This is a genomic window from Nocardia sp. NPDC058114 (assembly GCF_042884695.1).
GTDB lineage: Bacteria > Actinomycetota > Actinomycetes > Mycobacteriales > Mycobacteriaceae > Nocardia.
This window is the reverse complement of sequence record NZ_JBHVTK010000005.1, coordinates 281,963-339,172: the sequence shown is the minus strand read 5'-3', so window position 1 is coordinate 339,172 and position 57,210 is coordinate 281,963. Positions and strand designations below refer to the sequence as shown.

General features: G+C 69.2%; 52 protein-coding genes and 1 pseudogene (2 of these 53 only partly in view). 26 read left to right on the top strand and 27 right to left on the bottom strand.

Annotated features, from left to right (window positions below; translation table 11 throughout):
* Both ACFVVI_RS21110 and ACFVVI_RS21105 read left to right on the top strand, forming a co-directional pair.
* A protein-coding gene (locus ACFVVI_RS21110) for a hypothetical protein (RefSeq protein WP_387446409.1) crosses the window boundary here: on the top strand, positions 1-127 show its 3' portion. Its footprint begins 1,031 nt before the window's first position; only the last 127 of its 1,158 coding nucleotides appear in the window; its start codon lies off the left edge, out of view; it ends in the stop codon at positions 125-127.
* Positions 128-201: 74 nt separating this feature from the next.
* Complete coding sequence (locus ACFVVI_RS21105) at positions 202-783, top strand: Uma2 family endonuclease (RefSeq protein ID WP_387446408.1); 582 nt, start codon at positions 202-204, stop codon at positions 781-783.
* Positions 784-831: 48 nt separating this feature from the next.
* On the opposite strand, the gene ACFVVI_RS21100 is transcribed toward ACFVVI_RS21105, so the two are convergent.
* From ACFVVI_RS21100 to pdxH, 5 genes are all read right to left on the bottom strand, one after another.
* Positions 832-1,458 carry a hypothetical protein gene (locus ACFVVI_RS21100; protein WP_387446407.1) on the bottom strand — a complete coding sequence of 209 codons (627 nt, stop codon included), beginning with the start codon at positions 1,456-1,458 and terminating at the stop codon, positions 832-834.
* Positions 1,459-1,679: 221 nt separating this feature from the next.
* Positions 1,680-2,039, bottom strand: coding sequence for an FKBP-type peptidyl-prolyl cis-trans isomerase (locus ACFVVI_RS21095; protein ID WP_378990490.1), 360 nt, complete (start codon positions 2,037-2,039; stop codon positions 1,680-1,682).
* A 63-nt stretch (positions 2,040-2,102) separates the two neighbouring features.
* Complete coding sequence (locus ACFVVI_RS21090; protein WP_101464504.1) at positions 2,103-3,416, bottom strand: citrate synthase; 1,314 nt, start codon at positions 3,414-3,416, stop codon at positions 2,103-2,105.
* A gap of 258 nt (positions 3,417-3,674) precedes the next feature.
* Positions 3,675-4,958, bottom strand: coding sequence for an MFS transporter (locus ACFVVI_RS21085; RefSeq protein WP_378990491.1), 1,284 nt, complete (start codon positions 4,956-4,958; stop codon positions 3,675-3,677).
* A gap of 68 nt (positions 4,959-5,026) precedes the next feature.
* Positions 5,027-5,731: a pyridoxamine 5'-phosphate oxidase gene (gene pdxH / locus ACFVVI_RS21080; protein WP_387446404.1), complete on the bottom strand. Its 705-nt coding sequence runs from the start codon at positions 5,729-5,731 to the stop codon at positions 5,027-5,029.
* A gap of 76 nt (positions 5,732-5,807) precedes the next feature.
* On the opposite strand from pdxH, the gene ACFVVI_RS21075 reads away from it, so the two are divergent.
* Entirely contained in the window at positions 5,808-6,932 is a 1,125-nt protein-coding gene (locus ACFVVI_RS21075; protein WP_378990493.1) for a citrate synthase 2, read from the top strand.
* A 149-nt stretch (positions 6,933-7,081) separates the two neighbouring features.
* Positions 7,082-7,960 (top strand): polysaccharide deacetylase family protein, encoded by an 879-nt coding sequence (locus tag ACFVVI_RS21070; RefSeq protein WP_387446403.1) that lies wholly within the window; start codon positions 7,082-7,084, stop codon positions 7,958-7,960.
* A 37-nt stretch (positions 7,961-7,997) separates the two neighbouring features.
* Here ACFVVI_RS21070 and ACFVVI_RS21065 read toward each other — a convergent pair whose 3' ends face one another.
* The gene (locus tag ACFVVI_RS21065; protein WP_387446401.1) at positions 7,998-8,636 is read right to left on the bottom strand and encodes a hypothetical protein; all 639 of its coding nucleotides are present in this window, start codon (positions 8,634-8,636) and stop codon (positions 7,998-8,000) included.
* A 67-nt stretch (positions 8,637-8,703) separates the two neighbouring features.
* Positions 8,704-9,375, bottom strand: coding sequence for a TetR/AcrR family transcriptional regulator (locus ACFVVI_RS21060; RefSeq protein WP_378990497.1), 672 nt, complete (start codon positions 9,373-9,375; stop codon positions 8,704-8,706).
* Between the two features lie 81 nt (positions 9,376-9,456).
* On the opposite strand from ACFVVI_RS21060, the gene ACFVVI_RS21055 reads away from it, so the two are divergent.
* From ACFVVI_RS21055 to ACFVVI_RS21040, 4 genes are all read left to right on the top strand, one after another.
* A complete protein-coding gene (locus ACFVVI_RS21055; protein ID WP_387446399.1) occupies positions 9,457-10,581 on the top strand; it encodes an FAD-dependent oxidoreductase in 1,125 nt (374 codons plus the stop codon).
* Positions 10,582-10,678: 97 nt separating this feature from the next.
* Entirely contained in the window at positions 10,679-11,800 is a 1,122-nt protein-coding gene (serC, locus tag ACFVVI_RS21050) for a phosphoserine transaminase (RefSeq protein ID WP_378990499.1), read from the top strand.
* A 312-nt stretch (positions 11,801-12,112) separates the two neighbouring features.
* The gene (sepH, locus tag ACFVVI_RS21045; protein ID WP_378990500.1) at positions 12,113-13,126 is read left to right on the top strand and encodes a septation protein SepH; all 1,014 of its coding nucleotides are present in this window, start codon (positions 12,113-12,115) and stop codon (positions 13,124-13,126) included.
* 183 nt (positions 13,127-13,309) lie between these two features.
* Positions 13,310-14,041, top strand: a complete 732-nt coding sequence (locus ACFVVI_RS21040; protein ID WP_387446398.1) for a DUF6928 family protein — start codon at positions 13,310-13,312, stop codon at positions 14,039-14,041.
* Between the two features lie 3 nt (positions 14,042-14,044).
* On the opposite strand, the gene ACFVVI_RS21035 is transcribed toward ACFVVI_RS21040, so the two are convergent.
* Positions 14,045-14,344 carry a DUF2537 domain-containing protein gene (locus ACFVVI_RS21035; protein WP_378990502.1) on the bottom strand — a complete coding sequence of 100 codons (300 nt, stop codon included), beginning with the start codon at positions 14,342-14,344 and terminating at the stop codon, positions 14,045-14,047.
* Entirely contained in the window at positions 14,341-15,144 is an 804-nt protein-coding gene (locus ACFVVI_RS21030) for a TrmH family RNA methyltransferase (protein ID WP_387446397.1), read from the bottom strand. Before ACFVVI_RS21030 ends, ACFVVI_RS21035 begins: the two co-directional genes overlap by 4 nt.
* Positions 15,145-15,169: 25 nt before the next feature.
* Here ACFVVI_RS21030 and ACFVVI_RS21025 point away from each other — a divergent pair, with 25 nt between their 5' ends.
* Positions 15,170-15,571: a YccF domain-containing protein gene (locus ACFVVI_RS21025; RefSeq protein ID WP_378631982.1), complete on the top strand. Its 402-nt coding sequence runs from the start codon at positions 15,170-15,172 to the stop codon at positions 15,569-15,571.
* On the opposite strand, the gene ACFVVI_RS21020 is transcribed toward ACFVVI_RS21025, so the two are convergent.
* Positions 15,572-16,003, bottom strand: coding sequence for a MarR family winged helix-turn-helix transcriptional regulator (locus tag ACFVVI_RS21020; protein ID WP_379295987.1), 432 nt, complete (start codon positions 16,001-16,003; stop codon positions 15,572-15,574).
* A gap of 68 nt (positions 16,004-16,071) precedes the next feature.
* Here ACFVVI_RS21020 and ACFVVI_RS21015 point away from each other — a divergent pair, with 68 nt between their 5' ends.
* Entirely contained in the window at positions 16,072-16,332 is a 261-nt protein-coding gene (locus ACFVVI_RS21015) for a DUF2530 domain-containing protein (protein ID WP_379313841.1), read from the top strand.
* Here the strand turns inward: ACFVVI_RS21015 and ACFVVI_RS21010 are convergent.
* Positions 16,329-18,353, bottom strand: a complete 2,025-nt coding sequence (locus tag ACFVVI_RS21010; RefSeq protein ID WP_387446395.1) for a neutral/alkaline non-lysosomal ceramidase N-terminal domain-containing protein — start codon at positions 18,351-18,353, stop codon at positions 16,329-16,331. The two genes, ACFVVI_RS21015 and ACFVVI_RS21010, sit on opposite strands and share 4 nt — an antisense overlap.
* On the opposite strand from ACFVVI_RS21010, the gene ACFVVI_RS21005 reads away from it, so the two are divergent.
* Entirely contained in the window at positions 18,334-19,098 is a 765-nt protein-coding gene (locus ACFVVI_RS21005) for a TetR/AcrR family transcriptional regulator (RefSeq protein WP_378990507.1), read from the top strand. The genes ACFVVI_RS21010 and ACFVVI_RS21005 overlap by 20 nt on opposite strands.
* A 1-nt stretch (position 19,099) precedes the next feature.
* Here ACFVVI_RS21005 and ACFVVI_RS21000 read toward each other — a convergent pair whose 3' ends face one another.
* The gene (locus ACFVVI_RS21000) at positions 19,100-22,696 is read right to left on the bottom strand and encodes a sacsin N-terminal ATP-binding-like domain-containing protein (protein WP_387446541.1); all 3,597 of its coding nucleotides are present in this window, start codon (positions 22,694-22,696) and stop codon (positions 19,100-19,102) included.
* Positions 22,697-23,436: 740 nt separating this feature from the next.
* Positions 23,437-24,333: pseudogene (locus ACFVVI_RS20995) on the bottom strand (DUF3027 domain-containing protein); the annotation flags it as partial.
* An 8-nt stretch (positions 24,334-24,341) separates the two neighbouring features.
* On the opposite strand from ACFVVI_RS20995, the gene ACFVVI_RS20990 reads away from it, so the two are divergent.
* From ACFVVI_RS20990 to ACFVVI_RS20980, 3 genes are all read left to right on the top strand, one after another.
* On the top strand, positions 24,342-25,118 hold the full coding sequence (locus ACFVVI_RS20990; RefSeq protein WP_378990508.1) for a glutaminyl-peptide cyclotransferase: 777 nt from the start codon (positions 24,342-24,344) through the stop codon (positions 25,116-25,118).
* A 69-nt stretch (positions 25,119-25,187) separates the two neighbouring features.
* Entirely contained in the window at positions 25,188-27,026 is a 1,839-nt protein-coding gene (locus tag ACFVVI_RS20985; RefSeq protein ID WP_387446393.1) for an MFS transporter, read from the top strand.
* Entirely contained in the window at positions 27,023-27,553 is a 531-nt protein-coding gene (locus ACFVVI_RS20980; RefSeq protein WP_378990510.1) for a DUF2771 domain-containing protein, read from the top strand. The genes ACFVVI_RS20985 and ACFVVI_RS20980 overlap by 4 nt, the downstream gene beginning before the upstream one ends.
* A gap of 57 nt (positions 27,554-27,610) precedes the next feature.
* On the opposite strand, the gene ACFVVI_RS20975 is transcribed toward ACFVVI_RS20980, so the two are convergent.
* Positions 27,611-28,036 (bottom strand): cold-shock protein, encoded by a 426-nt coding sequence (locus ACFVVI_RS20975; RefSeq protein ID WP_358071059.1) that lies wholly within the window; start codon positions 28,034-28,036, stop codon positions 27,611-27,613.
* Between the two features lie 162 nt (positions 28,037-28,198).
* Between ACFVVI_RS20975 and ACFVVI_RS20970 the strand changes: the two genes are divergently transcribed.
* Positions 28,199-28,435, top strand: a complete 237-nt coding sequence (locus ACFVVI_RS20970) for a hypothetical protein (protein WP_387446390.1) — start codon at positions 28,199-28,201, stop codon at positions 28,433-28,435.
* 373 nt (positions 28,436-28,808) lie between these two features.
* Complete coding sequence (locus ACFVVI_RS20965; RefSeq protein ID WP_378708683.1) at positions 28,809-29,417, top strand: transglycosylase family protein; 609 nt, start codon at positions 28,809-28,811, stop codon at positions 29,415-29,417.
* Between the two features lie 66 nt (positions 29,418-29,483).
* Here ACFVVI_RS20965 and ACFVVI_RS20960 read toward each other — a convergent pair whose 3' ends face one another.
* Positions 29,484-29,675 carry a hypothetical protein gene (locus ACFVVI_RS20960; protein ID WP_056818634.1) on the bottom strand — a complete coding sequence of 64 codons (192 nt, stop codon included), beginning with the start codon at positions 29,673-29,675 and terminating at the stop codon, positions 29,484-29,486.
* Positions 29,676-29,714: 39 nt separating this feature from the next.
* Here ACFVVI_RS20960 and ACFVVI_RS20955 point away from each other — a divergent pair, with 39 nt between their 5' ends.
* Positions 29,715-32,006 (top strand): helicase-associated domain-containing protein, encoded by a 2,292-nt coding sequence (locus ACFVVI_RS20955; RefSeq protein WP_378990512.1) that lies wholly within the window; start codon positions 29,715-29,717, stop codon positions 32,004-32,006.
* On the opposite strand, the gene ACFVVI_RS20950 is transcribed toward ACFVVI_RS20955, so the two are convergent.
* Positions 32,003-32,515: a hypothetical protein gene (locus tag ACFVVI_RS20950; RefSeq protein WP_378990514.1), complete on the bottom strand. Its 513-nt coding sequence runs from the start codon at positions 32,513-32,515 to the stop codon at positions 32,003-32,005. The genes ACFVVI_RS20955 and ACFVVI_RS20950 overlap by 4 nt on opposite strands.
* Positions 32,516-32,613: 98 nt before the next feature.
* Between ACFVVI_RS20950 and ACFVVI_RS20945 the strand changes: the two genes are divergently transcribed.
* Entirely contained in the window at positions 32,614-33,462 is an 849-nt protein-coding gene (locus ACFVVI_RS20945) for a hypothetical protein (RefSeq protein ID WP_387446389.1), read from the top strand.
* On the opposite strand, the gene ACFVVI_RS20940 is transcribed toward ACFVVI_RS20945, so the two are convergent.
* The 3 genes from ACFVVI_RS20940 to ACFVVI_RS20930 form a co-directional block, all read right to left on the bottom strand.
* Entirely contained in the window at positions 33,459-34,850 is a 1,392-nt protein-coding gene (locus tag ACFVVI_RS20940) for a M1 family metallopeptidase (protein ID WP_387446388.1), read from the bottom strand. The two genes, ACFVVI_RS20945 and ACFVVI_RS20940, sit on opposite strands and share 4 nt — an antisense overlap.
* A 60-nt stretch (positions 34,851-34,910) precedes the next feature.
* Positions 34,911-35,576, bottom strand: coding sequence for a DUF3239 domain-containing protein (locus ACFVVI_RS20935; protein ID WP_378990516.1), 666 nt, complete (start codon positions 35,574-35,576; stop codon positions 34,911-34,913).
* 99 nt (positions 35,577-35,675) lie between these two features.
* On the bottom strand, positions 35,676-37,343 hold the full coding sequence (locus ACFVVI_RS20930; protein ID WP_378990517.1) for a DNA repair helicase XPB: 1,668 nt from the start codon (positions 37,341-37,343) through the stop codon (positions 35,676-35,678).
* A gap of 325 nt (positions 37,344-37,668) precedes the next feature.
* Here ACFVVI_RS20930 and ACFVVI_RS20925 point away from each other — a divergent pair, with 325 nt between their 5' ends.
* Positions 37,669-38,313: a LysE family translocator gene (locus ACFVVI_RS20925; RefSeq protein WP_378657931.1), complete on the top strand. Its 645-nt coding sequence runs from the start codon at positions 37,669-37,671 to the stop codon at positions 38,311-38,313.
* A gap of 212 nt (positions 38,314-38,525) precedes the next feature.
* Positions 38,526-39,122 carry a trimeric intracellular cation channel family protein gene (locus ACFVVI_RS20920; RefSeq protein ID WP_379315316.1) on the top strand — a complete coding sequence of 199 codons (597 nt, stop codon included), beginning with the start codon at positions 38,526-38,528 and terminating at the stop codon, positions 39,120-39,122.
* Positions 39,123-39,185: 63 nt separating this feature from the next.
* Here ACFVVI_RS20920 and ACFVVI_RS20915 read toward each other — a convergent pair whose 3' ends face one another.
* On the bottom strand, positions 39,186-40,364 hold the full coding sequence (locus ACFVVI_RS20915) for a pyridoxal phosphate-dependent aminotransferase (protein WP_387446386.1): 1,179 nt from the start codon (positions 40,362-40,364) through the stop codon (positions 39,186-39,188).
* Between the two features lie 173 nt (positions 40,365-40,537).
* Between ACFVVI_RS20915 and ACFVVI_RS20910 the strand changes: the two genes are divergently transcribed.
* The gene (locus ACFVVI_RS20910) at positions 40,538-40,753 is read left to right on the top strand and encodes a hypothetical protein (protein ID WP_378990522.1); all 216 of its coding nucleotides are present in this window, start codon (positions 40,538-40,540) and stop codon (positions 40,751-40,753) included.
* A gap of 98 nt (positions 40,754-40,851) precedes the next feature.
* On the opposite strand, the gene sigJ is transcribed toward ACFVVI_RS20910, so the two are convergent.
* On the bottom strand, positions 40,852-41,751 hold the full coding sequence (gene sigJ / locus ACFVVI_RS20905) for an RNA polymerase sigma factor SigJ (protein WP_387446384.1): 900 nt from the start codon (positions 41,749-41,751) through the stop codon (positions 40,852-40,854).
* 212 nt (positions 41,752-41,963) lie between these two features.
* On the opposite strand from sigJ, the gene ACFVVI_RS20900 reads away from it, so the two are divergent.
* Entirely contained in the window at positions 41,964-42,548 is a 585-nt protein-coding gene (locus ACFVVI_RS20900) for a GNAT family N-acetyltransferase (RefSeq protein WP_379315314.1), read from the top strand.
* Positions 42,549-42,640: 92 nt separating this feature from the next.
* Here ACFVVI_RS20900 and ACFVVI_RS20895 read toward each other — a convergent pair whose 3' ends face one another.
* Positions 42,641-45,271 (bottom strand): ATP-dependent RNA helicase, encoded by a 2,631-nt coding sequence (locus ACFVVI_RS20895; protein ID WP_387446382.1) that lies wholly within the window; start codon positions 45,269-45,271, stop codon positions 42,641-42,643.
* 61 nt (positions 45,272-45,332) lie between these two features.
* On the opposite strand from ACFVVI_RS20895, the gene ACFVVI_RS20890 reads away from it, so the two are divergent.
* Positions 45,333-45,950, top strand: coding sequence for a LysE family translocator (locus tag ACFVVI_RS20890; protein ID WP_387446380.1), 618 nt, complete (start codon positions 45,333-45,335; stop codon positions 45,948-45,950).
* Between the two features lie 52 nt (positions 45,951-46,002).
* Here ACFVVI_RS20890 and ACFVVI_RS20885 read toward each other — a convergent pair whose 3' ends face one another.
* Positions 46,003-47,091, bottom strand: coding sequence for a 3-deoxy-7-phosphoheptulonate synthase (locus tag ACFVVI_RS20885; RefSeq protein ID WP_379220174.1), 1,089 nt, complete (start codon positions 47,089-47,091; stop codon positions 46,003-46,005).
* 313 nt (positions 47,092-47,404) lie between these two features.
* Here ACFVVI_RS20885 and ACFVVI_RS20880 point away from each other — a divergent pair, with 313 nt between their 5' ends.
* Positions 47,405-48,214, top strand: a complete 810-nt coding sequence (locus ACFVVI_RS20880; RefSeq protein ID WP_387446378.1) for an NAD(P)H-binding protein — start codon at positions 47,405-47,407, stop codon at positions 48,212-48,214.
* On the opposite strand, the gene ACFVVI_RS20875 is transcribed toward ACFVVI_RS20880, so the two are convergent.
* The 3 genes from ACFVVI_RS20875 to ACFVVI_RS20865 form a co-directional block, all read right to left on the bottom strand.
* Positions 48,215-48,685, bottom strand: a complete 471-nt coding sequence (locus tag ACFVVI_RS20875) for a carboxymuconolactone decarboxylase family protein (RefSeq protein WP_378990531.1) — start codon at positions 48,683-48,685, stop codon at positions 48,215-48,217. It abuts the gene before it with no gap.
* A gap of 86 nt (positions 48,686-48,771) precedes the next feature.
* Positions 48,772-49,635 carry an oxidoreductase gene (locus ACFVVI_RS20870; RefSeq protein WP_378990532.1) on the bottom strand — a complete coding sequence of 288 codons (864 nt, stop codon included), beginning with the start codon at positions 49,633-49,635 and terminating at the stop codon, positions 48,772-48,774.
* Positions 49,636-49,717: 82 nt separating this feature from the next.
* The gene (locus ACFVVI_RS20865; protein WP_387446377.1) at positions 49,718-53,524 is read right to left on the bottom strand and encodes an amino acid adenylation domain-containing protein; all 3,807 of its coding nucleotides are present in this window, start codon (positions 53,522-53,524) and stop codon (positions 49,718-49,720) included.
* Between the two features lie 153 nt (positions 53,525-53,677).
* On the opposite strand from ACFVVI_RS20865, the gene ACFVVI_RS20860 reads away from it, so the two are divergent.
* Positions 53,678-55,315 (top strand): (2,3-dihydroxybenzoyl)adenylate synthase, encoded by a 1,638-nt coding sequence (locus ACFVVI_RS20860; protein ID WP_378990534.1) that lies wholly within the window; start codon positions 53,678-53,680, stop codon positions 55,313-55,315.
* Positions 55,316-55,370: 55 nt separating this feature from the next.
* On the opposite strand, the gene ACFVVI_RS20855 is transcribed toward ACFVVI_RS20860, so the two are convergent.
* Complete coding sequence (locus ACFVVI_RS20855; protein WP_387446375.1) at positions 55,371-56,666, bottom strand: salicylate synthase; 1,296 nt, start codon at positions 56,664-56,666, stop codon at positions 55,371-55,373.
* A 249-nt stretch (positions 56,667-56,915) separates the two neighbouring features.
* Between ACFVVI_RS20855 and ACFVVI_RS20850 the strand changes: the two genes are divergently transcribed.
* Positions 56,916-57,210, top strand: the 5' end (the start) of a protein-coding gene (locus ACFVVI_RS20850) for a glycerol-3-phosphate 1-O-acyltransferase (RefSeq protein WP_387446373.1). 2,123 nt of this gene lie beyond the right edge of the window; only the first 295 of its 2,418 coding nucleotides appear in the window; its start codon is at positions 56,916-56,918; its stop codon lies off the right edge, out of view.

The window sequence follows — 57,210 nt, the reverse complement described above, 5'->3', positions numbered from 1 at the left end:
GAACATCGTCGGCAACCTCAACACCCAAACCGGCAAGGCCCTCGAGGCCCTCCCCCCACGAGGCCAGTCCCAGCAATCCGCCCTCGCCCTCGCCCTCACCGACCCCGTCGAAGTCGTCCGGGAGTGACCCCACCACCAACCGCCTTCGGTAGTCGTCGACGAACAGTGTCGAGGCGGCAACACGGTCGGTAAGCTCGGCCCATGACGATCCAGGCCGTGGACTCGCTACCCCATCAGATGACGGAAGAGCAGTACCGTCAGCTCCCCGAGGACGTCTCCAGGGAGATCGAGGTAGTGCACGGGCACGTCATCCTCTGCGAATCACCGTCACCTGAGCACAACCGCATCGCCCGACGCCTCGCAGGCGCCATGGAAGACCTGCCGAGCACCGAACCGTGCATCCGCGCCGAGACCGACATCGACGTGGTGCTCTGGCGGGTTCCGAAGTTCACCTTCCGCCGTCCCGATGTCACGGTATACCGATGCCTGCAACAGCCGGGAGACAAGCCGGAGGCAGGCGACGCACTGATCGTGGTCGAGGTGTCGTCGCCGTCGACAGCGGCCGAGGACTTGCTCGACAAGAAGGCGCAGTACGCGCGAGTCGGTATTCCGCTCTACCTCGTCGTCATGCTCGACCCGAAATTCGCGATAGCGGAGGTGCTCGAGTTCCGGCTCGACGCGCACGCCCGCGAGTATCGGCTCCACCAGATCCACCGCGACGGGTTACTCCGGCTCGAACACGTGATCGTCGGGGACATCGCCTTCGCCGAGCTCACTCGCTGAACCAACGCGGCCCGGTCGGTTTCGACCGGGCCGCAGGGGTTTTCAGGGTCAGGGCAGGACCTGCGGGATGATGTGCGGTGCGGCCACGCCGACCACGGCGCCGATCAACGCGCCGATCAACGCGTTCGGGAGACCTACCAGGCCGACGCACGGCAGGTAGAGGATCATCGTGGTGATCATCGGGATGCACACGACGGCGGCGACGAGCGCGCCGATGCCGGCGCCGATGGCGGCGGCGTTCTGGACCGGGTCGGGGAATTGCGCGGTGGGGGTGGTCGCGATGGTCTTCAGTTCGTCGCTCGCCTCCGCGGTGGGCCGCGGTGTCACCGTTATGCTTCGCCCGTCGGCCGCGATCTCGGTCGCCAGGGCGATCACATTGCCGCTGACCGTGGTGAACGAGGTGGGGACCTCCCCGATCGGATCGCCGGTCGCGGACTCGACGATGACCCGGGCCCGGTCGGGTGCGAGCAGGAACCGGCCCTCCTCCACCGAGGCGGCTACGGTGCGCAGGTCCGGTGCGACCGTGGTGCGGTAGCCCTGCCCCGCACTCGACAATCCCGCCGCGTACTGCGTCTGCTGGTCGACCTCCGCAGACGCGACCCCGGCCACGCTCACCGCCACGGCGATGGGCAGCGCCACGGCCAGCGCACGGCGAACAACCTTGTGTTGGAACATGATCGAGAATCTCCCTCCCGAAACTCCCGAAGAACCCGGCCCCGGGCGAATCGAACAAGTCACTGTCATGGACAACGCATTGGAAACGAATCACACGGGAGCCGTTGGGCTCCGTCATACGCGGGGCACATTACCCCGCGGCTCGCGAGGCGGGTGCCTTACCCCTGAAACAGCAACGGCCCGTGCCTCCCTGAGGAGACACGGGCCGAAATGCGGTGAGATCAGTTCGCGTTGAGCAGGTCGATCACGAAGACCAGCGTCTTGCCGGAGAGCGCGTGGCCCGCGCCCGCGGCACCGTAGGCGAGGTCCGGCGGGATCACCAGCTGACGACGGCCGCCGACCTTCATGCCGGGGATGCCGTCCTGCCAGCCCTGGATCAGGCCGCGCAGCGGGAAGGTGAGGGACTCGCCGCGATCCCAGGAGGAGTCGAACTGCTCACCGTTGTCGAACTCGACGCCGACGTAGTGCACCTCGACGGTGCCACCGGCCACCGCTTCTTTGCCTTCGCCCTCGATGAGGTCGGTAATGACGAGCTCGGTGGGCGCGGGGCCCTCCTGGAATTCGATCTCCGGCTTGGTCATGCGGGCTATCCCCTTCGATAGATTGCTGTACCCAACAAAGTTGCCGACAACGGCGGATCGAAACTAGCGGTTGTCGATCGCGCGGTAGTCGCGTTCACCGTAACCGGTGTAGATCTGGCGCGGGCGGCCGATCTTCAGCGGCTCGGAGTGCATCTCACGCCAGTGCGCGATCCAGCCGGGCAGCCGGCCCATCGCGAACAGCACGGTGAACATGCGGGTCGGGAAGCCCATGGCCCGGTAGATGACGCCGGTGTAGAAGTCGACGTTCGGGTACAGACGACGCGACACGAAGTAGTCGTCGGTGAGGGCGGCCTCTTCGAGCTGCTTGGCGATGTCGAGCAGCTGGTCGTCGCCGCCGATCTTCGACAGGATCTTGTCGGCGGCCTGCTTGACCAGCGTCGCGCGCGGGTCGTAGTTGCGGTAGACGCGGTGCCCGAAGCCCATGAGCTTCACGCCGTCTTCCTTGTTCTTGACCTTGCGGATGAATTCCTTGACGTCGCCGCCGTTGGCCTTGATCTCGTCGAGCATCTCGAGCACGGCCTGGTTGGCGCCGCCGTGCAGCGGGCCCCAGAGCGCGTTGATGCCACCGGACACCGAGGTGAACAGGTTGGCGTCGGAGGAGCCGACGAGGCGCACGGTCGAGGTGGAGCAGTTCTGCTCGTGGTCGGCGTGCAGGATCAGCAGCATGTCGAGCGCGGCGGCGACCTCGGGGTCGACCTCGTAGGGCTCGGCCGGGAAACCGAAGGTCATCCGCAGGAAGTTCTCGACCAGCGACAGCGAGTTGTCGGGGTAGAGGAACGGCTGACCGACCGACTTCTTGTACGAGTACGCCGCGATGGTCGGCAGCTTCGCCAGCAGGCGGATGGTCGACAGCTCGACCTGCTCGGGATCGCGCGGGTCCAGCGAGTCCTGGTAGTACGCCGACAGCGCGTTCACCGCGGACGACAGCACCGGCATCGGGTGCGCGTTGCGCGGGAAGCCGTCGAAGAACCGCTTCAGGTCCTCGTGCAGCAGGGTGTGGCGACGGATGCGATCGGTGAAGTCGTCGAGCTGGGCCTGGGTCGGCAGCTCACCGTAGATGAGCAGGTAGCTGACCTCGATGAAGGTCGAGCGGCCCGCCAGCTGGTCGATCGGGTAGCCGCGGTAGCGCAGGATGCCCGCTTCACCGTCGATGTAGGTGATGGCCGACTTGGTCGACGCGGTGTTCATGAAACCGGGGTCATAGGTGACGTAACCGGTGCTGGCCAGCAGCTTGCCCAAGTCGAGCCCGTCGTTACCCTCCGCGGCCTTAGTGACCGAGATCGGGAACTCGCCACCGGGGTACTGGAGTACCGCCTTGGCGTCTTCGGTGACGTTGGTGATGTTCTCAGCGGGCACGGAAGGATCCCTCTCAGGCTAGAACCGTAGGCACCGGTGCGGTCGGCACAGGTGCGCTTGCGCTAACGCTAGCTGTTGTTCGGTCAGGACGAGCAATCAGGGTTGTCCTGTCCTGTTCTCACACCGGTCACGTGCGGCGGTGAGGTCGACGCAGGGCCGGGGACCTGCGCCGATCCCGTTTTCCACACCATCAGCGCGGCGGTGCCCGACGATTGCCGAGCACACGGATCCGGTTCCCGAATCCCCTTGCCGCGCAAGTCAATTCACAGCCACGGCAGAGTGCGCACGAGTGACCCGGTAGCGCACGAAGGCGGGGAAGGCCAGCGCGGCGAGCACCACGCCGATCACCACCAGTACGCCGCCACCGGCAGCCGCTACAGCAGTACCCATGCTCGCCGCGGCGAAACCGTGGGCAACGTCACCGATCCGCGGCCCACCTGCGACGACCACGATGAACACGCCCTGCAACCGTCCCCGCATCTCGTCGGTGGACACATTGAGCAACATGGCCGTGCGGAACGCCGCCGAGACCATGTCGACCGCGCCGCCGAACGCCAGGAAGGCCACCGCGATCCACAGCCACACACCCAGTCCGAACCAGTGCCCGGCCAACCCCACGGCGAGCCCGAAGCCGACCATCGCCACACCCCAGAGCGCGATGCACACGATCACCGCCAGCCCCTGCCTGCGCACCCGCGGTATCCACCCGGAGAACACGCCGCCGATCACCGATCCCGCCGCGATGGCCGCGAACAACAGGCCCAGCGCCACCCCGCCTTCGGCCGGATCGTGGAACGTCTCGTGCGCGATCTGCGGGAACAGCGCGCGCGGCATGCCGAACACCATGGCGATGATGTCGACGACGAACGACGCGAGCAGGATGCGCTGACCCGCGAGATAGCGGAATCCGTCGAGTACGGCGCGCAGCCCGGCCCGGCGCTGCTCGCCGGTCGGCGGGAAGGCGGGCAGCCGCCACACCGCCCACAGCGTCGCGAGCAGGGCGATCGAGTCGATCAGATACAGCATCGGCAACCCGATCACGGGGATCAGGACACCGGCCAGCACCGGTCCCGCGATCATGCCGACGTTCTGCACCGTCATGCTCAGCGAACTGGCCGAGGCCATCAGCTCCGGCGGCAGCAAACGGGCGATCAGGGCGCTGCGAGTGGGCTGATTGACCGCGAAGAACGCCTGCTGGGTGGCGAACAGCCCGAGGACGAGCCACACATTGTTCACACCGAGCGCGGCCTGCACCCAGAACGCCACCGCGGTCAGGCCCGTGCCCGCCGTGGTGATGACGAGCAGGGTGCGCCGGTCCATCACATCGGCGAGCGCGCCGCCCCAGAGCCCGAACACCACCAGCGGAACCAGTCCGAACAAACCGGCCAGCCCGACGTAGCCGGAACTGCCGGTGATCTGGAAGATCTGCTGCGGTACCGCGACCACCGAGAGCTGAGCGCCGATGACGGTGACGATATTGGTCGTCCACAGTCTGCGATAGTCGCGATTACGCAGGGGTTCAGTGTCGGCGAGCAGCTTCACTCAGCGCAGATTAGCCACTGCGGCCCGGTCATCCCATGTTTAGGCGCAGTGACATAGCCCACCGCTCGTTACGGCTGCAAACGTTGGACCGTTGTGGTGTGCCCGTCGATCCGCAGCACGATGCGGTTGTGCAGCCTGCCGCGCCGACCCTGCCAGAACTCCACCTCGTCGGGTCGCAGCAGGTAACCGCCCCAGAACGGGGGCACGGGAATGTCGTCGACATCGGCGAATCGGGCCGTCGTCTCGGCCAGCACGCGATCGAGTTCGGCCCGCGTGGCCACCGGCTGCGACTGCTGCGAAGCCCACGCGCCCAGCCGCGACTCCCGCGGCCGCGCCGCCCAGTACGCCGCGGTCACCGCGGCGGACACCCGCTCGGTGACGCCGCGCACGTGCACCTGCCTGGCGAGCGCGGGCCAGACGAAACTCGCCGCCGCGTACGGGTCGGCGGCGAGCTGGGTGCCCTTGGCCGAGTCGTAGTTCGTATAGAAGGTGACGCCCTCGGGCGAGAGTCCTTTGCACAGGACCGTGCGCGCCACCGGTCGCGGGGCGGGGCCGGTGAGCGAGACCGTGGCCAGCACCATCGCGTTGGGTTCGGCGACTCCGGCGCCACGCGCCTGCTCGATCCAGCTGCGCAGCAACGGTTCCCAGCCACCGGCCACCCAGGTCTCGTCGAGATCGGGTTCGGTGGCAGCGACGATCAGGGGATTGCCGTAGTCGACACGCATCGCGGCGAGGTCGGGCGCGGTGGTCGCGGCGGGGTCCAGGTCACGCATAGGGGCGAGATTACTCCGCGGTATGTCCGGGTCTAGGGTTCAGAAATATCGGCATGCCCCTGCAAGGAGAGTCACCATGACTACCAGCTCGGTACCACAGGATTTCGTCAGCGGATTGGAAGGCGTGGTGGCCTTCACCACCGACATCGCCGAGCCGGACAAGGACGGTGGCGCCCTGCGATATCGCGGCGTCGACATCCAGGATCTGGTCACCGATCAGGTGACGTTCGGCGACGTGTGGGCCCTGCTGGTCGACGGTGAGTTCGGTCGCGGCCTGCCGCCCGCCGAGCCCTTCCCGCTGCCGGTACACACCGGTGACGTGCGCGTCGACGTGCAGGCCGGCCTCGCGATGCTCGCCCCGATCTGGGGCTACGAGCCGCTGCTCGACATCGACGACGAGACCGCCCGCGAGAACCTCGCCCGCGCCTCGGTGATGGCGCTGTCGTATGTGGCGCAGTCCGCCCGCGGCATCTACCAGCCCGCCGTTCCGCAGCGCAAGATCGACGAGTGCGACACCGTCACCGAGCGGTTCATGACCCGCTGGAAGGGTGACCCGGACCCGCGCCACACCGAAGCGATCGACGCTTACTGGGTGTCCGCGGCCGAGCACGGCATGAACGCTTCCACTTTCACCGCCCGCGTCATCGCCTCCACCGGCGCCGATGTGGCGGCGTCGCTGTCCGGCGCGATCGGCGCCATGTCCGGCCCGCTGCACGGCGGCGCCCCGGCGCGCGTGCTGCCGATGATCGAGGCCGTCGAGCAGTCCGGTGACGCCCGTGCGCTGGTCAAGGGCATCCTGGACCGCAAAGAGAAGCTGATGGGCTTCGGCCACCGCGTGTACCGCGCCGAGGACCCGCGCGCCCGCGTGCTGCGCGCCACCGCCCAGCGCCTCGACGCCCCCCGCTTCGAGGTGGCCGCCGCGCTGGAGCAGGCCGCACTGGCCGAGCTGCGCGAGCGTCGCCCGGATCGCGCCATCGAGACCAATGTCGAGTTCTGGGCCGCGGTCATCCTCGACTTCGCCGAGGTTCCGGCGCACATGATGCCCGCGATGTTCACCTGTGGCCGGACCGCCGGTTGGTGTGCCCACATCCTCGAGCAGAAGCAGCTGGGCAAGCTGGTCCGCCCCGCCGCGATCTACACCGGGCCCGGCCCGCGCACCCCGGACGAGGTTCCGGGCTGGTCCACCATCTCGCAGCACTGAGTCGTCGAACCGGGCGCCGCGATCTCGGCGCCCGGTTCATTCTCAGCTACTTGCGGTGTCTAATGATTCACCTGCTAGAACGTGTTCGACGAGCACCGCGACAGGTTCGGCGATAACATCTCAGCGAACATGTTCGTGAGGGGTGGATCGTGCACAGCAATGGTTTGTCGCGGCGTCGGCTGTTCGGCGCCTGCGCTGCTCTCACCACCGCGGTTGCCACAGGATGCGCTGTCGCACAAGGCGATTCGGCCGCACCCGAGTCAACCGGTCGCACCGATGGGCTGCCTGCCGCGCCGGTGAGCGCGCACCCGATCGCCACCCCGGAGGCGGTGCCGACCCCCTTTCCCGCCCAGGTGGCCGCCCGGCACGCGGGCGCCGTCCCGCATCAGTGGGGCGTCGATCTGCCCGGCATCACCAGCGGCTTCCCCACGGGCGGCAAGCGGTTCGCGCTCACGTTCGACGCGTGCGGCGGTCCCGGCAACAGTGACCTCGACCAGACCCTGATCGACCTGCTGATCGCCGAACAGATCCCGGCCACCCTGTTCCTCAACAAACGCTGGGTCGACGCCGATCCGGCTCGGGTCCAGCGGCTGGCGGCGAATCCGCTGTTCGAACTGGCCAATCACGGTGGCGCGCACAAGCCGCTCTCGGTGTCGGGCCGGTCCGCCTACAAGGTTGCGGGCACCGCCTCCGCCGAGGAGGCCGCGTACGAGGTCTGGGACAACCACCAGCGGATCATCGAGCTCACCGGCCGCGCGCCGCGATTCTTTCGCGCGGGCACCGCGCACTACGACGAGGTGGCGGTCGCGATCGTGAACGAATTGGGCGAGACCCCACTGGGTTTCACCGTCAATGCCGACTTCGGGGCAACCGCGTCGGCGGCACAGGTGCAGCGGGCGATGAACGCGGCCACTCCCGGCGGTATCGCGCTCGCGCATCTGCACCGTCCCCGATCGGGGACCGCGGCCGGAATGGCCGCGGCGCTACCGGCCCTGCGCGCAGCGGGTTTCACGTTCGTCCACTTGTAGCGGACGCCGCCCGCGCAGCGTCACGCGGCCGGCGCGCTCAGCGCGTCAACGCCGCGAAATCGATCGCGACAGAGGCCCCTCGGTCGACGGTGAAGAACGCCGCCTCCAAACGCGTTCCGAGTTCGATCTGGCCGACCGCCGCGAGCGGCACCGGCTGAATCAACCGCACCCGCCACGGCAACGGCTCGTCCCAGGCCCGCATCTCGAGATCGAGCCGGAGCACCGGATCGTCGCGTCCGGTGTAATCCGCCGCGATGGGCGCCACCGCGAGCACGACGGCCTCCGCTCGCCGCCCGTTGGCCAGAATCTTGGCCGCGGCCTTGCGCCCCGACTCCGGCGCCTCTGGCACGAACAGCACCACTCGCTCCCGGTCCCCCGGGTCCACCCGGCAGCCGACCACGTCGCCGGTCTGCATCCACTCCAGGTCCTGGCTACGCACCCGCTGCCGGACCCGCGCGTCGTAGGCCAGCTCCCCCGGCACCGACACCCGCACGCTGAACCGATAGCCACCCTCCCCCCGGCGCGTCCGTATCGACAGCACGCTCGCCATCGCGGGCAGCCCCCTGATCAGTAGTTCCCGCCGCGCTCCCTCGGACAGCAACCCCGGCCGCCGGCCGAAAGCCCACACACACCGGTCGAGCAGGGTCCGACCCGAGTCGGCCACAACGAGGCTCATGGCAGAAGGGTAATGCGAACGCCCTTCGCACAAGGGCAAATTCCTCGCACTCACCGCATCCACGCGGTCAGCCGAGGGCGGCGATCCCGGCGAGAACGAAGTCGATTCCGGCGAGGAATTGTTCGCGGTCGTCGTGCTCGCGCAGCTGCTCGGCGATCTGATGGGCGAACGGGAATTCCGCCGGGTCGTGCTGTGTCCAGCGGGCGGCGACGGACCGCAGGAACGCCGAGCGGTCGCCCTCGTGCACAGCGAGTCGAGCGTTCGCCGCGTTCTGCCCGGCGACGCCGAGGATGTAGTTCACCAGCGCCGACGCGGCAGTGAACAGCGACGGCTCGGGGACGCCGAGTATCCGCAACTGCGCGCCGACGCGCTCGTAGATCTGCACCATCGCCAGCTGCCACGGCTCCTGGACGAGCTGGGCGCCCACCCACGGATGGGCGTCGATCGCGTCGAACATCCCGAGCGCGACGGCACGGATCGCGGTGAAGGGCTCCGCGCTGTCGTCCGAGCTCGCCAGGACACGGGCGATGACGCCGCCGGACGCGGCGGCGAGCAGATCGCTCTTGTTCTCGACATGCCAGTAGATCGCCCCGCTGCCGGTCTCCAGACGCGAAGCCAGTGCACGGAACGTGAGCGCGCGCTCGCCACCGGCGTCGAGGATCTCGATCGCGGCGTCCACGATCCGCTGCTTCGACAGCGCGTCGCTGCGTCGGGTGGCCCGTGGGGGACGTGTCGCCATGCACACCATCTTGACACTTCTGGAACATCGTTCCAAACTAGGTCGATGGAACGCCGTTCCAGAATCGGAAAGGAAATCGCTATGACGACACCGGTCACGATCATCGGCGCCGGCCTCGGCGGCCTCACGCTCGCCAGAGTCCTCCACGTCCACGGCATCGCCGCGACGGTCTACGAGGCCGAGCCGTCGGCGGGCGCTCGCACCCAGGGCGGCCAGCTCGACATCCACGAACACGACGGCCAATTCGCACTCGCCGCGGCGGGCCTCACCGCCGAGTTCCGCGCGATCATCCACGAGGGCGGCGCGGCCTTCCGGATCCTCGACCGCCACGGGGAGCTGCTCCTCGACGAGCCCGACGACGGCTGCACCGAACGGCCCGAAGTCCTGCGCGGCGATCTGCGACGCGTCCTGCTCGACAGCCTGCCCGCGGGCACGGTCGAGTGGGGCCGGAAACTGACCGAAGTCGCCACCCTCGGCGACGGCCACCACGAGCTGACGTTCGCCGACGGTTCGATCGTGCGCACCGAGCTCCTCGTCGGCGCCGACGGCGTCTGGTCCAGGATCCGCCCGCTGCTCTCGACGGCGCGACCCGAATACGCGGGCGCCGTCTTCGTCGAGACCTACCTCTACGACGTGGACAACCGGCACCCGGCGGCGGCAGCGGTAGTCGGCGACGGTGGCATGTTCGCGCTCGCACCGGGCAACGGCATCTCCGCGCACCGCGAGGCGGGCGATGTCATCCACACCTACGCCGAACTCGCCCGCCCCGCCGACTGGCTCGACGGCATCGACTTCACCGACCCCACCGCCGCGCTCGCCCGGGTTGCCGCCGAATTCGACGGATGGGCGCCCGAGCTCACCGCACTGATCACCGACGGCGACACCCCGCCGGTCGCGCGCACGATCAACACGCTGCCCACCGGCCACCGCTGGGACCGTGTGCCCGGCGTGACCCTGCTCGGCGATGCCGCGCACCTGGCGCCACCCGCGGGCGAGGGCGCCAATCTCGCCATGCTCGACGGTGCCGAACTCGCCGCGGCGCTCGCCGCGCACCCCGGCGACCGGGAAGCGGCACTCACCGCCTACGAAGCGGCCCTGTTCCCCCGCAGCGCGAAGGCGGCCTCGGACGCGCACCGCATCCTCGACCTGTGCATCGGCGACAGCGCGCCGTTCGGGCTGGTCGACTTCATGACCGGCGTGTCCTGAGGATCCCCCGGCGAACACGAGTGGGCCGTCTCACAACCGGTTCCCGACCCCGCCCCCGTGCGCGTACGAGCTTCGGCCGACCACTAAACTCGCCCCCATGACCAGTGCGTTCCCGACCATTCCCGCCGACCTCAAGCCCGCCGACGGACGGTTCGGCTGCGGCCCGTCCAAGGTCCGCCCGGAGCAGCTGCAGTCCCTGGTGACTGTCGGCGCCTCGGTGTTCGGTACCTCGCACCGCCAGAAGCCGGTCAAGGACGTCGTCGCGCGCGTGCGCAACGGCCTGCGCGAGCTGTTCTCCCTGCCCGACGGCTACGAGGTCGTGCTCGGCAACGGTGGCACCACCGCGTTCTGGGATGCCGCCGCCTTCGGCCTGATCCGCGAGCGTTCGCTGCACCTGACCAACGGCGAGTTCTCCTCGAAGTTCGCCTCGGTGGCCAAGGGCAACCCCTTCATCGGCGACCCGATCGTCGTCAAGGCCGAGCCGGGCAGCGCGCCCGAGCCCGTGTCCGACCCCTCGGTCGACCTCATCGGCTGGGCCCACAACGAGACCTCCACCGGTGTGTCCATCCCCGTGTCGCGTCCGGTCGGTTCGGAGAATGCCCTCATCGCCATCGACGCCACCTCGGGCGCGGGCGGTCTGCCGGTGAACATCGCCGACTCCGACGTCTACTACTTCGCCCCGCAGAAGTGCTTCGCCGCCGACGGTGGCCTGTGGATCGCGATCATGAGCCCGGCCGCGCTGGCCCGAGTCGCCGAGATCAAGGAATCGGGTCGCTGGACCCCGGAGTTCCTCTCGCTGCCGATCGCGGTCGACAACTCCTCCAAGGACCAGACCTACAACACCCCGGCGCTGGCCACCCTGCTGCTGTTCGCCGACCAGATCGAGTGGATGAACGCCAACGGCGGCCTCGACTGGACCGTGAAGCGCACCCTGGATTCGTCCTCGCGGCTGTACTCGTGGGCCGAGTCGAGCTCCTTCGCCACCCCGTACGTGTCGAACCCGGCGCACCGCTCGCAGGTCGTGGGCACCATCGACTTCGACGACGCGATCGACGCGGCCCAGGTGGCCAAGATCCTGCGCGCCAACGGCATCGTCGACACCGAGCCCTACCGCAAGCTGGGCCGTAACCAGCTGCGCGTCGGCATGTTCCCGGCGATCGACCCGGAAGATGTTTCGCAGCTGACCCGTTCGATCGACTGGGTCGTCGGTCAGCTCTGAGATAAGACCGCGATAGGGCCGGTGCCCGGTGAACCCATTCGGTTCGCCGCGCACCGGCCCTTCTTGTTCGGACTGCACACATTCGCAATATTCGCCGAGTTTCGACAGATCTCGGTATCGATATTTGATGTTGATCTATCACCAAAACCCCTGCACACAAGCTGAATTCGGGTGGTGAGCCGCTCAGATTAGCCCCCTGGGCACGGCTGGTGCGCGATTTAAGTCGTGCGTGTCTGCTGCGGCGGCCAAGTAATGTGCACTACTGTCTAGGAAAGTGGGCGGTGTCGTAGCCGACGCGATAGGGAGGTAACGGTGCGTGAACTTCGAGTGATCGGGGTGACGCCCGACTCCACGCACATCGTGTGCAGCGACACCGAGTCCGGTACCAAGTTCCGGTTGCCCGCCGACGACAAGCTCCGCGCGGCGGCGCGCGGCGACCTCGCACGATTCGGCCAGATCGAGATCGAAACGGAGGCGACTATGCGTCCTCGCGATATCCAGGCCCGTATTCGCGCTGGAGCGTCCGTCGAGCAGGTCACGGCAGAGTCCGGCATGCCGGAATCCAAAGTCGAACGATTCGCCTACCCCGTCTTGCTCGAGCGTGCGCGCGCCGCCGAATTGGCGCAGAAGGCGCACCCGGTGCGTCCCGACGGCCCCTCGGTGGAAACGCTGCACGAGATCGTCACGGCAGCCTTCGCCGAGCGCGGCCACACCATCGAACAGGCCGAGTGGGATGCCTGGAAAGACGAGAAGGGTTTCTGGGTCGCCCAATTGCAGTGGCGCCACGGTCACTCCGAGATCGCCGCGCACTGGCGCTACCAGCCCGACGCGCACGGCGGCTCGGTGTCGCCGCTCGACGACCCGGCCAACGACCTGATCGATCCCGACTTCGGCCGCGCGCTGCGTGGGCTGGCGACGATCCTGCCCACGCCGGTTCCGGCCGCCTCGCCGGTGCTCGAACCGCCGACCCCGGTGGAGCCGCGTCCGCGCGAGCAGATCGCCGCGCCCGCGGCGCGTCCGCAGAGCCGGCCCGCGCCGAACGTGGACGAGTACTACGAGCAGCGTCAGGTCGCCGCAGGCGGTGGCACGGCGGCGATTCCGGCCGCACCCATCCCCGCCGCACCGATCCCCGCCGCGCCCAAGCCCGCCGCCCCGAAGCCCGCTGTTCCCGCCACGCCGAGCCAGCCCGCGGCGCAAGCGGACAAGCCCGCCGAGGAACCGGTAGCCGAGAAGCCCGCACCGAAGCCCGCGCGCACCAAGCGCGGCAAGGCGCCCATGCCGTCCTGGGAAGACGTTCTGCTCGGCGTCCGCAGCTCCGGCAACTGAAAGCATGCGGACGCTCACGGGCCCGATTGCCATATCTCGCAAGAACATGGGTAACTCGCCGGGAACGAACTGACGTACCACGTCCGCCAACCGGCAGCCGCCGACGCCGTCGAGCCACCCACCTGAGTCTGGCTTGAATACACGGAGAGGCGGGACAGCGAGGCGGGACAGGGAGGCGGGACAGTGGCTTCTACGCTCTGGTATGTCGATACGCCTGATCCGGTGGCGGTGCTGACCGGAACTATCGAGTCCGATCCTGTCGCGGCGGCGGCGTTGGCCGGGCAGTTGTACGGCGACCACGACGTTCGGCCGCACATGGTCGGGACGCTCGCCGGGTGCGCCGCACCGGATCGGGACGAGGTCTATATCGGGTGCTATCCCGGATTGACCGTGGTGTGTACGGCCGAGGCCGCGCTGGTCCATCCGACGAAGCTGCCCGATCTGCTGGTGCGCCCGCTCGCTTCCGAGCACACCTACCTGGTGTCCTACGACACGACACTGCACTGGGGCGCGTTCGCGCATTGGGAACGTGGCGAATTCCGGCGGTCGTTCAGCTCCACCCGGGTGGACATTCTCGAGAACGAAGGGCTCCCGATGGTGTGGGAGCGCACCTTCTGGGCGGGCGAGCATCCGGTGCCGTGGCGGGGTTCGGACCATCCCGAACCCCAGTCGCTGCCGTTCGATCCACCGGATTTCGCCGACGCCGCCAATGACGAATGGCTCGGTTTCCGCTACCTGACCCCGGCCGCTTCCGGCCGACTCACCCCCGGCGCCCTGCCGGTCTGCGGTTTCACGCTGTATCCGAAAGGCCAGGCACCGGAGCAGAAGCGCGTGCCGGTCGGTCGTCCCGGGGCGGCGACGCGGCGCAAGCGCGGGCTCTTCGGGTGGTTGCGCGGTGCCGATCGGGTGCTGTGAGCGTCAGCTGAGCTGGTAGACGATCACGGCGATCCAGCCGAGCACCACCGCCGCGGCCGCACCAGCCAGCACCCACCGCACCACCGGCGTGAACCGCCACCGCCACGCGGTCGGCGCCACCCCGATCGCCGCCACCACGTTCACCCCGATCGCCAGCAGCGGATTGACCGCGGCCAGCGCGCAGCCGAAGGCGTAGACCGCGACCCCGCCGAGCAACGCGACCAGCACGACCACGGTGCAGCCGGCCGCCCATGGCACCGAATCCGCTTGCGCCCGATACGGTCCCTCACATTCCTTGCTCATGACGTGCGCACTCGTTCGTAGAACGCCATCGCCGCCGCGGTCGCGACGTTGAGCGAATCGGTTCCGGGTGACATCGGGATGCGCGCGCGAACATCGGTGGCGCGCATGGCTTCTTCGGTCAGGCCGGGCCCTTCGGCGCCGAGCAGCAGCGCCACCTTCTCCCCCGTCATCGCCGTCGCCAGATTCACCGCCGCGGGGTTCGGCGTCAACGCGATGATCTGGAAACCCTTGCCCCGCACGAGGTCCAGGCTCGCCGGCCACTGCGGCAGTTGCGCGAAGGGCACCCGGAGCACATGTCCCATCGACACCCGTACCGCCCGCCGATAGAGCGGATCGGCGCACCGGTCGCCGAACAGCACCGCGTCCGCGCCGAGCCCGGCGGCGTTGCGAAACATCGAACCCAGGTTCTCGTGGTCGTTGACGCCCTCCAGGACCGCCACCGTGCGGGCGCCGTCGAGCACCTCGTCGACGGTGAGCTCCGCCGGACGCGGCGCCACGGCGAGTACGCCGCGATTGAGATGGAAGCCGACCACCTCGGCCATCACCTCCGCGCTCGCGCGGTAGTACGGCAGATCGCGATCGGCCAGATCGCTTTCGAGGGTCTCGAAGCGCTTCCCGACGCCGAGCAGGGCGCTGGGCGCGAAACGCGAGTCGAGCATCCGCTGCACAACCACTACGCCCTCGGCGATGACCAGGCCTTTTCGGCCAGGCAGGTCCGGCCTGCGGTCGGCATTGGACAGGTCACGGAAGTCGTCGACGCGCGGGTCGGTGGGGTCGTCGATATCGATCACTTCGGCCACCGGCTAATCCTGGCATGCTGGAAGCATGAAGATTGTCCAGTTGATCTTGAACGTGCTCTGGGTGGTGCTGTGCGGGTTCTGGATGGCGCTGGGGTACCTGCTCGCGGCACTGATCTGTTTCATCCTGATCGTCACCATCCCGTTCGGGATCGCCTCGCTACGCCTGGCCGGGTACGTGCTGTGGCCGTTCGGCCGCACCGTCGTCGACAAACCCGGTGCGGGCGCGGGCTCGCTGATCGGCAACGTGATCTGGTTCGTCTTCGCGGGCTGGTGGCTAGCGCTGGGCCATGTGTTCACCAGCATCGCGCTGGCGGTGACGATCATCGGTCTGCCGTTCGCCTGGGCGAATCTCAAGCTGGTGCCGCTGTCGCTGTTCCCGCTCGGCCATGACGTGGTCTCGGCCGACGCGGCGCGGCAATCGAGCTGATCACTCCGATTCGGCGACGATCTGGTTCATGATGCCGACGGCTTCCCCGAGCACCGCGATCTGCTCGGGGCGCAGTCCGGCGAGCTGACCGGTCATCCACACCTCGCGGGCATTGGTCTCGTCGGCGATCAGCGCGCGACCGGCGGGCGAGAGCGAGACGATGATCTGCCTGCCGTCGGTCGGGTGCGGGCGGCGCTGGACCAGGGAGAGATCGGCGAGCGAGGCGATGACACGGGTCATCGACGGTGGTTGCACGCGTTCTTTGCCTGCCAGCGCGCCGGGCGTCATCGCGCCATCACGAGCCAGCGTCGCCAGAGCCGACAGCTGAGTAAGCGAGATCTGCGCATCGGAACGGCGTCCGCGCAGGTGTCTCGTGAGCCGCACGACGGCCAGTGAAAGATCACCGGCCAGGGCACGGACGTCCGATGGCATTGTCACAGTGCAGAACTCTACGGTAAATCCGGCTGTGCTGACGGGTTTCACACGGCTACTGTTTGGGTATGGACGCCGGACCTGTCAGTCCCGAGATACCGCAACTGCCCCGATTCCTGGTCGACCCACGCCCCGTGGTGCTGGGTGGGTTCGCCCTGTGGGTCATCGCGACCGCGGTCGTGTGGATGAACGCGAGCTGGGCCGATGCCCGTCCGGTGTGCCTGATGGGGCTCGTGGTGGGCGTGCTGGGGTCGTCGATCTTCCTGTTGCAGCGGCGTTCCGCGCGGCGCGGTGACAAGGGCGCCCAGGTGGGCCTCGACACCGACTAGCTCACCGCGAATTCGTCGCTGGTCCCGAGAACCGGGCGAAGCGTGCCGTCGGCGCCCAGTGCGTCGGCGTAGTGCACGAATCGGTGCACGCCGGGTTCGGCCGTCGCGGGGATATCCCAGGTGAAGCGGGCGATCGAGACCGAGGCGCCCGCTGTGCGCCAGTGGAAGCGGACGTCCCATTCACCTTCGTTGGCCACCCGATCCCAGCCCGTCGCGGTCTTTCGCTGCACGTGCAGGAAGGTGTCACCGCGGCGCGGATTGTGTTTCGGATGGGCCGAGACGAACTCGACAGCCGCCTGTTCGCCGCGTCGACAGGCTGCCGGCTGGATCAGGACGTCACCGAAACCACGGCCGGGCGGGGTCGCGTCGGGCCCTGGCGCGGCGGCGAAGTTCGGTTGCAGCGCGGAGACATCGCGCGGCGCCGGACCGCGCCCGACCGGCTGACCCGCGGCGAACGCCGCAGCCAGTCTGGTGAATTCCTGCACATACCCGCACAGCGTGTAGCGGCCGAACAGCGTCGAAGCGCCCTCGTACTGCTGCGAGTCGTATTCCTCGGGGGTGGTGACGTATTCGTGGTAGCTGTTCGAATAGCCCTGTAGCAGTACCTGTTCCAGCTCGACGCCGAGCGCCGCCGCCACCGCGCGGCGCACGCGCAGCCCGGCGACGATCGTGAATTCCGCGCCCGCGGCGGCCAGATACAGGTCACCGATGCGAATCAGCTGGATCGGCACCACATTCGGAACCCACGGTACGGGCGGCATCAGCCCGAGCGGGGCGAAGATCGCCTTGGGCGCCTGGGCGTCGGCGAGCCAGGCGGGGTGCGGGTGGTCGATGCCGCCGAGGAAGTCGACCATCGGATTGCGCACGCCTTCGGGGATCGGGCCGCCGGGCAGGCCGGGACCGTCCTCGACGCTGCCCGCCGCCAGCGAGACGCCCGCCGCGGCCGGGGAGGTGCGTCGCGGGGCGCCGTCGGGGGTGAAGCGGCCGTCGATCGTGAGCGCGGCGAGATCGATGTAGCAGAGCATCGAGGCGACCTCGGCCTGCTGTACGGCGGCCTGCGCCGCCGCCTCTTTCGCCGCGTGATGCTGGCGTTCGCCCAGGATCCTGGTGTTGTCGAACTCGTCGGTGGTCGGTCCGTTGCCGGGCGTGAGGCCGAGATTGGGCGACATGTCACCGGCATTGGTCTGCGCGAACGCGGCGAGGAAGCCGGCGCCGTCGAGGTGGCGGACGCCGTGCTCGAGGTGTTCGGCGGCGTAGCTCGCGTAGCCCTTGTTGTCGGAGCTGATCAGGCGGTTCGCGTTGGTCATCGAGGTGTTGTGGGTGGCGAACCAGGTGAGCGCGCCGACCTGACGACCTTGTCTGGCGAACACCAACGTGGTCACCGCGGGGTCGATCGCGTCGGGGAAGACTGCGCGATCGGCGGCCGGATTGCGCTCGAAGGCCACGCGCGAGCGGTTGACACTGGCGTCGTGGAGTTCTGCGCGCCCCAGGCTGATGGCGCCCGGGGCGAAGTCCGCGTCGGCCGCCACGATCGCCTCGACGATTCCGTCGACCTCGGCGTCGAAGACCTGCTGCTGAAATCCCAGCGTCGCCAGCGTGTAGGCGTAGTCGTGTGCGGAACCGCCACAACTGGCGTGGGTGTGCGTGGAGGTGAGAACGACATTCCGCTCGGAATACCGGTCACCGAAACGGCGGGCGAGCGCGAGCAGCACCGCGCCGTGCACCGAGGCGAACACCGCGCCGTTCTCCACCGCGACGAACGCGATCCGAAATCCGCGCGCACCGATGACGAACGCACGCGCGCGGGGGCGCAGATGAATTCCCGCGGTTGTCTGTTCGAGTTGGGAGTAGCCCATCATGCCGCATTCCGCGGCCGGGCCCGTGAGATCGGCGCTACCGAGCCCGAATTCGAATCCCTCGGGATTCGCGTGGGCGACCGGCATTCCCCTCTGCGAGATGACGGGCAGTGCCGTGGCACCCAGTGCCGAGACAGTGAGCATAGTGCGGCGGGACAGGGACATCGGGCGACTCCTTCGCAACTTCCATTTCGGAGACAACCACATCAACTGGTCAAATGTCCAGGATTTTCTGGCGGACCGGCGAATTGACTGTTCGTGGCGTGAGCGCTTAACTCGCACAGTGTCCTCCCGATTGAGCGTCGAAGAACGACGAGCCCACCTGATCGAGGCAGCGATCGGTCTCGCCGAGAAAAAGGGCGTGGCGGGCGTGACCACGCGCGATGTCGCCCAAGCGGCAGGCGTCTCGCTAGGTGTGGTGCATTACTGTTTCGAAAACAAGGACGCGCTGATGACCGAGCTGGTCAAAGCGCTCTCGATGGAATTGCGCGATTCCGTCGATGCCGATGAAACGGTATGGGAAGACGCAGGAACAGGAAAAGAAGCACTTCAGAAATTGGTGCGCCGCGGTTTGGAACTGATGTGGCGCAACATCGAAGCCACTCCCGAACGGCAGTTGCTGACCTACGAGACCACCACCTACGCGCTGCGCGAGGGCGAATCGACGCCGGCCAAGCTGGCGATCGCCCGCGAGCAGTACGGCTTCAACGACAGCACCGTCGCCGATGTGATCAACCACTGCAGCGAGGCGACCGAGACGCGATGGAACACGCCGGTGGCGACGCTGAGCCGGTTCATCCTCAATGTGATCGACGGGATCGTGCTGCGGTGGCTGGTCGATGACGACAGCGAGTCCGTGCAGGTTCAGCTCGATCTGCTCGCCGAGATGGTCGCCACGCACGCGGAATAGATCAGCCGCGCGGCACCTGTACGTGGGTCACGTCGCCCTCGCACCACCACGGGACGTGGACAGTGCCCGAGATCGCCCCGCGCAGATGCACTTCGAGGGTTTCGTGCAGCACCAGCTCGCCGGTGACATCCTGCGGCGACCACAGCTGACGCAGCACCACACCCAAAGGCTGCGCGGCCCAGGTACTTCGGCGCCCGGTGCCGAGCACCTCGGCACTGACCTCCGCCGAGACCAGCGGAAGGTCGAGCAGGGTGGCCAACGCGTCCGCGTGTGCCGTGTCGCCGACCACGAGGCGTTCCGGCGGGACAACGAGGCCGAAGCAGGGCTGGTCGAGAACCATGGCGGTACTCGCGTCGACGACGTCGCCGGACAGTGCGCGGATCTGCTCGGGCAGATCCAGTTCGCGCGGATCGAGGACGCCGGACGCGACCGCGGCGGCCAGACGGGCATTGGTTCGGGCGATCACCTCGGGGGCAGGGGATTTCGACGGATCGGCCAGCGCGTCGAGGAGTTCCTCGGCCAGCGCGGCGGACATGATGTCTGGGCGCACGAGAACGGGGCGCAGCGCATCGAGATCGGGGCCTTCGATGCCGACAGCCGCGAATACCGGTAGAAGTCCGTCGAATTCGTCGTCGTCGGGGTGATGGAGCCGGCCCAACGGAATGCCGTCGATCTGGGCGTGGCGGTGCAACCACCAGGCGGTGTAGCCGTCGCGATCGAACAGCAGGGCACGGGTGCGCGGCTCGGACAGCAAGTGGCGCAGCGCTTGCGGCCAGCGGTCTTCGTCGACCAGGTCGAGATCGCGGACCGCGACGAGCTCGCGGGGATCTTCGGAAAGGCTGTCCCACCAGGACTGTTCGGCGTCGAGGTCGTGATCGGGGCCGACCGGTTCCGGATCGGTGAGCACCGCGAAACCCCAGCCGACACCGATCGCGCGCAAGGCCTGCTCGCCGTACTCGGCGACGGCAGCGTCGGCGACGGTGCCGAAGGGGGCGTCGGATGCCAGGACCTCGGCGAGCGGGGCGCCGGGCAGCAGCAGTTCGTCGGCGGGGCTCAGCTCGCCTGTTTCGTCGGGCAATTCGAGTAGGCCGAGCCAGTCGGGCAGCGAGCCGTGGGAGGCGAAGGGAGCCAGCTGGAGCACCGCGGCGACCGTGTCCGGGTCGGCCGGATCCTGCTCGAGCAGATCGCGCAGGGCCGGATCGGTGAGCAGGTCATCCGAACTCGCGCTGCGGGCCCCCAGCCGACCGAGCAGCGGGTGCGTGGCGTCCGGGTGCACCAGGCGCGCCCAGTGCACCGGCACGGCCACCGTGAGCTGATCATCGAGCACCACGGTCCGCGGACCGGTGACCAGCCGCCCGTCGGTCAGCGGCACGGCCAGCGCGCCGAATTCCTCGGCGGTCCTGGTATCGACGACGAACGGTTCCAGGGCGGCGTAGAACCGCCGCCACCACCGTGGTTCACGTTCCAGTCCGCTCGTCCGCTCGGCCACCGCGGCCGGTCCGAGCCGATGGACATCGAGCACCGCCAGCTTGTCCTGACCGGCACGGCCGGACAGCTCCGGAATCACCAGCGGTCCGGTGATCTCGGCGAGGATCGCGGCCAATTCCGGTGTGAGATCGGGAAATACGCTCGCGCGGGTGGGTGTGCTGCACGGCGCGTCCGCTGCGACCGGTTCGTAGGTGGGCTCTTCCGGGGCGAAAGGATCGCTGTGCGGTGCGGATTCGCCCGAGGCGAGAGGGGATCCATCGCCGCCGGTCGCTTCGGCATCGTCGGATGCGAAGAGAGCCGCCAGATCCGGGAGGTCATCCGAAGCCGACGCGCCGCGCCCTGATCGCGTCGTGATGCCACGGCCGGGTGTGCCTGGTTCGTCCGACGCGAAGAGGTCCCCGAGGTCGGGAGCGCTGTTCTGCCCGGCATCGTCGGTTCCGAAGTGTCCTGGCGGGTGGAGATTCTCAGATGAAACCGGCGAGCCGGGCTCCGGGAAGTCCGACGGATCGGCTGTGGCCTGCTCGCGCGTGGCGCACACCGGGAGCCAAGGGTTGGTACGAAGCTCGGCGATCACGGCTTCGCGGAGGATCGCGTCCGCTTCGCTGCGGGCGAAGCCGGGCGTGGGGACCAGGACGAGACGGTCCCGGGGCGGCAGCGCGCGGGCGAAATCCGCGTATCCGGAGGCCAATTCGGTGATGCGGGCGCCGGGAAGGAGGCGGCGGCGGTCGGGCTGCATCGGGATATCGGCAACCAGGATCGCGGGGAGAGAGAGTTCCTCGTCGGATCGAGTCGGGGCGCGCAGGACATCCGGGGCAGTCGCGACGGGGCGACCGTGACGGAGTGGGAGTAGCCAGCGGGCTCGGGGAGAGCGGTACTGCCACCACGCTCGGCGCGCGCCGGACGGGAGGGTGATCGTCAGCTGGGAGAGGGTGCCGGGGCGGTCGGCGTGGGACACGTTGGCGTCGAGCTCGCGTGGGGCGTCACGTCCGTCGGCTGCGGCTGCGGCTGCGGCTGCGGCTGCGGCGTCCGCGGCCGTGGCTGTGGCGGTCGCGTCGACGGCAGCGGCGGAGGCGTCTGCGGCCGCGGCTGTGGCGGTCGCGTCGACGTCAGCGTCAGCGTCGACGTCAGCGTCAGCGTCAGCGTCAGCGGCGGAGGCAGCGGCAGCGGCAGCGGCGGAGGCAGCGGCAGCGGCAGCGGCGGAGGCAGCGGCAGCGGCGGAGGCGTCTGCGGCCGCGGCTGTGGCTGTGGCGTCGACGGCAGCGGCAGCGGCGTCTGCGGCCACAGCTGTGGCGGTCGCATCGACGGCAGCGTCAACGGCGGCGGCGTCAACGGCGGCGGCGTCTGTGGAGGCGGCGGCAGTAGCGTCGGTTGTCTGGGCGGCGTTGGAACGAATAGCGTCAGTAGGTTGGGCGTTGGTGGCGAGAACAGTTACCGCGCTGGTGAATTCGTCCGTGTCGATACGGATGCGATGTAGGGCCGGTAGTTCCAGGAGGAGGTCGGGGACCTCGGCTCGCATGGCGTCGAGGAGGGCCGCGGGGTCGATGTCGTCGCGCAGGTGTACGACGATCTCGGTGTCGGTGCCCGCGAGTGGGGTGGTCGGCACCGGCCAGGCCAGGCGCAGGACCGGGGGCGCGATTGTCGTCAGGTTGTCGGGGATGCCGATGCCCGTGTCGTGCAAGGCGTTCAGCGTGGCGACGCGGGAGAAGCGCAGGGATCCGGTCGTCGAGCGGACCTCGATCTCGTCGCCCACGGACCGCACCCCGGTGAAGCCGACACCGAAGCGACCGACCTGGGCGGCGCCCGCCTTTCCGGAGGCACGCAGTGCCGTCAGCGTGTGCACACCGGAAACACTCAGCGGCGCACCGGTGTTCGCGACGTGCAGCCGCCCGTCCAGCACCCGCACGATCAGCTCACCCGCGACACCGGCCTTCGCCGCGGCGTCGGCCGCGTTCTGCGCGAGCTCGGTGAGCAGCCGATCCCGGTAGCCCGCGGCCACCAGATCCGCCTCGCTGGCACTGTCCTCGCGTAACCGCGTCGGCGAATCCCGCCACGCGGCAAGTACTCCGGCCCGCAGCTCCGCGGTACCGAACGGGTCACCCGCTCCGTTCAGCGCGACACCGACGATCCGTGCTCGCTCAGATCAGCCGACTCCGCCGCTTCACCGGATCCCGCATCGCCCGACACCGCGGCCTCGCCTTCAGCGGAAGCCTCCGCATCCGACACAGCAGCCTCACCCTCGACGGAAGCCTCCACGCCCGACACCGCAGCCTCACCCTCGACGGAAGCCTCCACGCCCGACACAGTCTCGGCGGCAGGTGCAGCCTCCGCGACCGCGTCGGCAGCCGTCGCTACCTCGTCCGATGCGCCCGAAGAGCTCTCGGCATCCGAAGCGGCCGAGGTCTCAGCGGTGGCTGATTCGTCGCCGACGGCGAGTTCTGCCTCGACGGTGGGTTCGGCCGAAACAGTCTCGGCGGGAACCCCGGTGTCCGAGGCGATTTCGGCGGTGACGACCTCATCGGCCGACTCCGGCAGGGCGCCTTCGGTGAGCGCGTGACGCTCGGCGGCGGCGGCGGCGACCGCTTCGGCCTCGGCGGTTTCCTGCCGGTCGCCTGCCTGCTCCGCCGCGGCTTCGCCGACCTCGGTCGACGAGTCCGCGGAACTCGGCTCGGTCTCGGTGTCCGAGGTCGGCGGGACAGCGGCGACCGTTTCGGCCGCTACCTCCACGACCGTCGTCGCGGGGTCGGCGCCGGCAGGCTCGGCCTCGACCTGGTCGACCACTGTGGCCGACACTTCGGCCGTCGCCGGGGACGCGGTCTCCGACGCGGGGTCTTCACCGGTCGCCGGGACCGCAGCCGCTGATGCCGAGTCAGCGCCGGTCGCCGGGACCGCTGATGCCGGGGCGTCGGCAGACGTCTCGGCTGCGGCCTCTGTTGCCGAGTCCGCGGCAGCGGTCTGGGATGTGGCCTTGTCGATCGCGTCCTCGACAGCCGGGCGGACGATCTCGACGAAATCCACCGCGTGGTCGTCGAATGCCTCGTACAGCGGGGATCCGTTGCCGCTGGGTGCCACCACGTCGGAGTGGGCGCCGCACCCGTATTCGATGTGGACGACGTGGCCGTCGGCACCCATCGCATTGCCGCAGACACCGAAGGACTCGCGCAGGGCGCCGGCCAGCGGCAGGTAGAAGCCGCACATGCCGCAGGTGCCGGGGGCGGCCTTGGCCATCTCGGTGTCGGGGCCGAACTCGGCGAACCAGCGCTGGGCGGCGTCGGCGCGGCCTTCGAGGCTGAGTACCTGGACGCGGCCGAGGCCCACCTCGCGGGCCACCTCGTCGATCACCGGATCGCCGGTGGCGACGTAGCCGGGAACGAGACGGGGGTCGTCGGCGGGGGCGGCGAGCAGGTCGCCGGGGCCGAGGTCGCCGGGGCGGACCCGCTGTTCCCACGGGACGAAGTCGGGGGCGATCAGGGCGTCGAGGGCAGGCAGCAACGCCGACTCGCTCACCGTCGCGTGGTCGGCGCCGGGGGGCGCGGCGACCACGACGGCCCACTGCCAGCCGCGGTAGCCGGGCAGGGTCGCCTCGAACCGGTGGGTGGCCGCGGTGTCGTCCTCGGCGCTCACCCCCAGATGGACTCCTACCCCGTCGGGTTCCAACGCGACGAGCGCACGACGTGCGACCTCGGCCGCGTCGGCCAGAACGGGACGCACGCCGGACTCCGAAACAGATACTGCGCTCACGGCATACATTTTGCCGTATGAAGTGCAATCGCAGTTCGTTGGCCGTCGCAGTGCTGGTCAGTGTGCTCGGCGCGGGGGCTTGTAGCGGTCCAGAGGAGCCCGGACCGACGCGGTTACGAGTCGAAGTGATCGGCTCGTCACCGCACGATCCGCAGGCCTTCACCCAGGGTCTGGAAGTGGTCGACGGCGTCCGTTACGAGAGCACCGGAATGTGGGGCGTGTCGACCGCGCGGGCCGCCGACCAGCGCACGGGCGCCGAAACAGCGCGCGTCGACCTGCCTGGTCGCGTGTTCGGCGAGGGCCTGACCAGGGCGGGCGCGATCGTGTGGCAGTTGACCTGGCAGGACGGTTTCGCCATCGCCCGCGACCCGGTCACCCTGGCCGAGACCGGTCGCGCCGACTATCAGGGTGAGGGCTGGGGATTGTGCGCACAGCCACAGCGGCTGGTGATGAGCGACGGCACCGGCACACTCACCTTCCGCGACCCGGTGACCTTCGCGCAGACCGGTTCGGTGACGCTGTCCGGTTACCGCGATCCGAAGCCGAACGAATTGGACTGCGCGGAAGACGGCACGGTCTACGCGAACAACTACCCGACGGACGAGATTCTGCACATCGATCCCGAGACCGGCCGGATTCTCGCCGTCATCGAGGCGGGCGGACTGCTCACCCCCGCCGAACGGGCGGGCACCGATGTGCTCAACGGCATCGCTCACCTGCCCGGCACTGATCGGTTCCTGCTGACCGGCAAGTACTGGCCGCGCATGTTCGAAGTGCGTTTCGTCGGGAAATAACCCGGGTGTGGCCGACATTGCCGCGGCGCGAGTGAACACGCGCCGCCCGAGTGCGACAGAATTGGACTTGTGACTACGCCCCGCGATCCATCCGGTCCTGACCGTGGTCGCCGGGACGGTACTGCCGCCGACCCACACCCCGGCTACGGGCAGTACCCGCCGCGCGCACCGCGCAAGGTCTTCCCCCGGCCCGAACGGCCGCTGCCCGCCGAGCCGCCGACGGTCCGGTCGAAAAGCCTGTTCCGACGCCACCGCCCCGTCGACCCGGCCGCGCCGACCACGCCCGTGCCGAACGCGGCGCCCGCCGGACGCACACCGGACGACTACCCGAAGCGGCGTCCGCCCTTCGACGATCGGGGCCGACCCCCCGCACCCCGCGACGAACAAGGGCGCTCCGACCACCCCGGGGACGACACCGGCCCGGCGGGTACTCGTCCCTTTCCTCGCGACGAAGGCGTCGACGACCAGGTCAACCAGCGCGTCCCCCGGAAACTCACCGTCACCCGCGTAGCCGCCATGCGCAGCCGCGAACTCACCGAACGCGGCATCGCCACCTTCCAGCGCGCCGCCAAGGCCGACGGCGCCGACCAGTCCGGCCTGACCGCGCTCACCTACGCCACCATGGCGAACTTCGCGCTCGACGCCGCGATCGCGGTCGCCCTGGCCAACACCCTGTTCTTCGCCAGCGCCACCGCCGAATCCAAAACCAAGGTGGCCCTGTACCTGCTGATCACCATCGCGCCGTTCGCGCTGATCGCGCCGCTGATCGGCCCGCTGCTCGACCGGCTGCAACGCGGACGCAGGCTCGCGCTGGCGACAACCTTCGGCCTGCGCGCGGGCTTCGCGCTGCTGTTGATCTTCAACATCGACACCTGGGGCCTGTATCCGCTGGCCCTGTGCATGATGGTCGGCTCGAAATCCTTCGCCGTGCTCAAGAGCGCGGTGACGCCACGCGTGCTCCCACCGGATATCGACCTGGTGCGTACCAATTCCCGGCTGACCGTGTTCGGCCTGGTCGGCGGCACCATCGGCGCGGGCGCCCTGGCCGCGCTCACCGCCCTGATCGCGGGTTCCACCGGCGCGTTGATCTTCGCCACCGGCATCGCCGTCGCGGGGGTGTTCCTCAGCTTGCGTATTCCGCGCTGGGTCGAGGTGACCGAGGGAGAGGTCCCCGCGACGCTGACCTACCACGGCCCCGACGCGCACACCGAGGTTATCCACCGCGGCGAGCAGTCCGCGGTGCCGCCGCGCAAACGGCGTCAGCCGCTGGGCCGCGCCGTGGTGACCGGCCTGTGGGGCAACAGCTCGATTCGCGTGCTCACCGGCTTCCTCACCTTCTACATCGCCTTCGTCGCCAAGGGATCGGGCGGCAGTCCCAGCGAACAGGCGGCGATGCTCGGCCTGGTCGGCGCCGCGGCGGCCATCGGCAACTTCGGCGGCAACGCGACCGGCGCCCGGCTGCAATTGGGCAGGCCGTCGCCGGTGGTGCTCGGCTGCACCGGCGCGTGCGCGGTGGTCGCGCTGTTCGCCGCGTTCACCGGGAATCTGTTCGGCGCCGCCGTAGCCGCACTGGTGGCCTCCGCGGCCAGCGCGCTCGCGAAGGTCTCCCTCGATGCCGCCATCCAGGACGATCTCCCGCCGGAATCGATCGCGTCCGGGTTCGGCCGCTCGGAGACCGTGCTGCAACTGAGCTGGGTCGTCGGCGGGGCGGCCGGCGTGCTGATGCCGATCGAATACTGGAAGGGTTTCGCCTTGATCAGCGTGATCCTGCTGGCCGGACTGCTCCAGACGTTCGTCAGCTATACCGGGCACTCGCTGCTGCCGGGTCTGGGCGGCAACCGCCCCCAGCACGTCGAGCAGGAAGTGCCCAACACCCATCCGAGAGGGACAGGAGACCCCACCTGGTGAGCAAGCTCAACGCTCGAACGATCGTCGCGCTGGTCGCGGCCGGACTGTTCGCGGTCGTCGCGGTGACCGCGGTGTGGGTGGGGGTGGCGGTATCGAAGGCGCCCGCGCACACCCCGCAGCTCACCGCGTACGCGCACGGCACGACCATCACTGTCGACCCGTTCATGTACTGCACGGTGCGGATGGAGAATTGCCGGTACGGCGAGACCACGCCGCTGGAGGTCCCCGCCGGTGAACCCGTACAGCTCTCGCTGCCCGACGCGGTCGCCGAATCGCCCTGGCTCATCCAGCTGATCTACCAGCGCCCCAGCGGCGAGCAGCTGGACCGGGTGCTCAGCTTCGCCGACTACCCGGACCGCGCCAGGGCACTCACCATCGAGTCGAAGCCGGAACCGGACCTGCGCCTGATCGGCATCGAAGTGCAGCTGCCGATCCTGGCCCGTGACATCGCCACCGGGCAGGAAAGCTATATCCCGCACGCCGCCTGGTCGATCGTCACTCCCGAGCCCGAACCTCGCGAGTCCTGAGCCCGAAACGGAACCGGCCCCGAACGACATTCGTTCGGGGCCGGTTTCGCGAAACCGTCAGTGGTCGAGTTCGCGAGCCACGGCCCGCACGACCTCGGAGATACGCTGGGACATCTTGCGATCCGGGTACTTGCCCCGCCGCAGATCCGGCTGCACGGTGCTCTCCAGCAGCGTGATCATGTCCTCGACCAAGCCGTGCAGTTCGTCGGGCGACTTGCGCGGCCCGGCGTCCTTGCGCGCGGGCGCCTGCCCACGGTCACGATCGCGGGCGACGGTCGGCGGCGCCTCGAGCACCGTCACGCTGAGCGCCTGCGGCCCGCGGCGACCGGCGGCCATGCCGAATTCGACACGCTGTCCGGGCTTGAGTCCCTCGACGCCCTCGGGCAGCGCGGACGAGCGGACATAGACGTCCTCGCCCTCGTCTTGAGACAGGAAGCCGAAGCCCTTCTCGACGTCGTACCACTTCACCCGGCCGGTCGGCACTGCGCTCACCCGTTCATCATTCGGCACCCGAACCCTTGTGGCCCGGGTTACACAATCTTGCTTGTCGCGAAAAGAACGCGCCCCCCAACAAGGCGGGACGCGATGTGCTGCGAGTCTACCCCGGTGGCTATATCGCGAGCACATCAGTTTTACGGTTCATCGGTGACGAATTCACCAGATCCGGCCTCGCCCGGTCCGCGACGCTCCGGCGATCGCCTGCTGCACGTGGCCCTCGTCCTGTTCGGTATCGGAATTCTGGCGGTGATCGCGATCTTCGTGACGCCGATCGTGTCCGACAGTGATCCGGGGCTGTGGCTCTACGGCCTGGCGATGCTCGCACCCGTCGGCTTCCTGCTCGCGCTGGTTTTCGCGTTGTGGTCGGGCCGACGCGCGCGTTGACGCGTCAACCGAATACCCCACCGAATATCATCCAGCCAAACATGTGACCTTCGTCACATAACGGCGCGGTCACGAAGTGAGCGCACAGCTGTCGCGCACATTCGGCACCGCGACTACCTGCGCGGACACATCAGGGATCACCCTGAGACGACCCCGAGACCCACCGGGACCCGCCGGTTACCAAATAGTGACATTCGCCGCTGACCGTCGTACCGTTTCTCTCAGCCGGGGTAACCCCCGGAACCACCGGCCCGCCGCACCGAACCTCACCCCGCGGGTACCGGACCCCGATTGGAAACAAGGGATGAGGGCGGACCGGGAGACCTCTCAGTCCGGGCCACATGCAGGTGCGAACGAGAGGAAGAAACCCGATATGAGTGGACGCCACCGCAAGCCGACTTCCACCGGGCGCACTGCTGCCAAGGTCGCCGTCACCGGCGCGATCTTCGGCACCGCAGCTGCTGCCCTCGCAGGAAACGCCAGCGCGGCCCCTGACTCCGACTGGGATCGCCTCGCACAGTGTGAAGCCGGCGGCAACTGGGGTATCAACACCGGCAACGGTTTCCAGGGTGGGCTGCAGTTCTCGCCCTCCACCTGGACCGCACACGGCGGTGGCGAGTACGCCGCCTCCGCCAACCAGGCCACCCGCGAACAGCAGATCGTGGTCGCCGAAAAGGTTCTCGCTTCCCAGGGTTGGGGCGCTTGGCCCTCCTGCTCCTCGCAGCTGGGTCTGAGCAGCGGACCGTCCGAGCGTGTCGCTCCCTCGGCGCCGAGCTGGGCTCCTCAGGTCACCGTGCCGCAGGTCCAGGATCCGAGCCAGGAAGTGTTCTCGGCCGTCGACCGCGCACTCACCGTCGTGCAGCAGCAGGGCATCGCCGTGCCGCAGCAGGCTCTCGACTTCGTCAACTCCGCCAAGGGTTCTCAGCTGGACCCGGCCGTGATCGACTTCTTCCAGGCGAACAAGGGTCTGCTGCCTTCCTGATCGCCCGCATACACAACAAGAGCCCGCATTCCTCGAGGATGCGGGCTCTTGTCTTTCTCGTCCGAATTACACCCGGTTGATGGTGGTCTGGGGGTGTACGTACGGCAGCGTCGCGGCCGGGACGGGAAACTCGGTGTCCTCACCGAAAGGCGAGAGATTACCGGCGCGGGTCGACGACAGTTCGGTCACGGCGTGCTCGCCGTCGGCCACCTCGGGCCAGCCGTTGTCGACGTAGGGTTTCTTCGATTTGTTCACCACCGGCTCATTCTGGCATACCCAACCACGTAGGCTCGATCGGTGATCGCGACAGACTCTCTCGCCGATTGGCTCGGTGCGCGCACCGATGCCCAGCTGGTGAAATTGCTGCAGTTGCGGCCCGACCTGGCGGTACCACTGCCCGCGTCGATGTCGGTGCTCGCCGTGCGCGCTCAGCAGCGCGCATCGGTGTTGCGTGCCGCCGACGATCTGGACACCCTCGAGTTCGCGATCATCGAGGCGCTGACGGCCAACGAGGACGCCCGCACGATCGGCGCCGAACTCACGCCGCTGACTCGCACCACCCTGCACGCGCAGCTCAAGGATCGCGTCACCAAGACCGCGCTCACCGCCGCGCTGACCCGCCTGCTCGACCGCGCCCTCGTGTGGCAGATCGGCGACGACCTCGACCTCACACCCAGCGCCGCCGAAGCCCTGCCCTGGCCGCTGGGCGCGACGACAGCGCTGCCCGACGCGCTCACCGAGCCCGAGGTAGCGGCCGCGCTGGCTACGGCGAGCCCGCCCGAACGCGCGCTGCTGGACAAACTCGCCACCACCGGCCCCCGCGGTCGCACCAGGGACGCCGCACCCGGCACCGATCCTGCCCGGCCCGTGCCGCGCCTGCTCGCCGCCCGGCTGCTGCACCGGATCGACGACGAGACCGTGGAGTTGCCCGTCACCGTGGGCCAGATTCTGCGCGGCGAACCCGTCACCGACCCGCACGCGCTCGCCCCACCCAAACCCACGCTCGTCAAGAACGCCGCCACCGAGGTGAACGCCGTCGGCGCGGGTGAAGTCGGCGAACTGCTGCGCGACGCGGGCGACCTGATCGACGCGCTTGGCGCGCTGCCCGCCCCCGCCCTGCGCGCGGGCGGACTCGGCGTGCGCGAACTGCGCAGGCTGGCCAAGCAGACCGGCATCGACGAACAACGCACCGGCCTGCTGCTCGAATTGCTGGCCGCCGCGAAACTCGTCGAGAAGGGCCTGCCCGAACCGACCCCCGACCTCGACTCCACCGACGACTTCTGGGCCCCGACGCCCGCCGCGGATTCCTGGCTCGACGCCCCGCCCGCGACCCGATGGGTGACACTCGCGCAGGCGTGGCTGGAGCTGGATCGGATGCCGTGGATGATCGGCCTGCGCGACGCCGCCGACAAGCCGATCGCGGCCCTGTCCGCGGAGCTGCGCGTGCCCCATGCGGTGCGCGATCGTGCGGCGATCCTCGGCCTGCTCGCCGAGTATCCGACCGGTACCGCGGTGACTCCCGCCGACATCGGCAAACTGCTGGCTTGGCGAATGCCACGCCGGCGCAGGCATTTCCGCCTCGATGCCGTCACCGCGACCCTCGCCGAGGCGGCAGTCGTCGGCCTGCTCGGCCGTGGCGCCCTCGACTCGGCGGGCCGGGCCCTGCTGCACGGTTCTGTCGCCGACGCCGAATCGGAAATGGCCGCGGCGCTGCCGAAACCGGTCGACCACGTCCTGGTCCAGGCCGACCTCACGGTGATCGCCCCCGGTCCGCTGGTACCGGAACTGCGCGCCAAGATCGCCCTGGTCGCCGATGTCGAGTCAGCGGGCGCCGCAACCGTGTACCGGGTCAGCGACGCCACGGTCCGCCGCGCGCTCGACGCCGGCCTCACCGCCGCCGAACTGCACGCGTTGTTCGCCACCCACTCCCGCACTCCCGTGCCGCAGTCGCTGACCTATCTCATCGACGACGTCGCCCGCCGCCACGGCCAGCTCAGGGTGGGCATGGCCCAGTCGTTCCTGCGCAGCGACGATCCGGCGCTGCTGGCCCAGGTCCTCGCCGCGCCCGTGGCCGAAACCCTGGCGCTGCGCGCTATCGCCCCCACCGTGGCGATTGCCCTGGCGCCCCTGGCCGAGATGCTCGACCAGCTCCGCAAGGCGGGCTTCGCCCCGGCGGGCGAGGATTCCGGCGGCACCATCGTCGACCTGCGTCCCCGCGGCGCGCGGATTTCGGTCCGCCCGCTGGCCCGCAGGCCTTACCGCCCGACCCCGCCGAACGACGACCAGCTCGCCCAGCTGGTCACCGAACTCCGCGCGGGCGAACGCGCCGCGGGCGCCCGCACCGGTCGCTCGGTGCGCACCGACGGCACCCGCACCGGCACCGCGGCCACCCTCGCGCTGCTCCAGCTGGCGGCGAGGGTCGGCCGACCGGTGAACATCGGCTACGTGGACGCCCAGGGCGTGGCCACCCAGCGGGTGGTCGAGCCGCTGCGGGTAGGCAACGGCCAACTGGACGCGGTGGACCCGGTGAGCGGGGCGACCCGCCATTTCACCCTCCACCGCATCGCGTCGGTGGCCCTGCTCGATTAGGGCTTGGCCAGGCAGAAGGTCGTCTTCGGGTCGGGAACCGTCCGGAACTGCGTGGCGTCCGCGCCACACAGCAGTTCGTCGGTCTGCCCGTCGATCCGCTTGACCACCTTGAACGAAGCCTCGGCCGCCGTACAGTCGACCGACTCCGCGGGCCGCTTCCCCGCCTCCGCGTAGCAGCTGCCCTCGGCGAAATTCGGCGCCAGGCACAGCGTGCTCTTCGCGTCCCCGACCGTGCCGTTGAACGCGGCGTTGTCGGCGGCGCAGTCCGCCCCGACCTTCACGATCCGGTAGTTCGACTTCGCCGACGAGCAGTCACCGACCGTCGCCTTCATCGCGTCGGCAGCGTTGTCACTGACCTCCACGCACGACCCCACCGCGACAGCACCGGCCGACGACGAATCATCGGAGGAGCACGAAACCACCGCTCCGACCAGGGCCATCGCGGCCACCGGCCCGAGCACGATCCGCGCCAACAGCCGCTTCTCCGGGAAAATCACTGAAAACCTCACTCACCGAACGGTTCAGGGTGAACACAACCGCCGGTGACGATACCCAAGTGCCCCGCGCCCGCGCTCCCCCGTGGCGCAACCTGTCTACCATCACAAAGATGACCCTCGACGACGTCGCAGGCGAGCTGTACACCCTCGACCCCGGCGACTTCGTGTCGACCCGCGCCGAACGCGCCGCCCAGGCCCGCGCCGACGGCGACCGCGACCTGGCCAAAGCCATCACCGCCCTGCGCAAACCCACGGTCGCGGCCTGGACGGTGAACCTGCTGGCCCGGCACGCACCGCAGGAGATCGCCGCCCTGCTCGATCTGGGCGACGCCCTGCGGTCGGCCCAGCGTCAGCTCTCCGGAGACAAGCTGCGCGCCCTGGGCACCCAGCGTCAACAGGTCGTGAACGCGATGACCAAGCGCGCCGCCGAACTGGCCGCCGAGAAGGATCGCCCGGCGAGTGAGCAGGTGCTGCGCGAGGTCGGTCAGACCCTCACCGCGGCGCTGGCCGACCCCGATGTCGCCGATCTGGTTCGCGCCGGAGTGCTGCCCACCACGGTCACCTATGACGGCTTCGGCCCGGCCGGTCTGGTCGCGATCACCGGCGGCAAGGCCACCCCCAAGCGTGCGAGCAAACCCCGCTCGGCCCCGAAGGACACCGAAGCCGAGCGTCGCGCGCAGGCCCAGCAGGAACTCGACGACGCCGAATCCGGCCTGGCGGCCGCCCGCACCGATCGCGACGAGGCCGAAGCCGCTGCCACGCAGGCGAAGTCCGACCTCGACGAGATCGAAACCCGCATCGCCGAACTCCGCGCCGAACTCGAGCACGCGGAGCAGCAACGCCACTTCGCCCACACCGCCGAACATCGAGCGCGCGGCGAATTCACTGCCGCGCGTAGTCAATTCGATCGCATGCAGCGCTGGGTCGAGCACGCCCGCGCTCGGCTCACCGACGACTAGGGGTGCAGCGTGCCCGGGTAGAGGAACGCGTCGCGCGGCGGTCTCGTCCCGTCCAGCCATTCGGCCAGGAACTCGCCCAGCGGCATCGAGGTCCGGCTCTGCAGGAACTCCCGGAACTCCGGCATCGAGGCGTGGCCGTCGCGATGCGCGTTCACGAAATCCTTGATCGCGGCGAAGAACACGTCCTCACCGAGCAACTTGCGAAGGGCGTGCAGGAACAGCGGCCCGCGATAGTAGACGGACGTGAATTCGTCGCCCGCGCCCGGCGCGGCCAGCGCGATCTTCCAGAACTTGGGATCGTCGAGGTGTTGCGCGATGGTCTCGCGATACTCGGTGTCCACATCGGCATGGTCGATCCGCTCCGGCCACAGGTAGTCGGCGGTGTAGCTGGCGAAGCATTCGTTGAGACAGATGTCGGACCAGTGCCGCACCGACATGGTGTCGCCCCACCACTGATGGGCCAGCTCGTGCACCACGGTGTTCAGATCGGTCCACGGCGCGTAGGTCGGCCGGGTCTGGGTCTCCAGGGAGAACGGCAGCTCGGTATCCACATAGATCCCCCCGGCCACATCGAACGGGTATGGACCGTAGAGGCTTTCGAGGAAGTCGAGGATTTCGGGCAGCCGCTGCTCGTCTTCGCGATTGCCGTCGGATTCCGGCGCGAACGCGCTCAGCACCGCGGTGCCGTTCGCGCGCCGCTGTTCGAGGAAGCTGAAATGGTCCACCGCGACCGTGGTCAGGTAGCCGATCGTGGGCTGTCGTGTCTCCCACGTGGTGTGCAACCGACCGTCGCGCACCACGTGCTCGGTGCGGTCGCCGATCGACATGACCTCCCAGTCGGCGGGCACCGTGGCGTGCAGCGTGAAGGTCGCCTTGTCCAAGGGGGTGTCGTTGAGCGGGTACCAGGTGCTCGCGCTGTGCGGCTCGCCGACGGCGAACGCACCACCGTTGGGCGCGTGCGTCCAGCCTTCGCCCTCGGTGTCGGCGGCCGCGCCGGCGTAGTCGACGATGACCCGCATCGGCAGACCCGGCGGCAGCGGTAGCAGTGGCGTGACCACGAGCTCGTGCTCACCGTCGTGCGCGAACCCCGCGGGCTGACCGTTGACGGTCACCATCAGCACCTCGGGTCCGCTGTAGTCGAGGTTGAACTGTGCCAGCGGCTGGGTGACGCGGCCGTCGATGCGGGCCGTGCCGCGCAGATGGTGGGCACCGGGTTCGTAGTCGATCGACACGTCGTAGTGGGTGACGTCGTAGCCGCCGTTCCCGTCGAGCGGATAGTACGGATCACCCAGTCCCGGAGCCCCGATCAGGGCCGAATCCGCCGCTACCGGCGGAACTCCCAGCGCCACCAGCGCGAACACCACGCACAACCCGGCCGACCAGCGCATGTCGCGGACACCTTTCGTCGACCGGATCGCACGAACCGAACCATCGTCGCAGGTGCGCGGCTAGCCCAGGTCGGAGGGCAGGTGCTGTGGGTCGAGCAGCAGGCGCTTGGTCGCGGTGCGTTTCACCCGCGATGCCAGCGCCAGGTTCTGTGTGAGCAGCCGCCATTCGACCTCGTTGATGGCGTCGCACGCCCGCTCGATCACCGCGTCGTCGCGCGTGCCCCAGGCGATCGGCATGGCGGTGACCAGCTGCCAGCGTTCGCCGACCTGACGCGGAGCACGGTCGGTGCGCACCGCGACGGCGGGCACCCGTTCACCCGGCCGCGGCGCGTGTCCGGGCAGCGTGCGCACCTTGCGGGTGATCAGGGCCCAACTGCGCTCCGGCGCAGCGGGTTCGGCGATGTCGACCAGGGCGAGCAACACGATGGCGCCCGGTTCGGCATCGCTGACGACGGCGGGGACGAGCACACCGTCGTGGTAGAGCTTTTCGATGCTGGAGCGATGCGGCGTCCACAACGCCACCCACAGCGCGATGCCCGCGATGAGCACGCACACCACCGCGAGCAGAAATCCCCACGCCTGTCCGCTCCACACCAGCGCCACCGTGGCCGCGACGGCGAGACCGGCGACCAGCAGGGCCACCAGGCGCAACCTGCGTAATCCGGTGAACGTCTCGTTCACCGCATGAGCGTGTTCACGGTCGACCACGAATTCGAAGCGGCGCACGCCTTCCTTCCTAGCACAAGTTGCGGAGGAATTGCCTCCACTTATCTGCCGAGGGGATCACACACCGCACGCTACCCCCCTTTGACCTGGCGAACAGTGCTACACGCCGTCCCCGATCGGCGGGCCGAGCAGGTCGTCGGCGTCGACGATGCGGTAGGCATAGCCCTGCTCGGCCAGGAAGCGCTGCCGGTGCGCGGCGTATTCGGCGTCGAGCGTGTCGCGCGCTACCACCGAATAGAAATGCGCCTGTCCCCCATCCTGTTTCGGCCGCAACAGCCGGCCGAGGCGCTGAGCCTCTTCCTGCCGGGAACCGAAGGTGCCCGAAACCTGCACCGCCACCGAGGCTTCCGGCAGATCGATGGAGAAGTTGGCGACCTTGCTCACCACCAGCACGGGGATCTCACCGGAGCGGAAGGCGTCGAACAGCGCCTCGCGTTCCCTGTTCTTGGTGGCGCCGGTGATGACCGGGGCGTTCAGGTCGACGCCCAGCTCGTCGAGCTGATCCAGGTAGGCGCCGATCACCAGGGTCGGCGCACCCTGGTGCCGGGCCAGGATGGACTCGACCACCGGGATCTTGGTGCGCGCGGTGGAACACAGCTTGTAGCGTTCCTCGGGCTCGGCGGTGGCGTAGGCCATCCGCTCCGCGTCGGTGAGCGTCACCCGCACCTCGACGCAGTCGGCCGGTGCGATCCAGCCCTGCGCCTCGATGTCCTTCCACGGCGCGTCGTAGCGCTTCGGGCCGATCAGCGAGAACACATCGCCCTCGCGACCGTCCTCACGCACGAGCGTGGCGGTGAGACCGAGCCTGCGGCGCGACTGGAGGTCGGCGGTCATCCGGAAGACCGGCGCGGGCAGCAGGTGCACCTCGTCGTAGATCACCAGGCCCCAGTCGCGGCTGTCGAACAGCTCGAGGTGCTTGTACTCGCCTTTCGACTTGCGCGTGATGACCTGGTAGGTGGCGATGGTGACCGGACGGATCTCCTTGCGCTCGCCGGAGTATTCGCCGATCTCCTCCTCGGTGAGCGTGGTCCGCGCCAGCAGCTCGCGCCGCCACTGCCTGCCCGCCACGGTATTGGTGACCAGGATCAGCGTCGTCGCCTTGGCTTTGGCCATCGCGGCCGCGCCGACCATAGTCTTGCCCGCGCCGCACGGCAGCACGACCACGCCGGAACCGCCCGCCCAGAACGAATCGGCGGCCATCTCCTGGTAGTCGCGCAGGTGCCACTTGCCCTCGGTGTAGTCGAGGCCGATGTCGTGCGCCTCGCCGTCCACATAACCGGCCAGGTCCTCCGCGGGCCAGCCGATCTTCAACAGCATCTGCTTGATGTGGCCGCGCTCGGACGGGTGCACGATCACGGTGTCGTCGTCGATGCGGGCGCCGAGCATGGGTGCGATCTTCTTGTGCCGCAGCACTTCCGCGAGCACCGCGCGATCCAGGCTGACCAGGCACAACCCGTGCGCGGGATGTTTGACCAGCTGCAACCGGCCGTAGCGGCCCATCGTGTCGACGATGTCGACCAGCAGCGGCTGCGGCACGGCGTACCGCGAGAAGTTCACCAGCGCGTCGACGACCTGCTCGGCATCGTGGCCCGCCGCGCGGGCGTTCCAGAGCGCCAGCGGCGTGATCCGGTAGGTGTGCACATGCTCGGGGGCGCGTTCCAGCTCCGCGAACGGCGCGATGGCCTGCCGGGCGTTACCTGCCAGCTCGTGGTCGACCTCGAGCAGCAGAGTCTTGTCACTTTGCACGATCAGCGGACCGTCGGTCACTGGACTCCTTTGCGGCCGGGGCCGCGGGTTCGGGGCGCCTGTAACCCCTCGATTCAGCACTCGAGACTCGCGCCTGCGGCGCATGCGCTTCGAGCGCTGATCGAGGGGGCGGCCCCGAACGGGCTCGTAAGACTCGCCCTGTGCGGGGTTGCGTTCGGCCTTGATGCTCTGAGTTGGTGTGCCGTGCCCTGATGGGCGGCTCGTTCGATTGTACGGACCCGGTCCGACATGGTCGGTACGGCGATTGCGCGCGAGCGGTGAGACGGGTCCAGCAGGTGCCGACTGGACCGCGACACAGCATCGCTGACCGGGGCAAACTCGGTGCATGCTTCAGACAACGGCGGTTCTCGGGGTCGCGGCGGCGGCGCTCGGCATGGTGCTGACGCCGGGACCGAACATGATGTATCTGGTCTCGCGCACCGTCGCGCAGGGTCGCCGGGCGGGGATGATCTCGCTGATGGGGGTCGCGGCGGGCTTCGGTGTGTACCTGATGGCGGCCGCGGCGGGGATCACGGCGGTGTTCGCTGTTGTTCCCGGGTTGTATCTGGCGGTGAAGCTGGCGGGAGCGGCGTATCTGCTGTGGCTGGCCTGGCAGGCGATCCGGCCGGGTGGGGTGTCGGTGTTCGCGCCCGCCGACCTGCCGCACGACCCCGCACGGCGCCTGTTCACGATGGGATTGGCCACCAACCTGCTCAATCCGAAGATCGCGATCATGTACATGGCGCTGATCCCCCAGTTCGTCGACCCCGCTCGCGGCGCCCTCTGGTTGCAGAGCCTGTCGCTGGGCGCCATCCAGATCACGGTCGCCCTCACGGTCAACGCCATGATCGTGCTCGGCGCCGCGGGCCTGGCCACCTTCCTCACCGCCCGCCCGCTCTGGCTGCGCACCCAGCGCTACCTCATGGGCACCGCTCTCGGCACCATCGCCGTCCTGCTCGCCACCGACAAGGCCCGCCCCACCCCCGCCTGAGGTGCGTGCCGCCGCCGCATCCCCACGCGAAATCGGATCGCCACCAGCGGGTGGGCCGGTCGCCGTCGCCGCGCGCCTGCGTGTCACGCTGCTTCGGAGCAGCGAGGCGGAAGGATTGCGTGGTGAGCGTTGGTGTGCTGGTGACGGCGTTGGCCGGGCCTTCGGTCAGCGAGCTGGACTCGGCCGTGAACGCGGTGCATCGGGGCGGCGAGATGATGGGGGTCATCTCCTTCGCCGCGTCCGGTGCGCTGGTCGCGGTGCGCAAGCGGCTCGATCTGTTCGGGATGGTGGTGCTGGCGTGCGCGACCGCGCTCGGCGGCGGCATCGTGCGTGACCTGCTGATCGGGCGAACTCCCCCGGCCGCGTTCACCGACCTGACCTATCTGTCCGCGTCGATAGTCACCGCGCTGGTCCTGTACTTCATCGCGCCCTCGCGCCGGCTCACCAAGGGACCGCTCGAGATCGCCGACGCGATCGGGCTCGGGCTGTTCTGCGTCACCGGGACCGTGATCGCCGACTCGGCCGGGCTCGGCGCCCCCACCGCCGCCCTGCTCGGCATGACGACCGCCATCGGAGGCGGCGTGATCCGCGATGTGCTCAGCGGCGAGGTGCCCACCGTCCTACGCCCGGACCAGGACCTCTACGCGATTCCGGCCCTGTTCGGCGCGGCCGCGACCGCCGCGCTGCTGTCGTTCGACCTGTACCGAGCCTGGACCGGGCTCCTCGCCGCAGCGGCGGCGGTGGGGTTTCGGCTGCTGGCCCGGCGCTATCAGTGGCACGCACCGCTGGCCCGCCACGCGCGCGACTGACCCGTCCCGTCGGTGACCACGGCCGGTCGTTTCCCGGTGGGGCGGCTCATCGACGGCACCGGGTCAGGACACCGTGGTGTCGGCGCGGAGCCGGCGGATGCCTTCGTCGATCGTCTCGTCGCGCTTGCTGAAGGTGAAGCGCACCAGGTGTTTCCAGTCCGCGGGGCGATCGGCGAAGACGCTCACCGGCACGGCGGCGACGCCGAGCCGGGCCGGGAGTTCGCGGCAGAACGCCAGGCCATCGTCGGCGCCGAGCGCTCGGATGTCGGCGCAGACGAAGTAGCCGCCGTCGCTGGCCGAGACCGTGAAACCGGTGTCGCGCAACGCCCGCGAAAGCCGCGTTCGCTTGTCCGCCAACCCGGCACGCTGGGCGAGCACCCAGTCCGATTCCTCGTTGATCGCGTACGCGACGGCGGGCTGGAACGGCCCGCCGCCGACGAAGGTGAGGAACTGTTTGGCCGCGAGCACACCGTCGAGCAGCGGCGCGGGCGCGCACGCCCACCCGATCTTCCACCCCGTGACATTGAACGTCTTCGCCGCGCTGGACACCACCACCGTCCGCTCACGCATCCCGGGCAGCGTGGAGATGCTGATGTGCTCGGTGCCGTCGTAGACGAGGTGCTCGTACACCTCGTCGGCCAGCACGAGCAGATCGTGCTCGACAGCCAACTCTGCGATCGCGGTGAGGTCGGCGCGGTCGAGCACGGCGCCGGTGGGATTGTGCGGCGAATTGATCATCAGCATGCGGGTTTTCGAGGTGAGCGCGGCCCGCAGACTGTCCAGGTCGAGCACGAATCGGTCACCGTCGGGCACCAGGCGAGCTGTTCGTCGCCGCGCGCCCGCGAGCGCGATCGCGGCGGCGTAGGAGTCGTAGTACGGCTCGATCAGCACCACCTCTTGATCGGGCTCGACCAGACCGAGCACGGCGGCGCTGATCGCCTCGGTCGCGCCGACGGTCACCAGAATTTCGGTGGCCGGGTCGTAGGCGGTGCCGAAGCGGCGGGCTCGGTCGTCGGCGATCGCCTGCCGCAGCACCGGCATCCCGCGGCCGGGCGGGTACTGATTGAGGCCGTCGGCGATGGCCGCGCGCGCCACCTCGAGCATGCCGGCGGGTCCGTCGGTATCGGGAAAGCCCTGGCCCAGATTCACCGCGTCGTGGCGGACGGCCAGTTCGGTCATCTCGGCGAAGATGGTCGATCCGAAGGGGCGCAGGCGGGCGACGGTGGGCGGCACAGGCGGCATCTCCGCAGCGTATCCCACTATTCGGCGACGTTGCCCAGCGATAGCGAACACGTATGTTTCACAAACGTTTTCCTGCTTTGACCTGCTCTATTGTGCGTTTCCCCAACCTCAGCTAGCCTCGCCGTGTTCTACCTCACACACCACTGCGTGGTGGTATATCGAAAGGGGCTCGCATGGCCTCACCTCTGCTCGACTTCATCCTGCAACCGGCTGCGTCGGAGGTAGCCGGTTCGGCGTGGCAATTCATCCACGATCACCTCGTCGCCAGTCCGATCGTCGATTGGTTCACCGGTTCGGCGACGCCGGACAACAACATGGGTTCCTCGACGGGGGACTTCAACCTCGGATCGTCGACCGGCGATCACAACTGGGGCTCCACCTACCCGTAGAACGTCCGCGATGCACGTTGGTCCGCATCGCTACGCCGATCAGCTCAGCGCTGTGAAGTGAACCGCTGACCTCGCAGGGCCTCGACGGTGCTGTGGGGTCAGCGGAGGCGGGCACCGGACAGTTTCGCCACGTTGGCGAAATCGTAAGTCGCCCAGATCTTTCCGTCTCGCACTGCGAAGGCGAGGACGCGCACGGGTCGTCCGAACGGCGAGTTCGGGTCGGTGATCACCAGCCCCGATTGCCCGTTCACCGTGGCGGCGCCCAATTCCAGCACAGATTCTTCCTGATGCCTGCGCCAGAGGCCGAGCGCCAGTCGGGCGACCTTCTCCTGTCCGGCAACAATATTCAGCGCGGTCTTGGTGGTGCCGCCCGCATCGGCGGTGAATGTCGTGTCCGGATGCAGCGTGGCGGCTACCGCGGCGACATCACCGGTGGCCAGTGCGGCGAGGAACCGCCGCACCGCCTGATCGTGCACATCGTCGGCGACCGGTTCCGGCGCTCTGGCCACCGCCCGGCGCGCGCGGACCGCCAATTGTCTTGCGGCATCGGCGGAGACGCCGAGGATCTCGGCGATCTCGGCGAAGGGCACCGACAATCCCTCGTGGAGCACCAGCGCCACCCGCTGCTGCGGCGTCAACGCGTCGAGTACAACCATCGCCGCCATCCGGCTGTCCTGATCGCGCACCACCACGTCCAGGGGGTCGGGTGTGCGCGACGACGAGGCCGCCGAGACGATCGGTTCCGGAAGCCACTGCCCCACGTAGGTTTCGCGGCGCACGGCGGCGCTTCGCAAGTGGTCGAGGCAGATTCGGCTGACCACGGTCGTCAGCCAGGCGCGCAGATCGTCGATCTCGGACTGGTGCACGCCGGCCATCCGCAGCCAGCTCTCCTGCACCGCGTCCTCGGCATCGCCGACACTTCCGGTGAGCCGGTAGGCGACCGAAAGCAAGTGCGGTCGATGCGATTCGAACAGGTCGGCGAGAAACGGGGAAACCATCGAGTCAGATCCTACGGAGTACCCACTCGCGCTCCGCCCCACGGGTCGGCGCCGGTGATTTCGCACACGATTTCCCCGATGGGAAGTTCGTGCCCGGCTTCATCGCGCGCGTCGCACCTGTCGGCGAGGTGCGGCGGGTCGCCGACCGGCTCGGCGCGGGCGGGCCGTGAAAATCCGGCGAGATTCTCGGCGTCGACTGTCAGGATGGCCGGATGTACGAGCACACGCTCACCGACGGAACCGTCTGGCTCACCCGCCCGACCGGGGCCGATATCGACCGCATCGTCGAGTGCTGTCAGGACCCTGATGTGCAGCGCTGGACCACGGTCCCCGTCCCGTATCACCGCTGCGATACCGAGGAATTCCTCGACCGGGTCGTGGCCCCCGGCTGGGCGGACAACGCGCCGGTCTGGGCGATCCGCACCGCCGAGGACGGCCGGGTCGAGGGCATGGTCGGCCTGCATACGCGCGGGCCCGGCACCTGTGAGATCGGCTTCTGGCTCACCCCAGCGCACCGTGGCCGCGGGCTGATGTCGCGGACGATCAACCTGGTCTGCGACTTCGGTTTCGACGCCGACGGTCTCGCCCTCGACCGGATCATGTGGCGCGCGATCGTGGGCAATATCGCCTCGGCCGCCGCCGTCCGCCGCAACGGCTTCCACTACGAGGGGATGGCTCGATCGGGCGGGGTGCAGCGCGGAGCGCGGGTCGACGAATGGGTCGCGGCGCGCCTGCCCACCGACCCCGCCGTGCCGGTCGACGGGTGGCCCACCGAGGCCGGTGCCGACGGCCGATAACGCGCGGTTCGACCAGTTCGCCGACACCCCGCCCACCGCGCAACTCACCGAACGTCACCGGCTACCAACCGCCCGAGCCCTGTGGTGAACGATCAGTTCGGGCGGTTGGTGGCTCGGCGAGCCGTTCCCCGGTGAGCGGAGATCGTGGTGGGATCTTCGGGCCAGGCGTGTTTGGGGTAGCGGCCGCGAAGGTCGGCGCGGACCTGTGGCCAGCCGTTTTTCCAGAAGGAGGCCAGGTCGGCGGTGACAGCGACGGGGCGCTGAGCTGGGGACAGCAGGTGCAGCAGGATGGGGGCTCGGCCGTCGGCGAGGGTGGGCGGGTCGGTCCAGCCGAAGATCTCCTGGACCTTGACCGCGAGGATCGGCTGATCCGCGGAGTAGTCGACGCGAACGCGGCTGCCGGAGGGGACTTCCAGGCGTTCGGGGGCCAGTTCGTCCAGGCGGGTGGCGGCGGGCCACGGGAGCAGGCGGCGCAGCGCGGTGCCCGCGTCGAGGCGGGCGAGGTCGGCACGGCGGCGGGCGGTGGATAATTCGGGGCCGAGCCAGACATCGAGGTCGGCGAGGAGTGCGCCGTCGTCGACGGCGGGCCACGGCGCGCCGAGCGTGCGATGCAGGAAACCGAGACGCTGACGCAGACTGCGCGCGTCCTCGCTCCAGCGCAGCAGGCCCAATCCTTCGGCCTGAATCCCCTGCCGCACAGCCTGTTCCACCAGCGCCTGCTCGGGCTGACGTATTGGCTTCTCCGACAGGACGATCGCGCCCAATCGCTCCACCCGCCGGGCCACCACATCACCGCCGTCCCACCGCACCTCATCGGCCACGACCACCAACCCCGGCGCGGCTTCCCGAGCGAGATCCTCATCGGCGACGGCCGCCAGCCGGATTCGGCCTTCGGCCCGCCCGGGATCACGATCGGCCACCGCCACCGCCAGCCACTCCGCCGCTGCCAGCCCCGACCCCGGCGGCAGCGTCACCGCGGTACCGCCCGCCATGAGAAAGGTGGACGACCCGCTCGCCCGCCGTCGAGCCAACCGCTCCGGCTGCGCCAGCGCGATCAACAGCGCCGCGACCTCCGTTCCGGAGTCACCATCACCCGGTCGACCGGCCACCGAGCCCGAGTTCGATACCTCTGACGAGACATCGACCCGCGCCCCGCCGGAGCTCGACCCCGCACGCCGACCTGCCCCACGCGAGCCGTCAGCCTGTGTGCCGCCGGCAAGCGGTTGGCGGGTCTCGTCGCCGGATGACGTGTTCGTGACGAGTCGAGTCAGGCGCTGAACTTCGCGGGTCCAGCGGGGTGGGCGTCCCCTGCGGAGGGTACGCAGGGCTGCCGCCGCGTCGGCGGTGTCGGCGAGGGAGTCGTCGTCCATCAGCACGACCATTTCCGCGGCGGCTCTCGCACCGACTCGGGCGGCGCCGTCGAGGAGCGCGCGGGCGAGGCGGGGGTGAAGGCCGAGCTCGGCCATGGCCTTGCCGCGCGCAGTGATGTGGTCGGCATCATCGAGGGCGCCGAGGGCGCGCAGGACGGCGCGGGCAGCCGCGAGGCCACCTTCGGGCGGGGCGTCCCACCAGGCGAGGCCGGCGCCGTCGGGGGTGCCCCAGCAAGCCAATTCCAGTGCGAGACGGGTGAGTTCGGCGGTCCGGATCTCGGGTTCGGGATAGGCGGGCAGGGTTTGGTGTTCGTATTCGGGCCAGCAACGCCACGCGTGGCCGGGTGCTTCGCGGCCGGCGCGGCCCGCGCGCTGCTCGGCCACGGCAGCCGAGACACGCACTGTCGCAAGACCGGAAAGGCCGCGCCGGTGATCGACACGGGAGACGCGGGACAGGCCCGAATCGACGACAGCGCGCACGCCGGGAACGGTGAGGCTGGATTCGGCTACGGCAGTGGACAAGACCACTCGCCGCCGCGATCCCGGCCGGAGCGCGAGGTCCTGGGCCGCACCCGCGAGTCTGCCGTGCAGCGGGACTACGTCGACCCCGTCGAGCTCGCGCAAGAGCCCTGCCGTGCGGTTGATCTCGCCGACACCGGGCAGGAAGACGAGCACATCACCGTCGATGGTGGCCAGCGCCGTGCGGGTAGCCCGCGCGACCTGCGCTTCGATCCGCTCGCGGGGCAGGACGGACAGGTAGTCCACCTCGACCGGATAGGTCCGCCCGTGTACTTCCAGAACCGGGGCACGCGAATCTCCGGGCCCGGTCTCCCCGGTGCCGAGCAGCTGTGCCAGACGATCCGCGGCCACTGTCGCCGACGTTGCCAGCACCCGCAGATCCGGTCGCAACCCCGACCGCGCGTCGAGCAGCAGCGCCAACAGCAGATCGGCGTCCAGATGCCGCTCGTGACATTCGTCGAGCACCACCGTGGCGACCCCCACCAACTCCGGGTCGCTCTGCAACCGTCGCACCAACAACCCCGAGGTCACCACTTCGATCCGCGTCCGCGCGCCGGCCTTCCGATCCCCGCGGACCGCGTACCCCACGGTCTCTCCCACCCGCTCCCCCAGCAATGCCGCCATCCGCGCCGCGGCCGCCCGTGCCGCCAACCGTCGCGGCTCGGCCACCACGATCTTCCCCGCCGACCCGGCCGCCAGCGCCAACGGCACCAATGTGGTCTTGCCGGTGCCGGGCGGCGCGACCAGCACCGCGACACCGCGCTCGGCCAGCGTCGACGTGATCCGGTCCAGCGCCGGTCGCACCGGAAGGTCAGGCAGTTCGGGAAGCTTCATCACCGACCAGTCTGCCGGAAAGGTATTTCCCGATCCGCGATCGCTGGTTACCCTGCGGGAGATGAGCATCGAGTTCGCGTTGACCACGCTCGTCATCGTCGCCACGCCCGGTACCGGCGTTCTGTTCACCCTGGCGGCGGGGCTTTCCCGAGGGACGAGGGCGAGCGTGATCGCTGCCTTCGGGTGCACGTTGGGGATCGTTCCGCACATGATCGCGGCGATCACGGGGCTGGCCGCGCTGTTGAACACCAGCGCGGTCGCGTTCCAGACCTTGAAGTACCTGGGTGTCGCGTATCTGCTGTACATGGCGTGGAATACGTTGCGGGACAAGGGCGCACTGGCGATTCCGGAGCAGCGCACTGCGGTGGAGCCCTCGGCGCGGCAGGTCGTCACCTCGGCGGTGTTGCTCAATATCCTGAACCCGAAGCTGACGATCTTCTTCTTCGCGTTCCTGCCGCAGTTCGTGCCGACCGGCGCACCGAACGCGCTGGGTCGCATGCTCGAGCTCAGCGGACTGTTCATGCTGGCCACGTTCGTGGTGTTCGCGGGCTACGGGGCAGTCGCCGCCGCGATGCGCACCTATGTGCTGTCGCGACCGGTGGTGGTCCGGTGGATGCGGCGGGTGTTCGGCGTCTCCTTCGTCGCCCTCGCGGGACGCCTCGCGGTACAGAACCAGTAGACACAGCAGTGCGGGCCCCGGAATCCGAGGCCCGCACTGTCGGTCGACGGTATTACCCGCGGCGCGTGGCCACCGCGTCGGCCAAACGGTCGAGCTGGGTAGCGGTGGTGTTCCAGTCGATGCACGCGTCGGTGATGGACTGGCCGTAGGTCAGGTCGTCGGCCTTGCCGAGGGTCAGGTCCTGGCGACCCGCGACGAGGAACGACTCCAGCATCACGCCGACCACGCCCTGCTCGCCCGCGGCGATCCGGTCGGCGATGTCGGTGACGACGTCGACCTGCTTGTTGTGGTCCTTGTTGCTGTTGCCGTGGCTGGCGTCGACGACCAGGCGCTGGGCCAGCGACGACTTCTCCAGGCGCAGCTTGGCCTCGGCGCAGGACGCGGCGTCGAAGTTGGTGCCGTTGCTGCCGCCGCGCAGGATGACGTGGCAGTCGGGGTTGCCCGAGGTGCGGATCAGCGCGGAGCGGCCGTCGAGGTCGGTGCCGGGGAAGACGTGGCTGGCGGCGGCGGCGCGCACACCGTCGACCGCGACCTGCACGTCACCGTCGGTGCCGTTCTTGATGCCGACCGGCATCGACAGCGCCGAGGACAGCTGCCGGTGCACCTGGCTGGCGGCGGTGCGGGCACCGATCGCGCCGTAGGAGACCAGGTCGGCGATGTACTGCGGAGTGATCGGGTCGAGGAACTCACACGCGACCGGCAGGCCGAGGGCGGTGATGTCGACGAGCACCTTGCGGCCGATGCCGAGGCCGGTGTTCACGTCGAACGAGCCGTCCAGGTGGGGATCGTTGATCAGACCCTTCCAGCCCAGCGTGGTGCGCGGCTTCTCGAAGTACACGCGCATCACGATGTGCAGCCGGTCGCTCAGCTCGGCGGCCTTCTCGGCCAGCTTGCGGGCGTATTCCAGCGCGGCGGCGGGGTCGTGCACCGAACACGGGCCGACGATCACCATGAGGCGGTCGTCGTCGCCGTTGAGCACGTCGACGGTGGCCTTGCGGCCCGAACGGACGGTGTCGGCGAGGGCGTCGGTGATCTGGTGGACCATGCGGACCTCGGCGGGCGAGCGCAGAGGGCTCACGCTGAGGGTGCGCTGGTCGTCGAGATCAGAATGCCGCGAGTCGACATCGGCTGCGGTGGTCATGAGATGTGGGTCCTTTTCGTTAAGAGGCCGACCCACGGAAATCGCTACCGTCGAGCCGGGCGTTATCCGGCTCGAGGTGGAGGAAGTCAGCGCGCAGGGTCGCAGACCGGCCCACCCAGGGCCGGATAGCTAAACCAGAAATATGCGCGCTGCATGCCGTGGACTGTACCACCGGTAAAACGCCGAAAGGTGAGCCATGGTTGCCCGACGTGTGGACCATCACATCGCGCCCCTCCGCCGAACCGGCGCGAAGCCCTTGACCTCTACCTTGCTCGAGCTTCTAGCGTCGATGGTCGAGGAAAGGAAAACGACTGTGACAACATTGGTTACGGGCGCGACCGGCAACACCGGCCGCCAGGTGGTACGGGAACTCGTCAGCCGTGGCGAGAAGGTCAGGGCGGTGACCCGCGACGCCGACGCCGCACGCGCACTCCTCGGCCCGGAGGTGGAACTGTTCACCGGGACCCACAACGTGCCGTCGACGCTCGACGATGCGTGGCACGGCGTCGAGCGATTGCATGTGACGGTGACCAACGGTCTCGCCGACGTGGGGGCCGAGCTGATCGGCAAGGCCATCGACGCCGGCGTGCGCCGCATCACCGTCGTCTGGGGTGGCGGGGTCGGCCCGGTCGAGCAGGCGATCGCGGAGTCCGGCGTGGAGTGGACGCGGCTCGAGCCGCAGGAGTTCATGTCGAACACGCTGACCTGGCTCGAGCCGATCCGGACCGACGGCGTGGTGCGGGAGCCGTACGCCCATCCGAGCGCGCTGGTGCACGAGGCCGATATCGGCGCGGTGGCCGCCGTCGCACTGCTGGAAGACGGGCATGCGGGCCGCGCGTACAACCTCACCGGTCCCCAGGCGCTCACACCGCCGGAGCGGCTCGCGATTCTGGGGCAGGCGGCGGGCCGCGAGATCGCCTTCGCCACGATCACCCATCGGCAAGCGGTCGAACGGCTGACTGCGACCGGGGTCTCGCAGGCCGACGCCGATTATGTGATCGGCTGGTACGCCGAGTCGAGTCCCGAGTCGTACACGGTCGACCCGACGGTGGAACAGGTACTCGGCCGACCCGCGCGCACCTTCGCGCAGTGGGCGGCCGAGCACGGGCACCGGTTCGCTTGATCAGCTCCACTGACCGGGGACATAGTCACCGGCCGGGGTGTGGGCGATGGCGTTGAGCCGGTTCCAGGCGTTGATCATCGCGATGGCGGCGATCAGACCCGCGATCTGGTCGTCGTCGTAGTGCTTGCGGACCTGGGCGAAGGTGTCGTCGGAGACGTGGCCGCCGTCGGCGGTGCGGGTCGCTTCCTCGGTGAGGGCGAGGGCGGCCCGCTCCGCCTCGGTGAAGACATTGGTCTCCCGCCAGGCGGCGACCAGGTTGATCCGCACCGCGGTCTCGCCCGCGTGGGCGGCGTCCTTGGTGTGCATGTCGACGCAGTAGCTGCAGCCGTTGATCTGCGAAGCCCGGATCTTCACCAGTTCATAGGTGGCCTTGGGCAGCGGTGAATCGTCGATGACCTTGCCCGCCATGACCATTCGCTTGCTGAAGCTCGCGGTGATGGCGTTGCCGTAGAGGTTGAAGCGCGCTTCCATGATGACTCCTTCGTCGTGGGGTTCACAGAGACGACGAGGCAGCCGCGCACGGTGTGACATCGGCGCGTGTGACGCCGATCACCGAATCAGATCAGGCCGCAGAGCTTCTCGGAGAGCTCCCACAGTTCGGAGGCGACCGTGCGATCCTTCGCCGAGCGCGCACTGCCCGCGAGGGCAGGGTTGCCGCGCAGCCCGAGGAAGCCGTCGGGGCCGTAGAACGCGCCGGGCGTTACATCGGCGGTGGCGGCGAACAGCGTGGGCAGCGCACCCTCTTGCGCGGTGGGAGCGAGCGTGCGGTTACCCAGCCACATGATCGCGTCCTGGATGGACTCGGTGTGGGACATGAGTTCGGTCGCGGCGTAACCGGGATGCGCGGCCACCGAGATCACCGCGGCGCCCTCACCGGCCAGGCGGCGCTGCAACTCGAAGGCGAACATCAGATTGGCCAGCTTGGACTGGCCGTACGCGAGCCAGCGGTCGTAGCGGCGCTGCTCCCAGTTGGGATCGGCCAGATCGATCCTGCCGATACGGTGCGCGACGCTCGACACCGTCACCACCCGATCGGTGAGGCGATCCAGCAACAGGTTGGTGAGCGCGAAGTGGCCGAGATGGTTGGTGCCGAACTGCATTTCGAAACCGTCGGCGGTACGACGCAACGGCAGAGCCATGACACCGGCGTTGTTGATCAGCACGTCCACGCGCTCGATCGAATCGGCGAAGGCGCGCACCGAGTTCAGGTTCGCCAGGTCGAGTTCACGGACTTCGGTCGCACCGCGCAGCCCCGCGGCCACCCGCTCGGCCTTGGCGGTGTCGCGACAGGCCAGGATCACGCGCGCACCCGCCTCGGACAGCGCCCGCGCGGTGGCGGCGCCCAGACCGCTGTTGGCACCGGTGACGATAATCGTGCGGCCGGTCTGGTCCGGCAGGTTCGCGGTAGTCCACTTGCTCACTGGTGAAAGTCTAACGACGCTGGGGAAATGCGCGAATCGGCAAGGGCCGGTGCGGGGTTCGCCCCAGCGTCAGGTGTCGGCATCAGGACTGCGCGAGGATCTCGTCGTCGGTCATCGCGGCGACTTCCAGATACAGGCCGGCGACCGCGTCCAGCCTGCCGGCGGCACCGGATTCCGCTTCCCGCCGCAACATCCGTGCCGCGAGACCTTCGATGGTGCGGGCGGTGAACAGGTCGGCGACGATGGTGTCGGGGGCATCGAGCCATTCGCGGATGCGGGCCACCGCGGTGGTGGCGAGCACCGAATCGCCGCCGAGGGCGAAGAAGTCGTCGGTGACGCCGATCTGGTCGGTGACCAGCACCTCGGCGACGACCGCGGCGAGCGCGCGTTCGAGATCGGTGCGCGGCGCCACGAATTCCTCGGTGCCCTCGCCCTTGTCGAGGACCGCGCGGATGGCCTTGCGGTCCGGCTTGGCGTTCGAGGTGAGCGGCAGCTCGGCCAGCAGTTCGAGCCGGGTCGGCACCATGTAGACCGGGACCAGCTCGGCGGTCGCGGCGAGCACCGTGTCGACGTCGAGGACCGTGCCGGGGGTCGGCACCACCAGCGCGACCAGTTTCGGGGCGGCCGTTCCGACCACCGCGGCGACCGCGTGGCGAACACCGGGCACGGCGCGCAGTGCGCTCTCCACCTCACCCAGCTCCACCCGGTAGCCCCGGATCTTCACCTGGTGGTCGGCGCGGCCGAGGAACTCCAGGCCGCCGTCGGGCAGGTAGCGGGCCAGGTCGCCGGTGCGGTACCAGCGCAGACCCTCGTGGGTGACGAAACGGTCGGCGGTGCGATCCGGGTCGCCGCGGTAACCGGTGGCCACACCGTCCCCACCGATCCACAGCTCGCCGCTGACCCAATCGGGGCAGTCGTTGCCCGCCGGGCCGACGACGCGGCACTGCACGTTGCGCAACGGGGTGCCGTAGGGGACGGCGGTCCATTCGACGGGAACCCGCGCGTCGACGACCTCGCAGATGGTGGAGTGGATCGCGGTTTCGGTGGCGCCGCCGAGACCGGCGAAACGACTGTTCGGGGCCACTGCGGCCAGACGTGCGGGGAGGGCGACGTCAACCCAGTCACCGCCGAGGATCACCGTGCGAAGTGAGGTGAGGGGCCCGGACGGCGTGGCGGTAGTGGATCCGGTGCCCGGGTCGAGCTGCGACGCCGGGGCGGCGGTGAGCAGCATGTCGAGCAGGCTCGGTACACAGTTGAGCAGCGAAATCTGGTGGCGGCGAACGAGTTCGACCCAGACGGCGGGATCGGTACGCTGCGCGTCGTCGACGGTGACCACCGCGCCACCTGCGGCGAGCAGACCGAAGATGTCGTAGACGGAGAGGTCGAATTCGAGCGCCGAGAGGGCAAGCGCCCGGTCGGCCGGGCCGAGGTCGAAGCGCTCGTTGAGGTCGTCGATCGTGTTCATCGCGGCGCGATGCGGCACCTCGACGCCCTTGGGCTTGCCGGTGGAGCCCGAGGTGAACAGCACGTAGGCGGTGTTCTCCGGATCGCCGAAGACGGGGCGCGCCAACGGTTCCGCGTGCGTGCGAGCCTCGGCGAGGTCGATCGCGCGGGCGTCGGGAATCCGCGCACCGCCGACCGTGAGCACGGCGACAGCGTCTGCGGTGCTGAGGATTTCGGCGCGACGAGCGGCGGGCTGATCGAACCCGATCGGCACGTACACCGCACCCGCCGCGAGCACACCGAGCACCGCGACGACCTGGTCGGGGCCCTTCGGCAGCTGTACCGCGACCGAATCACCGGGCGTCACACCGGCTTCCCGCAACGCACCGGCCACCGCCAGCGCGTCGGCGGCCAGCTCGCCATAGGTCAGCTGCCCGGTCGGCTCCCACAGCACGGCGGGCGCGGACGGATTCGTGGCCGCGTTCGCGAAGAACCCGGTGTGCAGCAGCCCGCCGCTCACCGGCCCCGCGGTGGCGTTCACACGGGCCCGAGTAGCGGCCTGCTCCACCGGAATCCGTACACCGGCCTCGGCCTGCCACCCCGCTCCCCCGGCGAATCGTGTATGCCCGGCCGCCGCGGGCACCACCGGCGAGGTCTCCTCGGCCCCAGCGGGCTCGACTGCTGTCGGCTGCGCACCGCCGGACTCCGACGAATCGGCCGATGCCTCGGCGAGTTCGGAAGGCCGGCCGCCGAGACGTTCGATCGCTTCGATGTAGCGGGCGAACATAGCGTCGACGACGCCGGCGGGGAAGGCGGATTCGCGAATGTCCCAGTTCAGCAGCAGACCGCCGCGGACCTCGGTGATCTGGGCGTCGAGGAGGACCTGTGGGCCCTGGGAGATGATCCAGACGGGGTCGCCGAAGGTGTCGGTGACGGTGTCGGGGAAGAGTTCGCCGAGGTTGAGGGCACTGGTGTAGACGATGGGAGCCAGGACCGGTTCCCCGCGATGACGGCCGAGGTCGCGCAGGACCTCCAGGCCGGAGTACGCGGAGTGCGCGCCTGCCTCGTGCAGGCGTTGCTGCAGGGCGCGGGCACGGTCGGCGACGGTGGCGGGCGCGGTGACATCGACTTCCAGCAGGACCGAGGAGGTGAAGTCGCCGACGACACCGTCGACCTGCGGGTGCACCGGTTCACGGTGGAACAGTGGCAGATTCAGCAGGAAGCGGCGCTGGGCCGACCAGCCGCCGATGGTTTCGGCGAACACCGAGGCCAGGGCCATCGCCGGGGTGATGCCGCGGGCGTGGGCGGCGTCGAAGACCTGCGCTTTGGCCTGGGGGGAGAGCCAGCGGTGCAGGCGGATCGTGCGGTTGGGATCCGAGATGTGCTGGGCCGACGGCAGTTCCGGCGCACCCGGCAGCTCGCTCAGGCGATCCTGCCACCAGGCGCGGTCGCGGGCCCGCTCGTCGGCGAGGGCGCGCGCACCCTGCCCCTGGCCCGCGGCCGCGTCGGGCTGCGGTGCGGCGGCGTTGTCCGAACCGTGGGTCGCGGCGCTGTCGCGCCGGTGCTCGGCCAGGTACTGGCGGAAGGTGTAGTCCTGCGGCGGAAGCTGTTCGCCGTGGTAGAGCCGGGCGAGGTCGGTGATGAGGATGCGGTAGCTCATCGCGTCGGCGGCGAGCATGTCGACATCGAGGTGCAGGCGGGTGCGGCCGTCGGCGAGGCGCGTCAGCGCGATATCGATCACCTGGCCGTCTTCCACCGCCATCCGCTGATGCGTCCGCGCGCTGCGCAACTGCGCCAGCCGCTGCTCGGCTTCGTCGGCGGAGGCCTCGCGCAGATCGGTCACGCCGAACACCGCGCGGCCGGGCCGGTCGAGGGTCTGCTGGGTGCCGTCGGGCAGGAACCTGGTGCGCAGCATGGGATGGCGAGACAGCAGTTGCTCGACCGCCTGCTCGAGCCGCTCGGGATACACATCGGCGCCGTCGAATTCGACGTAGAGATGTGCCGCCACACCGCCGAGTTCCTGCGCGTCGGAGCGGCCGATCCAGTACGCGTGCTGCATCGGCGCGAGCGCGAACGGCGTGCCGTCGTCGGGAACGATCAGGGGTTCGCTCGCGGACGTGTCGAGCTCGCGGGCGGATTCCCCGGTGGCCGGTTCGACGGCGTCCGGCACGCCGCCACGTGCCGCGAGGTCCTCGGGGTCCGCCCCGTTGAGCAGGGCGTGCCAGGCGTCGACCGTGGGGTGGGCGGCCAGCAGGGCGAAGTTCACGGCGATGCCGCGCTTGCGCCAGGCGCCCGCGAGCTTCATGGTGCGGATGGAGTCGAGGCCGAGCTGGATCAGGTCGTCGGCCTCGGCGACGGCCTCGGGGGTGATGTCGAGATGGCGGGCGATCGCGGCACGGATCTCGGCGCGGTCGATCCCGGCGCCGCCTGTGGGTGCTGTCTCCATCTGCCGATCACTCCTTGCTCGCCGCCCAGCCGGGACGGATTCGGTACTGCCCGGCGGCAGCCTACTCCATTGAGATAGGGTTGCCTAACCTATGCAGCATTCTATGCGGTCGGACCCGCGGCACCAGCCGCCGAGAATTCAGTGAGGCAGTACGTGACGTCGACATCGGCAACCGGCCACCACGAGGGCTACGTCCCCTTTCCCGAAGCCGCCGCGCAGGAGTACCGGGCCGCGGGCTATTGGACCGGGCGAACGCTCGGCGACCTCCTCCGCGACACCGCACGGACCCAGCCACAGCGACCCGCGGTGCTCAGCGACGCCGGTGCGCAGACCTACGCCGAACTCGATGCCGCCGCCGATCGGATGGCGCACGGATTGCTGGCCCTCGGCATCGCTCCCGGTGACCGCGTGATCGTGCAGCTGCCGAACATCCCCGAGTTCGCGACGGCCCTGTTCGGTGTGCTGCGCGCGGGGATCATCCCCGTCCTCACCCTGCCCGCGCACCGCCGCGCCGAGATCGAGCACCTGGCCGCGCTGTCCGAAGCGGTCGCCTACCTCATCCCCGACCACCTCGGCGACTTCGACTACCGCGAGCTGGCCACCACCGTGCAGCAAGCGGTGCCGAGCCTGCGCCACGTACTGGTAGCAGGAGATCCTGACAACGGGGACGGCACGGCATCCGGATTCGTCGCGCTGGATTCGGTTGCTCGCGACGGTGATTCGCTGCCCGAGATCGATCCGTCCGACATCGCGGTGATGCTGGTCTCCGGCGGCACCACCGGCCTGCCGAAGCTGATCGCCCGCACCCACGACGACTACGTCTACAACGCGACCGCCAGCGCGCAGGTCTGCGAGCTCACCCCCGACGACGTCTACCTCACGACACTGCCCGCGGCGCACAACTTTCCGCTGGCCTGCCCCGGCATCCTCGGCACCGTCGCGACCGGCGGCGCCATCGCCTTCACCCTCGACCCCAGCCCCGAGGCCGCCTTCGCCGCGATCGAGAAGCACCGGGTGAGCGTCACCGGCGTCGTGCCGCCGCTGGCCCAATTGTGGAGTGCGGCCGTGGATTGGGAAGACGCCGACCTGAGCTCGTTGCGCTTGCTCCAGGTGGGCGGCGCGCGACTGGCCGAGGTGAACGCCCGCGATGTCGAGCCCGCACTGGGCTGCACCCTGCAGCAGGTGTTCGGGATGGCCGAGGGGCTGCTCAACTACACCCGTCTCGACGATGACAAAGAGTTGGTGTACACCACACAGGGCCGCCCGCTCTCCCCCGCCGACGAACTGCGCGTCGTCGACGCCGACGGCAACGACGTCGCCCAGGGCGAAGAGGGCGAACTGCTCACCCGTGGCCCCTACACGCTGCGCGGGTATTACCGTGCGCCCGAGCACAACGCGCGCGCCTTCACTCCCGACGGCTTCTACCGCAGCGGCGACCTCGTCCGCCGACTGCCCAGCGGCCACCTCGTCGTGAGCGGCCGGATCAAGGACGTGATCAACCGCGGTGGCGAGAACATCTCCTGCGATGAGCTCGAGGAGCACCTGCTCGCTCACCCCGCCGTCCGCCATGCCGCCGCGGTCGGCCTGCCCGACGCCTCGCTGGGCGAAAAGGCCTGCGTGGTCCTGGTAGTCACCGGCGAGCTACCCGCCCTCGGGGAGATCAAGTCCTTCCTCACCGAACGCGGCCTGGCCACCTACAAGCTCCCCGACCTGGTCCGGCAGGCGGACGCCCTGCCGATCACCGCGGTCGGCAAGATCGACAAGAAGGCGCTGCGAGCCCTGCACGGCTGATACGCGAAACGGCGGCCCACCCCGCGAAGGGTGGGCCGCCGTTCGACTCCGAGGATCAGGCTTTGTAAGCCTTGACCACGTAAGGCGCTACGCTGCCCAGCTTCTCGCAGGTCTCCTCGAACTCACGCTCGGGGCGCGACTGCCCCACGATTCCGGCACCGGCGCGCAACCACGCACCCTCACCGGTCTGGTAGATCGCCCGCAGTACCAGCGTCGCCTCGAGCGCGCCGGTCGGCGAAACGCAGACCACCGCACCGGAATACAGCCCACGCGGATCGTGATCGTTGCGGAACACCGAGTCGACGCCCGCGCGCTTGGGGATACCGGAGGCGGTCACCGACGGGAACAGCACCTCGAGCGCGTCCCACGCGGTGCGGTCGGCGGCCAGGGTGCCACGCACGGTGGACGCCAGGTGCTGCACGCTGCCGCGCTCGCGCACGGCCATGAAATCGGAGACCGCCGACGTGCCCGGCACAGCCACCTCCGCGATCTCGGCGAAGGAGGTCTGCACCGAGATCGCGTGCTCCACGATCTCCTTCGGGTCCGCGAGCAGGTCGGCGCGGGCGGCATCGTCGGCTTCGGCACCGAGCCCGAATGCCCGCGTACCCGCCAGCGGTTCGGTGGTGACGATGCGATCGTCGTCGACCGAGGCCACCAGCTCGGGGCTGAACCCGGCCGCTTCGAGCCCGCCCAGCCGCAGCAGGAACGAGCGGGCGGGCGTGTTGCCGGCCCGGCCGAGGCGATAGGTCGCCGGCACGTCCACCGGGAACGGCAGCTCGACCTTGCGCGACAGAATCACCTTCTGATAGCTGCCGGAACGGATTTCGGCGACCGCCGTGGCCACGCGCTGTTCGTAGTTCGTCGAGTCGGATCGCACGTCGACCGGCGTCGGCACCGGTAGGTCCACGCCCTGTGAGCCGGCGATCAGATCGTGGATGTCGCACGCCTCGCTCGGGGTGGCGCCGCTGATCCGCACGCCGGTGGCGTCGACGCGCACCTCGATTCGCGGAATCATCAGGTGCGCCAGCGAGGTGAGCGGATTGAGGTAGTGCGTCGCCGACAGCGAGTAGGCGCAGAATTCGAAGCCGATCCAGCCGTAGGCGTTGCGGCCGTCGAGCGGCAGGTCGGCCAGCGCGGTATCGATGGCGGTGGCCGGGCTGCCGGTCCAGGCGCGAGCGGTGGTCTCACCACCCCAGACAGTGCGCAGCTCACCGGCGTCGAGCTCCACGCTGCCGAGCGGATCGGCGGCAAACACCCACACACCGGGCTGTTCGTACATCACGTACTCACCGAATCGATCCGAGACGGCCAGACGTGACATCGCTGCCGCCGGGTCGGTCACATACTCCACCCGTACGGGTTGTTCCGTCGACGACAACGATCCTCCAAGGTAAAGCTGACCTAACTTTGCTTGGTTAGGTTAGCATTACCTCGCCGTTTGACCAGACCCGTGTTGGGTATTCTTCGCCACTTCCGTTCCACCGAGCAAACCGCCGGCACTGTCGCACCCCACCGGACATCCCCCGCTGTTCGCGCGTCGCGCAACGCGCTGTGGACCGAGTTCGGTGCGCCGAAGCAGATCTGCGGCTTGAATGGAGCAATGATCGACAAAGGTGGGCGGCGCGGCCCGCAGGCAGACTCGGTGGTCGCCCTGGTCGACGCGGCCTCCGGCGTCGAACGCGCGGTGATCGGCGACTGGATCGCCCAGGGTGGTCTCGGCAGGGAGATCGACTCCACGGCCCCGGTGACCCAGCTCGACCTCGACGCCAAAGCCATCACCAAACGCCTTGTCGGCAGGCACGACGACCCGCTGGTGGTGCCCGTCCGGGTGTTGTGGCTGCCGCCCGAACGCGACGGCGTGCGCCGGGTGACCTTCGCCGACCTGGCGATGCTCA

What these genes read in the sequence shown, in the direction of transcription:
- ACFVVI_RS20875 (WP_378990531.1), bottom strand. Translation starts at nt 48,685, where the DNA reads ATGGAAGCGCGCTTCAACCTCTACGGCAACGCCATCACCGCGAGCTTC.
- ACFVVI_RS21015 (WP_379313841.1), top strand. Translation starts at nt 16,072, where the DNA reads ATGGACGCCGGACCTGTCAGTCCCGAGATACCGCAACTGCCCCGATTC.
- sigJ (WP_387446384.1), bottom strand. Translation starts at nt 41,751, where the DNA reads ATGGTTTCCCCGTTTCTCGCCGACCTGTTCGAATCGCATCGACCGCAC.
- ACFVVI_RS20885 (WP_379220174.1), bottom strand. Translation starts at nt 47,091, where the DNA reads ATGACCACCGCAGCCGATGTCGACTCGCGGCATTCTGATCTCGACGAC.
- ACFVVI_RS20920 (WP_379315316.1), top strand. Translation starts at nt 38,526, where the DNA reads ATGATGGGGGTCATCTCCTTCGCCGCGTCCGGTGCGCTGGTCGCGGTG.
- ACFVVI_RS21100 (WP_387446407.1), bottom strand. Translation starts at nt 1,458, where the DNA reads ATGTTCCAACACAAGGTTGTTCGCCGTGCGCTGGCCGTGGCGCTGCCC.
- ACFVVI_RS21075 (WP_378990493.1), top strand. Translation starts at nt 5,808, where the DNA reads ATGACTACCAGCTCGGTACCACAGGATTTCGTCAGCGGATTGGAAGGC.
- ACFVVI_RS20915 (WP_387446386.1), bottom strand. Translation starts at nt 40,364, where the DNA reads ATGCCGCCTGTGCCGCCCACCGTCGCCCGCCTGCGCCCCTTCGGATCG.
- ACFVVI_RS20895 (WP_387446382.1), bottom strand. Translation starts at nt 45,271, where the DNA reads ATGAAGCTTCCCGAACTGCCTGACCTTCCGGTGCGACCGGCGCTGGAC.
- ACFVVI_RS20890 (WP_387446380.1), top strand. Translation starts at nt 45,333, where the DNA reads ATGAGCATCGAGTTCGCGTTGACCACGCTCGTCATCGTCGCCACGCCC.
- ACFVVI_RS21060 (WP_378990497.1), bottom strand. Translation starts at nt 9,375, where the DNA reads ATGGCGACACGTCCCCCACGGGCCACCCGACGCAGCGACGCGCTGTCG.
- ACFVVI_RS20925 (WP_378657931.1), top strand. Translation starts at nt 37,669, where the DNA reads ATGCTTCAGACAACGGCGGTTCTCGGGGTCGCGGCGGCGGCGCTCGGC.
- ACFVVI_RS21020 (WP_379295987.1), bottom strand. Translation starts at nt 16,003, where the DNA reads ATGCCATCGGACGTCCGTGCCCTGGCCGGTGATCTTTCACTGGCCGTC.
- ACFVVI_RS21065 (WP_387446401.1), bottom strand. Translation starts at nt 8,636, where the DNA reads ATGAGCCTCGTTGTGGCCGACTCGGGTCGGACCCTGCTCGACCGGTGT.
- ACFVVI_RS20990 (WP_378990508.1), top strand. Translation starts at nt 24,342, where the DNA reads ATGAAGTGCAATCGCAGTTCGTTGGCCGTCGCAGTGCTGGTCAGTGTG.
- serC (WP_378990499.1), top strand. Translation starts at nt 10,679, where the DNA reads ATGACCAGTGCGTTCCCGACCATTCCCGCCGACCTCAAGCCCGCCGAC.
- ACFVVI_RS20910 (WP_378990522.1), top strand. Translation starts at nt 40,538, where the DNA reads ATGGCCTCACCTCTGCTCGACTTCATCCTGCAACCGGCTGCGTCGGAG.
- ACFVVI_RS21035 (WP_378990502.1), bottom strand. Translation starts at nt 14,344, where the DNA reads ATGAGCAAGGAATGTGAGGGACCGTATCGGGCGCAAGCGGATTCGGTG.
- ACFVVI_RS21010 (WP_387446395.1), bottom strand. Translation starts at nt 18,353, where the DNA reads ATGTCCCTGTCCCGCCGCACTATGCTCACTGTCTCGGCACTGGGTGCC.
- ACFVVI_RS20865 (WP_387446377.1), bottom strand. Translation starts at nt 53,524, where the DNA reads ATGGAGACAGCACCCACAGGCGGCGCCGGGATCGACCGCGCCGAGATC.
- ACFVVI_RS21055 (WP_387446399.1), top strand. Translation starts at nt 9,457, where the DNA reads ATGACGACACCGGTCACGATCATCGGCGCCGGCCTCGGCGGCCTCACG.
- ACFVVI_RS21095 (WP_378990490.1), bottom strand. Translation starts at nt 2,039, where the DNA reads ATGACCAAGCCGGAGATCGAATTCCAGGAGGGCCCCGCGCCCACCGAG.
- ACFVVI_RS20945 (WP_387446389.1), top strand. Translation starts at nt 32,614, where the DNA reads ATGACCCTCGACGACGTCGCAGGCGAGCTGTACACCCTCGACCCCGGC.
- pdxH (WP_387446404.1), bottom strand. Translation starts at nt 5,731, where the DNA reads ATGCGTGACCTGGACCCCGCCGCGACCACCGCGCCCGACCTCGCCGCG.
- ACFVVI_RS20940 (WP_387446388.1), bottom strand. Translation starts at nt 34,850, where the DNA reads ATGCGCTGGTCGGCCGGGTTGTGCGTGGTGTTCGCGCTGGTGGCGCTG.
- ACFVVI_RS21025 (WP_378631982.1), top strand. Translation starts at nt 15,170, where the DNA reads ATGAAGATTGTCCAGTTGATCTTGAACGTGCTCTGGGTGGTGCTGTGC.
- ACFVVI_RS20900 (WP_379315314.1), top strand. Translation starts at nt 41,964, where the DNA reads ATGTACGAGCACACGCTCACCGACGGAACCGTCTGGCTCACCCGCCCG.
- ACFVVI_RS21105 (WP_387446408.1), top strand. Translation starts at nt 202, where the DNA reads ATGACGATCCAGGCCGTGGACTCGCTACCCCATCAGATGACGGAAGAG.
- ACFVVI_RS20965 (WP_378708683.1), top strand. Translation starts at nt 28,809, where the DNA reads ATGAGTGGACGCCACCGCAAGCCGACTTCCACCGGGCGCACTGCTGCC.